This is a genomic window from Nocardia concava NBRC 100430 (assembly GCF_000308815.1).
GTDB lineage: Bacteria > Actinomycetota > Actinomycetes > Mycobacteriales > Mycobacteriaceae > Nocardia > Nocardia concava.
In genome coordinates, this window is sequence record NZ_BAFX01000064.1 from 1 (window position 1) to 56,563 (window position 56,563).

At 67.7% G+C, this 56,563-nt stretch carries 57 protein-coding genes and 1 pseudogene (1 of these 58 cut by a window edge); 35 read left to right on the forward strand and 23 right to left on the reverse strand.

What is annotated here, in order from left to right; all coding sequences use genetic code 11:
• Positions 1–668, forward strand: a pseudogene (locus ON43_RS12615) (hypothetical protein); the annotation flags it as partial.
• A 147-nt stretch (positions 669–815) separates the two neighbouring features.
• On the opposite strand, the gene ON43_RS12620 reads toward ON43_RS12615, so the two are convergent.
• Positions 816–1,667 carry a helix-turn-helix transcriptional regulator gene (locus tag ON43_RS12620; protein WP_040807167.1) on the reverse strand — a complete coding sequence of 284 codons (852 nt, stop codon included), beginning with the start codon at positions 1,665–1,667 and terminating at the stop codon, positions 816–818.
• A gap of 144 nt (positions 1,668–1,811) precedes the next feature.
• Between ON43_RS12620 and ON43_RS12625 the strand changes: the two genes are divergently transcribed.
• The 4 genes from ON43_RS12625 (at position 1,812) to yidC (ending at position 4,454) form a co-directional block, all read left to right on the forward strand.
• Positions 1,812–2,858: an aldo/keto reductase gene (locus tag ON43_RS12625; protein ID WP_040807169.1), complete on the forward strand. Its 1,047-nt coding sequence runs from the start codon at positions 1,812–1,814 to the stop codon at positions 2,856–2,858.
• A gap of 53 nt (positions 2,859–2,911) precedes the next feature.
• Positions 2,912–3,199 carry a putative quinol monooxygenase gene (locus ON43_RS12630; RefSeq protein ID WP_040807170.1) on the forward strand — a complete coding sequence of 96 codons (288 nt, stop codon included), beginning with the start codon at positions 2,912–2,914 and terminating at the stop codon, positions 3,197–3,199.
• 74 nt (positions 3,200–3,273) lie between these two features.
• On the forward strand, positions 3,274–3,570 hold the full coding sequence (locus tag ON43_RS12635) for a DUF6412 domain-containing protein (RefSeq protein ID WP_040807171.1): 297 nt from the start codon (positions 3,274–3,276) through the stop codon (positions 3,568–3,570).
• Between the two features lie 107 nt (positions 3,571–3,677).
• A complete protein-coding gene (gene yidC / locus ON43_RS12640) occupies positions 3,678–4,454 on the forward strand; it encodes a membrane protein insertase YidC (RefSeq protein WP_040807173.1) in 777 nt (258 codons plus the stop codon).
• Here the strand turns inward: yidC and ON43_RS12645 are convergent.
• From ON43_RS12645 to ON43_RS12670, 6 genes are read right to left on the reverse strand one after another with little or no spacing between them, the layout of a single operon-like run.
• On the reverse strand, positions 4,421–8,359 hold the full coding sequence (locus ON43_RS12645; RefSeq protein ID WP_040807174.1) for an NACHT and WD repeat domain-containing protein: 3,939 nt from the start codon (positions 8,357–8,359) through the stop codon (positions 4,421–4,423). The two genes, yidC and ON43_RS12645, sit on opposite strands and share 34 nt — an antisense overlap.
• 8 nt (positions 8,360–8,367) lie before the next feature.
• Entirely contained in the window at positions 8,368–8,907 is a 540-nt protein-coding gene (locus ON43_RS12650) for a hypothetical protein (protein WP_040807175.1), read from the reverse strand.
• A 40-nt stretch (positions 8,908–8,947) separates the two neighbouring features.
• A complete protein-coding gene (locus tag ON43_RS12655; protein WP_040807177.1) occupies positions 8,948–9,223 on the reverse strand; it encodes a hypothetical protein in 276 nt (91 codons plus the stop codon).
• Positions 9,224–9,251: 28 nt separating this feature from the next.
• Positions 9,252–9,791, reverse strand: a complete 540-nt coding sequence (locus ON43_RS12660) for a hypothetical protein (RefSeq protein WP_083913388.1) — start codon at positions 9,789–9,791, stop codon at positions 9,252–9,254.
• A gap of 58 nt (positions 9,792–9,849) precedes the next feature.
• Positions 9,850–13,734 (reverse strand): hypothetical protein, encoded by a 3,885-nt coding sequence (locus tag ON43_RS12665; protein ID WP_040807181.1) that lies wholly within the window; start codon positions 13,732–13,734, stop codon positions 9,850–9,852.
• A 23-nt stretch (positions 13,735–13,757) separates the two neighbouring features.
• Positions 13,758–14,063, reverse strand: a complete 306-nt coding sequence (locus ON43_RS12670) for a hypothetical protein (RefSeq protein WP_040807183.1) — start codon at positions 14,061–14,063, stop codon at positions 13,758–13,760.
• A gap of 193 nt (positions 14,064–14,256) precedes the next feature.
• Between ON43_RS12670 and ON43_RS12675 the strand changes: the two genes are divergently transcribed.
• The 11 genes from ON43_RS12675 to hisI all read left to right on the forward strand — a co-directional run bounded on the left by ON43_RS12675 (position 14,257) and on the right by hisI (position 22,727).
• Positions 14,257–14,976: a DsbA family protein gene (locus ON43_RS12675; protein WP_051178346.1), complete on the forward strand. Its 720-nt coding sequence runs from the start codon at positions 14,257–14,259 to the stop codon at positions 14,974–14,976.
• A gap of 100 nt (positions 14,977–15,076) precedes the next feature.
• Positions 15,077–16,414: a histidinol dehydrogenase gene (gene hisD / locus ON43_RS12680; RefSeq protein ID WP_040807184.1), complete on the forward strand. Its 1,338-nt coding sequence runs from the start codon at positions 15,077–15,079 to the stop codon at positions 16,412–16,414.
• Positions 16,411–17,541 (forward strand): histidinol-phosphate transaminase, encoded by a 1,131-nt coding sequence (locus ON43_RS12685; RefSeq protein ID WP_040807185.1) that lies wholly within the window; start codon positions 16,411–16,413, stop codon positions 17,539–17,541. Before hisD ends, ON43_RS12685 begins: the two co-directional genes overlap by 4 nt.
• A complete protein-coding gene (gene hisB / locus ON43_RS12690) occupies positions 17,538–18,170 on the forward strand; it encodes an imidazoleglycerol-phosphate dehydratase HisB (RefSeq protein WP_040807186.1) in 633 nt (210 codons plus the stop codon). The genes ON43_RS12685 and hisB overlap by 4 nt, the downstream gene beginning before the upstream one ends.
• Positions 18,167–18,802, forward strand: a complete 636-nt coding sequence (hisH, locus tag ON43_RS12695) for an imidazole glycerol phosphate synthase subunit HisH (RefSeq protein ID WP_040807188.1) — start codon at positions 18,167–18,169, stop codon at positions 18,800–18,802. The genes hisB and hisH overlap by 4 nt, the downstream gene beginning before the upstream one ends.
• A 104-nt stretch (positions 18,803–18,906) precedes the next feature.
• Complete coding sequence (locus ON43_RS12700; RefSeq protein ID WP_040807189.1) at positions 18,907–19,440, forward strand: hypothetical protein; 534 nt, start codon at positions 18,907–18,909, stop codon at positions 19,438–19,440.
• 65 nt (positions 19,441–19,505) lie between these two features.
• Positions 19,506–19,961, forward strand: coding sequence for a MarR family winged helix-turn-helix transcriptional regulator (locus ON43_RS12705; RefSeq protein ID WP_040807191.1), 456 nt, complete (start codon positions 19,506–19,508; stop codon positions 19,959–19,961).
• A 72-nt stretch (positions 19,962–20,033) separates the two neighbouring features.
• The gene (gene priA / locus ON43_RS12710) at positions 20,034–20,765 is read left to right on the forward strand and encodes a bifunctional 1-(5-phosphoribosyl)-5-((5-phosphoribosylamino)methylideneamino)imidazole-4-carboxamide isomerase/phosphoribosylanthranilate isomerase PriA (protein ID WP_040807193.1); all 732 of its coding nucleotides are present in this window, start codon (positions 20,034–20,036) and stop codon (positions 20,763–20,765) included.
• A 5-nt stretch (positions 20,766–20,770) separates the two neighbouring features.
• Positions 20,771–21,589: an inositol monophosphatase family protein gene (locus ON43_RS12715; protein ID WP_040807194.1), complete on the forward strand. Its 819-nt coding sequence runs from the start codon at positions 20,771–20,773 to the stop codon at positions 21,587–21,589.
• Positions 21,586–22,359 carry an imidazole glycerol phosphate synthase subunit HisF gene (hisF, locus tag ON43_RS12720; RefSeq protein ID WP_040807195.1) on the forward strand — a complete coding sequence of 258 codons (774 nt, stop codon included), beginning with the start codon at positions 21,586–21,588 and terminating at the stop codon, positions 22,357–22,359. The genes ON43_RS12715 and hisF overlap by 4 nt, the downstream gene beginning before the upstream one ends.
• Positions 22,356–22,727: a phosphoribosyl-AMP cyclohydrolase gene (gene hisI, locus ON43_RS12725; protein WP_040807197.1), complete on the forward strand. Its 372-nt coding sequence runs from the start codon at positions 22,356–22,358 to the stop codon at positions 22,725–22,727. Before hisF ends, hisI begins: the two co-directional genes overlap by 4 nt.
• A 153-nt stretch (positions 22,728–22,880) precedes the next feature.
• On the opposite strand, the gene ON43_RS12730 is transcribed toward hisI, so the two are convergent.
• The 4 genes from ON43_RS12730 to ON43_RS12745 all read right to left on the reverse strand — a co-directional run bounded on the left by ON43_RS12730 (position 22,881) and on the right by ON43_RS12745 (position 25,198).
• Positions 22,881–23,378, reverse strand: coding sequence for a MarR family winged helix-turn-helix transcriptional regulator (locus ON43_RS12730; RefSeq protein ID WP_051178372.1), 498 nt, complete (start codon positions 23,376–23,378; stop codon positions 22,881–22,883).
• 191 nt (positions 23,379–23,569) lie between these two features.
• Entirely contained in the window at positions 23,570–24,166 is a 597-nt protein-coding gene (locus ON43_RS12735) for a hypothetical protein (protein ID WP_040807198.1), read from the reverse strand.
• Between the two features lie 79 nt (positions 24,167–24,245).
• On the reverse strand, positions 24,246–24,704 hold the full coding sequence (locus tag ON43_RS12740) for a peroxiredoxin (protein ID WP_040807200.1): 459 nt from the start codon (positions 24,702–24,704) through the stop codon (positions 24,246–24,248).
• Positions 24,705–24,991: 287 nt separating this feature from the next.
• Positions 24,992–25,198, reverse strand: a complete 207-nt coding sequence (locus tag ON43_RS12745; protein WP_245568558.1) for a hypothetical protein — start codon at positions 25,196–25,198, stop codon at positions 24,992–24,994.
• Positions 25,199–25,448: 250 nt separating this feature from the next.
• Here ON43_RS12745 and ON43_RS12750 point away from each other — a divergent pair, with 250 nt between their 5' ends.
• The 11 genes from ON43_RS12750 to ON43_RS12800 all read left to right on the forward strand — a co-directional run bounded on the left by ON43_RS12750 (position 25,449) and on the right by ON43_RS12800 (position 37,036).
• Complete coding sequence (locus ON43_RS12750; RefSeq protein WP_040807203.1) at positions 25,449–27,011, forward strand: anthranilate synthase component I; 1,563 nt, start codon at positions 25,449–25,451, stop codon at positions 27,009–27,011.
• Entirely contained in the window at positions 27,008–27,889 is an 882-nt protein-coding gene (locus tag ON43_RS12755) for a TIGR02234 family membrane protein (RefSeq protein ID WP_083913363.1), read from the forward strand. The genes ON43_RS12750 and ON43_RS12755 overlap by 4 nt, the downstream gene beginning before the upstream one ends.
• A gap of 149 nt (positions 27,890–28,038) precedes the next feature.
• Positions 28,039–28,857, forward strand: coding sequence for an indole-3-glycerol phosphate synthase TrpC (gene trpC, locus ON43_RS12760; protein WP_040807204.1), 819 nt, complete (start codon positions 28,039–28,041; stop codon positions 28,855–28,857).
• Positions 28,858–28,916: 59 nt separating this feature from the next.
• Positions 28,917–30,152 carry a tryptophan synthase subunit beta gene (gene trpB / locus ON43_RS12765; RefSeq protein WP_040807334.1) on the forward strand — a complete coding sequence of 412 codons (1,236 nt, stop codon included), beginning with the start codon at positions 28,917–28,919 and terminating at the stop codon, positions 30,150–30,152.
• Positions 30,149–30,949: a tryptophan synthase subunit alpha gene (gene trpA, locus ON43_RS12770; RefSeq protein WP_040807205.1), complete on the forward strand. Its 801-nt coding sequence runs from the start codon at positions 30,149–30,151 to the stop codon at positions 30,947–30,949. Before trpB ends, trpA begins: the two co-directional genes overlap by 4 nt.
• 181 nt (positions 30,950–31,130) lie before the next feature.
• A complete protein-coding gene (gene lgt, locus ON43_RS12775) occupies positions 31,131–32,249 on the forward strand; it encodes a prolipoprotein diacylglyceryl transferase (RefSeq protein ID WP_051178349.1) in 1,119 nt (372 codons plus the stop codon).
• Between the two features lie 232 nt (positions 32,250–32,481).
• The gene (locus ON43_RS12780) at positions 32,482–32,946 is read left to right on the forward strand and encodes a TM2 domain-containing protein (RefSeq protein WP_040807207.1); all 465 of its coding nucleotides are present in this window, start codon (positions 32,482–32,484) and stop codon (positions 32,944–32,946) included.
• A gap of 204 nt (positions 32,947–33,150) precedes the next feature.
• Positions 33,151–33,906: a transporter substrate-binding domain-containing protein gene (locus tag ON43_RS47030; protein ID WP_040807209.1), complete on the forward strand. Its 756-nt coding sequence runs from the start codon at positions 33,151–33,153 to the stop codon at positions 33,904–33,906.
• A gap of 21 nt (positions 33,907–33,927) precedes the next feature.
• Positions 33,928–34,596 (forward strand): amino acid ABC transporter permease, encoded by a 669-nt coding sequence (locus ON43_RS47035; RefSeq protein WP_040807211.1) that lies wholly within the window; start codon positions 33,928–33,930, stop codon positions 34,594–34,596.
• Positions 34,597–34,686: 90 nt separating this feature from the next.
• Positions 34,687–36,111, forward strand: a complete 1,425-nt coding sequence (pyk, locus tag ON43_RS12795; protein WP_083913364.1) for a pyruvate kinase — start codon at positions 34,687–34,689, stop codon at positions 36,109–36,111.
• Positions 36,112–36,124: 13 nt separating this feature from the next.
• Entirely contained in the window at positions 36,125–37,036 is a 912-nt protein-coding gene (locus tag ON43_RS12800; RefSeq protein ID WP_040807337.1) for an acyl-CoA thioesterase, read from the forward strand.
• A gap of 151 nt (positions 37,037–37,187) precedes the next feature.
• On the opposite strand, the gene ON43_RS12805 is transcribed toward ON43_RS12800, so the two are convergent.
• From ON43_RS12805 to ON43_RS12820, 4 genes are all read right to left on the reverse strand, one after another.
• On the reverse strand, positions 37,188–37,550 hold the full coding sequence (locus tag ON43_RS12805; protein WP_245568559.1) for a hypothetical protein: 363 nt from the start codon (positions 37,548–37,550) through the stop codon (positions 37,188–37,190).
• 195 nt (positions 37,551–37,745) lie between these two features.
• Complete coding sequence (locus ON43_RS12810; protein ID WP_083913365.1) at positions 37,746–38,435, reverse strand: arsenate reductase/protein-tyrosine-phosphatase family protein; 690 nt, start codon at positions 38,433–38,435, stop codon at positions 37,746–37,748.
• 99 nt (positions 38,436–38,534) lie between these two features.
• Positions 38,535–39,113 (reverse strand): monooxygenase family protein, encoded by a 579-nt coding sequence (locus ON43_RS12815; protein WP_051178373.1) that lies wholly within the window; start codon positions 39,111–39,113, stop codon positions 38,535–38,537.
• A 103-nt stretch (positions 39,114–39,216) separates the two neighbouring features.
• Positions 39,217–39,537, reverse strand: coding sequence for a hypothetical protein (locus ON43_RS12820; protein WP_157514013.1), 321 nt, complete (start codon positions 39,535–39,537; stop codon positions 39,217–39,219).
• A gap of 334 nt (positions 39,538–39,871) precedes the next feature.
• On the opposite strand from ON43_RS12820, the gene ON43_RS12825 reads away from it, so the two are divergent.
• A complete protein-coding gene (locus tag ON43_RS12825; protein WP_051178350.1) occupies positions 39,872–40,651 on the forward strand; it encodes a ferritin-like domain-containing protein in 780 nt (259 codons plus the stop codon).
• 155 nt (positions 40,652–40,806) lie between these two features.
• Here ON43_RS12825 and ON43_RS12830 read toward each other — a convergent pair whose 3' ends face one another.
• The gene (locus ON43_RS12830) at positions 40,807–41,961 is read right to left on the reverse strand and encodes an FAD-dependent oxidoreductase (protein ID WP_040807217.1); all 1,155 of its coding nucleotides are present in this window, start codon (positions 41,959–41,961) and stop codon (positions 40,807–40,809) included.
• A 168-nt stretch (positions 41,962–42,129) separates the two neighbouring features.
• On the opposite strand from ON43_RS12830, the gene ON43_RS12835 reads away from it, so the two are divergent.
• Together ON43_RS12835 and ON43_RS12840 are read left to right on the forward strand one after the other, a co-directional pair.
• On the forward strand, positions 42,130–42,621 hold the full coding sequence (locus ON43_RS12835; RefSeq protein WP_040807218.1) for a phosphatase domain-containing putative toxin: 492 nt from the start codon (positions 42,130–42,132) through the stop codon (positions 42,619–42,621).
• A gap of 117 nt (positions 42,622–42,738) precedes the next feature.
• Positions 42,739–44,526 (forward strand): serine/threonine-protein kinase, encoded by a 1,788-nt coding sequence (locus ON43_RS12840; protein WP_040807220.1) that lies wholly within the window; start codon positions 42,739–42,741, stop codon positions 44,524–44,526.
• Positions 44,527–44,562: 36 nt separating this feature from the next.
• Here ON43_RS12840 and ON43_RS42435 read toward each other — a convergent pair whose 3' ends face one another.
• Positions 44,563–45,054: an Rv2240c family protein gene (locus ON43_RS42435; protein ID WP_051178351.1), complete on the reverse strand. Its 492-nt coding sequence runs from the start codon at positions 45,052–45,054 to the stop codon at positions 44,563–44,565.
• A gap of 138 nt (positions 45,055–45,192) precedes the next feature.
• Between ON43_RS42435 and ON43_RS12850 the strand changes: the two genes are divergently transcribed.
• Positions 45,193–46,020, forward strand: coding sequence for a hypothetical protein (locus tag ON43_RS12850; protein WP_218003249.1), 828 nt, complete (start codon positions 45,193–45,195; stop codon positions 46,018–46,020).
• A 20-nt stretch (positions 46,021–46,040) separates the two neighbouring features.
• Here ON43_RS12850 and ON43_RS12855 read toward each other — a convergent pair whose 3' ends face one another.
• Positions 46,041–46,676 (reverse strand): hypothetical protein, encoded by a 636-nt coding sequence (locus tag ON43_RS12855; RefSeq protein WP_157514014.1) that lies wholly within the window; start codon positions 46,674–46,676, stop codon positions 46,041–46,043.
• Positions 46,677–47,375: 699 nt separating this feature from the next.
• Between ON43_RS12855 and ON43_RS44795 the strand changes: the two genes are divergently transcribed.
• A complete protein-coding gene (locus tag ON43_RS44795; protein WP_157514015.1) occupies positions 47,376–47,549 on the forward strand; it encodes a carbohydrate-binding protein in 174 nt (57 codons plus the stop codon).
• Between the two features lie 75 nt (positions 47,550–47,624).
• On the opposite strand, the gene ON43_RS12860 is transcribed toward ON43_RS44795, so the two are convergent.
• Positions 47,625–48,740: a DUF1152 domain-containing protein gene (locus ON43_RS12860; RefSeq protein WP_051178352.1), complete on the reverse strand. Its 1,116-nt coding sequence runs from the start codon at positions 48,738–48,740 to the stop codon at positions 47,625–47,627.
• 70 nt (positions 48,741–48,810) lie between these two features.
• On the opposite strand from ON43_RS12860, the gene ON43_RS12865 reads away from it, so the two are divergent.
• Complete coding sequence (locus ON43_RS12865) at positions 48,811–49,557, forward strand: GntR family transcriptional regulator (protein ID WP_040807224.1); 747 nt, start codon at positions 48,811–48,813, stop codon at positions 49,555–49,557.
• Between the two features lie 120 nt (positions 49,558–49,677).
• Positions 49,678–49,938 carry a MarR family transcriptional regulator gene (locus ON43_RS12870; RefSeq protein WP_040807226.1) on the forward strand — a complete coding sequence of 87 codons (261 nt, stop codon included), beginning with the start codon at positions 49,678–49,680 and terminating at the stop codon, positions 49,936–49,938.
• A 735-nt stretch (positions 49,939–50,673) separates the two neighbouring features.
• On the opposite strand, the gene ON43_RS12885 is transcribed toward ON43_RS12870, so the two are convergent.
• Both ON43_RS12885 and ON43_RS42440 read right to left on the reverse strand, forming a co-directional pair.
• Complete coding sequence (locus tag ON43_RS12885; protein WP_083913367.1) at positions 50,674–52,212, reverse strand: carboxylesterase/lipase family protein; 1,539 nt, start codon at positions 52,210–52,212, stop codon at positions 50,674–50,676.
• 28 nt (positions 52,213–52,240) lie between these two features.
• Positions 52,241–52,696: a hypothetical protein gene (locus ON43_RS42440; protein WP_083913368.1), complete on the reverse strand. Its 456-nt coding sequence runs from the start codon at positions 52,694–52,696 to the stop codon at positions 52,241–52,243.
• A gap of 9 nt (positions 52,697–52,705) precedes the next feature.
• On the opposite strand from ON43_RS42440, the gene ON43_RS43650 reads away from it, so the two are divergent.
• Entirely contained in the window at positions 52,706–53,161 is a 456-nt protein-coding gene (locus ON43_RS43650) for an ankyrin repeat domain-containing protein (RefSeq protein WP_083913369.1), read from the forward strand.
• A gap of 380 nt (positions 53,162–53,541) precedes the next feature.
• Here ON43_RS43650 and ON43_RS46160 read toward each other — a convergent pair whose 3' ends face one another.
• Both ON43_RS46160 and ON43_RS43660 read right to left on the reverse strand, forming a co-directional pair.
• The gene (locus ON43_RS46160) at positions 53,542–53,970 is read right to left on the reverse strand and encodes a tetratricopeptide repeat protein (protein ID WP_245568570.1); all 429 of its coding nucleotides are present in this window, start codon (positions 53,968–53,970) and stop codon (positions 53,542–53,544) included.
• Positions 53,876–56,563 carry the 3' portion of a tetratricopeptide repeat protein gene (locus ON43_RS43660; RefSeq protein ID WP_083913371.1) on the reverse strand. The gene runs 894 nt beyond the window's last position, so 2,688 of the gene's 3,582 nt are visible here — the last part of the coding sequence; its start codon lies off the right edge, out of view; the stop codon is at positions 53,876–53,878. Before ON43_RS43660 ends, ON43_RS46160 begins: the two co-directional genes overlap by 95 nt.

Genomic DNA, 56,563 nt, shown 5'->3' on the forward strand with positions numbered 1-56,563 from the left:
GGCCCTCGGCCAATGTCGACATCCCGACCGGGGCGATGAGCCAGGCGCAGTTGCTGGAGACCCCGCCGCCGCGCCCGCCCATGAACGCCGGGCCGCCGACGCGCAATCACTATGCGCCGGAACCGGAGTCGGAATCGGGCTCGCGCAAGAAGCTGATCTGGATCGCACTGGTCGCGGTCGTGGTGGTCGCGGGCGGTATCGCGTTCGGTTTGCTGAGCAACTCCGGATCCAGCAACACCTCCGGCGGAAGTAGCGGCAGCACCACCAAGGCGTCGGTCTCGGCCAGCGCCACCAAGGGCACGCCGTCGGGCCTGGGCCAGACCAAGAGCGCGGCCACCGTCAGCGTCGGCAATGGCGCGGACGCGGTGGACAAGTTCTACGACGCCCTGACCTCGCAGCGCTATTCCGAGGCGTGGAACAAGCTCACGCCCGCCGCGCAGCAGGTGTACGGCAGCCTGTCCTCGTTCCAGAGCTACTGGACCGCCAACCCGATCCAGCGCTACTCCACCATCGAGGGCGCGCGCGGCAACGACAGCAACAATGCCGATGGCTCGGTGGACATCTCGCTGGCGAGCCTGACCACCAAGGGCGGCGGCAACAAGTCGGTGACGCTGCGGGTGATCGACCCGGGCAACGGCAACCTGCAGATCGACAGCGACACCAAGTAGGACGCGAGCCACCAAGCGCCGCATCGGATATCCGGTGCGGCGCTCGGCGTTTGTGCCCACCCCGTCATTCCGGCGCGCTTTTGGCCGGAATCTACTGCGGCGGTGTGGATCCCGGCCAAAAGCACGCCGGGATGACGAGGTCTTCGCTCAGCGCAGCTCGGCCTTCTCGGCGGACAGGGAGGCCAGCAGGCGCAGGGCGTCGGCGCTGGGGGAGCCGGGCTCGACGTGGTGGGCGACCAGCGCCTGATCGGGATCGTCCGGGAGACGCAGGGTTTCGTAGCCCAGCTCCAGGCGGCCGACGATGGGGTGGCGGTAGATGTGGCGGCCGTGGGTCTTGTCCTTGAGCTCGTGGCGCTCCCACAGTTCCGCGAATTCCGGGCTCTCGGCGTTCATTTCGTCGATGAGCGCGGTGATGCGCGGGTCGCCCGGATTGCGGGCGGCGTCCACGCGCAGGTAGGCGACGGTGTCGGCGGCCTTGTCGTCCCAGTCCTCGTAGAGGTCCTTGGCGCCCTCGTCGAGGAAGACCAGGTGCAGGAAATCGCGCTGCTCGGGGGCGAGCGCGCCGAAATCGGTGATCAGGGCCGCCGCCAGGCGATTCCAGGCCAGCACGCTGACCCCGCGGCCGACGATGTAGGCGGGCACGTCGTGGGCGGCGTCGAGCAGGCGGCGCAGGCCGGGCCGCACCTCCTGGGTGGCGGGCGGCTCCTCGCCCGACCACGGGCGGGCCAGCAGGTAAAGGTGATCGCGCTCAACCTGATTCAGGCGCAGCGCCCGCGCCACCGCGTCCAGGACGGACTCGGAGAACTGCAGGCTGCGGCCCTGCTCCAGGCGCACATAGTGATCCACGCTCACCCCGGCCAGCAGGGCCAGCTCCTCGCGGCGCAGGCCCGGAACCCGGCGGCGGGCGCCGTGATCGACCAGGCCCACCTCCTCGGGGCTGAGCCGGGCGCGGCGGGAGCGCAGGAATTCACCGAGTTCGGCGCGGCGGTCCAAGGTCATGACTCCAGTTAACCAAGAACCGGGCGGGGTTCATCCTGGTCATGCGGTGCCCAGGCAAGCGCCGCACTGTTTACCCCGCTTCGACCGGACGAAAGTAGTGCTCAGCGCCGGACAAGACGGCGAAAGAGATATGAGGAGCACACGATGACCTCTCTCCCCACCGCACAGCTGGGCACCACCGATATGCACATCAGCCGGATCGGATTCGGCGCGTGGGCGATCGGCGGCTCGGGCTGGCGCTACACCTGGGGCGCCCAGGACGACGCCGATTCCATCGCCACCATCCGCCGCGCCGTCGAATCCGGTGTGAACTGGATCGACACCGCCGCGGTCTACGGGCTCGGGCACTCCGAGGAAGTGGTCGGCAAGGCGATCGCCGGACTGCCCGAGGCCGACCGGCCCTACGTCTTCACCAAGGTCGGCCTGGTCTGGGACGAGAACGACCGCGCCGCCGCGCCCAAGCGCATCATGGCCGCCGACAGCGTGCGCCGCGAGGTCGAGGATTCGCTGCGGCGGCTGAATGTCGAGCGCATCGACCTGTACCAGGTGCACTGGCCCGATACCGGCGCCTCGCTGGACTTCTCGGATCCCGACGGGGTGGCCGACGCGCACCGGACGCCGCTCGAGGAGTACTGGCAGACCATGGCCGACCTGGTGCAGGAGGGCAAGGTGCGGGCCATCGGGCTGTCCAATCACGATGTGCCGCAACTGGAGATCGCCGAGTCCATCGCCCACGTCGACGCGATTCAGCCGCAGTTCTCGCTGATCAAGCGGCAGGCGGCCGACGAATTGGCCTGGGCGTCAGCGCATCACACCGGCGGCATCATCTACCAGCCGCAGCACTCCGGCCTGCTGACCGGAGCCTTCTCGGCCGAGCGCGTCGCGAATCTGCCGGATGACGACTGGCGCAAGGGATTCCCGGAGTTCACCACCGACCTCGCCGCCAACCTCGCGCTGGTGGAGGCGCTGCGGCCGATCGCCGCGGCGCATGACACCACCGTCTCCGCGGTCGCCATCGCCTGGACCCTGACCTGGCCCGGTGTCACCGGCGCCATCGTCGGCGCACGCAACCCCGAACAGGTCGACGGCTGGATCGGCGGTGCCACACTGCAATTGACTCCGGCCGACCTCGACGCCATCGCCACTGCTCTGCGTACCACCGGCGCGGGCGAGGGCCCGATCGGCCGCTGAGCCAGCATCTTCCGAACAGCCACAACGATCCGATATTTCGAGGAGCGAACACCATGACCCTGCACGTCGTCGCCGAACTGCGCGCCGCCACCGGCCACGAGGACCGCCTGCGCACCGCCCTGGAGGCCATGATCGAGCCGTCCCTGGCCGAACCCGGCTGCCTCACCTACCAGCCCTTCACCAACCCGAACGACCCCACACACATGGTCGTCGTGGAGGAATGGGTCGACGCCGACGCCCTCGAGAAGCATTTCGTAACCGAGCACTTCCAGCACGTGGCCGGTGTCCTGGAGGGCATCCTGGCCGAGCCCATGATCATCAAGCGCCTCGTCGCCGAGTAGATCCGCGCCGGTCACCGCGGTGTTGTGCGGCACACGCTGTGCCCGGGCGCCCGATCTTGGGTACTGTCGGACGCATGGTCACGCGGATTCGAGCTACGGCGCTGCTGGTGTGCGCGCTCGTCGTGTCCGCGTTCGCCGTGGTCTATCTGGCCGCGGCGACACCGGATTCGCTGATCGTCCTGGGTGCGGCCGCGGTGGTCGCGGTCACCGCGGCGGTGCTGTCGGCGCGGGGGCCGCTGCTGGTCGCGGCCGCACCCGCCGGTCCGGCCGAATCGGCCGGGAAGCGCCGCCGGGGGACGTTCCTGCGGCAGAGCAATCCCGATGCGGCGGGCCGTCCCCGCCCGCGGGCACCCGGAGTCCTCGCGGCCTGACCGCGCCGCACCGGTTCTCGTGACCGGAGCGCACGGTCGGGTTCTTCGCTATCCCCAATTCCCTTCGCCCGCACCCGGTGTGCGGGCGCTGCGCAGCGAGGTACTCCGTGCTCGATTTCATCTACTATCCCGTGTCCGCCGTCCTGTGGTTGTGGCACACCGCCTTCGCGTCGATCCTCGGCGCGACCAGTGGCCTGGCCTGGGTGCTGGCCATCGTCTTCCTGGTCATGACCCTGCGGGCGCTGCTGATCCGCCCGTTCATGGCCCAGTTGAAGTTCTCCCGGGCGCTGGCCGAGATGCAGCCGCAGATTCAGGAGATCAAACGCAAGCACGCCGGCGACACCGAGAAGCAGGCGCTGGCAATGCAGGAACTCCAGAAGGAGAACGGCGTCAATGTGCTGACCGGCTTCCTGCCGATCATCGGGCAGACGCTGGTCTTCATCGGCCTGTACCACGTGCTGCGGTCGTTCCAGCCCGGCCACACCGAGAACTACGTCTTCAACTCCACCCAGGTGCAATCGTTCCTGGACGCCAAACTCTTCGGCGCTCCCTTGGCCGGAACCCTGTCCGACGCCGGATCGGCATTCGGAACCATTGCCGCCGTGGCGATTCCACTCATGGTCATCGCCGCGATAGCCACCCACTTCACCGCCCGCGCGGCCATCGCCCGCCAGACCCCGCCCGCCGAAGGCGCCGCGGCATCCTCCGCGCGAATCATGAACTCGTTGTCCCAGTGGGTATTCCCCGCCGGAGCCCTGCTGGTCGGCCCGTTCATGCCCATCGCCATCCTGCTCTACTTCGTCACCCAGAACGCGTGGACCTTCGTCCAGCAACATCTGGTCGCCACCCGCTACGGACAGGAACGCACGAAGGGCACCGTCTGAAACATCTCCCGCCACAACGATTCCCCGATCCGCTCGCCGGTAGCGGCGCACAGCCGCGCCGCCACCGTTTCGGGTTCGGAGAACCACAGCGCGGAGTTCTGATCGCCCACCGCGAACACGCGGCTGGGATCCTGCGGCGGGAGGAACACGAACCAGCTCCAGCCGACCGGCGCCGACAGCGGTGCGCCCGCCGCCGAAATACCTTCCGGGTCAACGACATCCCAGAGCCGCGCCGTGCGATCGTCGCCGCCGGAGACCAGGCGACGCCCGTCCCGATCCAGATCCAGGGTGCGCACCGCACCGACGTGCGCGCGGATGGTCCGGGGCGGGCGGGCCGGATCGGCGACCCGCCAGGACCGGATCATCCCCGCGTCATCGCCCGCCAACAGGTGGGCGCCGTCCGGCGTGAAACGCAGTACCTCGACATTCGCGCCACCGGCATCGACCGTGCGATGGACCGGATGCGCGGGATCGGCCAAGTCCCACAGATGAATCCGGGCCAGGTCATCACCGGCGGCGACCACGGTGCCCGACGGCGCGATGGCGGCGGTCCGCAACTCGCGATCCGACCCTGACAGGAGCGCACCCACCGGGTGCGGATTCGCCGGGTCGGCGACGTTCCACACCCGGAGCGCGCCCGTCGCACCGCCGCCCACCAGCCGATCCTCCGGGCCGAAAACCACGACGTCGCCCCGGCTTTCGGGCAAGACCGGCCCGAACGGCCGGGGATGCGCATGGTCTCGCACATCCCACAACCGCACCCCACCGGCGGTCATCTCCCCGCCGCCCGGGGACGCCGCGCCACCGTCCGCGGGCAGGACAGCCTCGCCGCCGGTGGCCAGCAGTTCACCGCCCGCGTGGAGGGCGACCCGCACACCCACGCGATCCTGCGGCCCGGTGCTCACCTCGCCCACCGGCCGCGCCCGCCGCGGATCGCCGATCTCCCACAGCTGGACCCGGCCGTCGCGCAGCCCGGCCGCCAGTAGCCCGCCGTCCCGGGCCAGCGCGGCGTCGGTCAGCCCGTCGCTGAACAACATCGGCACGTGCACCAGCGGCGTGTGCCACACCACGACGTGCCCGTCCGCGCCCGCGGTCACCGAGCGGGTGTCGGAGAGCAGGGCGATCGGGCCCATGGATCCGGCGCTGCCCTGGATCACGAATCCGGTGGGCCGCACCTGCCCCCGCGCGCGGGTGTCCCATACCCGCAGGGCCCCATCCGATTCGGTCGCCACCAGCGCCTCACCGTCGTGCGCGAGGGCCAGCCCGAGGATCGGCACCTGCCGCTCGGTCGCCCGGTCGATCGGCCGGGGCGCGTCCGGCTCGTGCACGTCCCAGGTGAGCAGCGTCCCTTCCGCAGTCCCCGCCGCCAGCAGGCCGTTCGGTCCCAGCACGAGTGCCCCGACGCGGCCCGGCGCCGTCAATCCGGCCCCGACGGAGGTCATTTCGCCGTTCGCGCCCACGGACCACAGTCGGATGGTCCCGTCATCCCCGGCGGTGGCTGCCAGCGGCGGTGCTGCAGGGGTGTCGATGGGTATGTCCGGTCGTGCGGGATCGGTTCCCTTGGAAGGGGTTTCGCTGCTCTGCGGCGCAGCGGGATCCGGGTCCTCGATCACGTCGCCGCGCGGGATCGGGTCGGTGTCTAGCGCGAGCGCGTGGATCGGGCCGGTGTGCGCGGGCACCGTGGCGATTCGCCGAATCGACTGCGGCGCGGACACATCGAGTGTGGTGAGTGCTCCGGCGGCGTCGGCGGCGAGGAGGATGTGGTCACCGGGTAGGTAGCGGACGGCGGTGGCGGGGGCGCCGAGGTCGAAGGCGGCGAGTGCTTTCGGTTCGCGCGGGGTCGCGATGTCCCACAGGCGAATTGTTCCGTCCTCGCCCGCACTGGCCAGGGTGTCGGCCGAGCGGTCGAACGCGACCGCCGCCACCCGGCCGCGGTGGCCGGTGAGCGGGTTGCCGACGGCGGTGATCGCCCGCCGGTCGGACAGATCCCACAATCGGATCGTGCCGTCGCCGCCACCGCTGGCCGCCAGCCCGCGGGCGGGTGCGGCGGCCAGGCCGGCGACCCTTCCGGCGTGTGCCTCGGCGGAGGCGAGATTCAGCGGAAGGCTCTGTGCCGCCAGCAATCTCGCCCGGGCGGCGGGGTCGTCGCTGTTCATCCGGTAGCCCGCCAGCGCCAGCTGAGCCGACAGGCCCGGATCGATCTGCTCCAGGCGCTGGGACTCGCCGATGATCTCGCCCAGCCACGCGCCCCGGCGTTCCTCGGCCACCGAGGCGCGGCCGACCAGCAGTGCGGCCGCCAGCACCACGGCCAGCACCGTGAGCACCGCGATGGCGGCCTGGAAGGTGCGCACCCGCCGCACCCGACGGCGATGGCGAACGGTGGCCTCGGACAGGAACTCCCGGGCCAGCCGGTTGGGGGTGCCGGTGCGCCGCAGCCAGGTCAGCGCGTCCTCGAGGCGGGTGCGGGAATAGAGCAGGCCGGCGGGACGCCCCTGGCGGGCCCATTCGCGGGCGTCGGCCTCGATGTGCGGGCGCAGGGCCGCGAATTCCCGTTCCTCACCGATCCATTCGCTCATTCGCGGCCAGGCGGTGAGCAGCAGTTCGTGGACCAGTTCGATGCGGTCCTTGTGGCGGACCACCAGCTGATTGCGGATCAGCCAGGCGATGACCGCGCGGGTGATGTCGGGGTCCTCGGCCTCCTCGATGAGAACCTCGGGGGACAGGCGGTCGCGCTGGACGGAGGTCGGGCCGATGAAGGTGAGGGCCATCAGGACGTGACGCAGCGCGGCCTGCTCGCGTTCGTCGAGGCGCGCGTAGAGGATCTCGCAGCCCTTCGCGAAACCCTCGTGCACGCCGCCGGTTTCGCGGTAGGCGTCGAGGGTCAGGGTGCGGCCGTGGCGGTGCTCCCAGGTTTCGCGCAGGACGTAGGAGAACATGGGCAGGCGGATGGGGCTGTGCGGGTCGAAGGGGGCGAGGTCGGCGAGCAGCACCTCGATCAGGCTGTCCTCCACCTTCAATCCGGTGACGGCGGCGGGGCGCGTGATCGCCTCGCGCAGTTCGGCTTCCGACATCGGCTCCAGCAGCATGGACGGATTCCGCAGCGCGGCGGCGGTCACCGGATGATCGGTCAGGTCGGTGAGAAAACCGTTGTCACAGACCAGGACCACGGTGGTGCGCGGTTCGGCGTCCGGGGCCGACACCTCGGCCAACCGGGTGAGGAACCGGTCGGCGACTTCGGGAGTGCAGCGGGTGAACAGGCGGCGCGCCTTGTCCACCAACAACAATCGCGGCCCGGGGCCCGCCGCCGCGAGGGCCGCGGACACATCGTCGCCCGGGGCGACGACCACCGGCACCCGTCCGCGCGGATCCGCCAGCACACCGGCCCACAGCAGCGATGACTTCCCCACGCCGCGCCCGCCGAGCAGGACCACCAGCGCGGGGTCGGAACCGGCCTCGGCCGCCTCGATCAGGTCCCAGAGCCGCCGCAGCGCGGCCGTGCGCCCGAAGAACAGGTCGGCGTCCGCGGCGCGATAGGCGGCGAGCCCGCGATAGGGCGGGCGGCCGGTGTCCACGCTGTCCTTGGCCGACTTCGCCGCCTGCCAATCCGCCTGCCAGTGGCGCGGATCCAGCAGGGTCGGGTCGACGTCGGGGTCCGGCGGCCGTTGCCGCGCGTCCCGGATCAGGACCTCCAGCACCGGCACGACCGCCTCGAAGGTGGCGGGAGTCCGATTGCCCAGCCGCCAATCGCTGATCCGCTGCGCCGTGATCGGCGTACAGCCCGGCCGCAGCCGCGTATTGGCCGCGCGGATCACCTGTTTCACCGGCGGCAGGCCCGCCGCCGCGAACAGCGCGGTCAGGCGGGCGGCGAAGGCCGCGCGGGGATCTCCGGCATCCTGATCCGGCAATCGGACCCCTACCGGCGCGGTTCCGGTGCGATGGTGGGCCCGGCCGGGCCATGCGGGACGGCCGGTGTGGTGGTCGGCGCGACCGTGGAATCGGCGAAAACCGTGGAACAGGACATCCGCATACCCTCCACCGATGTGTCGAGCGCGTGTAGTGAGCGTTGCACCGAGTCGACTGTCTGTTGCGGCGAACCAGCCTCGACCGCCCGAGCGAGTTGCGTCAAAGCGTAGTGCAGTGCGGCTCCGGCATCGGCCACGGCCGTGAAGGCCCGCCGGGGCAGCGGCGAGGTCATCGTACCCGCCGCGCTGTCCAGATCGGTGTCGATGAGTGCCGCCAGGCGTGCCGCCTCGCGCACGTGAGCGCCGAGTTCGGCCAGGTCACCGCGCTCGGAAGCCGGGCCGATGCCATTGAGTTCGGCCGAGAGCGAGGTGAAGGTGCCCTGCAGGCCGCCGATCACCCGGCCGCCGCCGGCGCAGTCCGCGGTATCCGGGTCGGCGGCGGGTGTGCTCGCTGGCGGCCGCGAACAACCCGCCAGGGCGGCGACGGTCATCGCGCAACCTACGATGACCGTCGCCACCCGCCGTCCCGCGCTAAGCGACATGGGACAGCCCCGTCAGCACGGCATCCTGCACCGCGGGCAGCAGGGCCAGATTCGCGGCGAGCGCCAGGCCGACGCCCAGCCGCGCGGTGCGGTGCCGGTTCCACCAGCCCACCGGGCCGCGCCGCGGCACGTGGCAGCGCTCGCGGGTCTCGGCATCCGAGGCGTTCTCCTCGTAATAGCCGTAACCCACCGGCGCGGAACGGGTGTCGAGCAGACCACCGAGCGGATCGGTGACACCGGCGGTGGCGAATCTCGTCTCGATCATGGCGTACTCCTCACTGCCGTCGGAGGATTCAGGAGATGACCGCGGTCCACGGCTGCATCAGGGCGTCGTGCACCTCCTGCGTGTAGCGGCCGCGGCCCACCAGGTCGCTCAGCACGGCGGCCGTCACGGCCTGGCTGACCACGGTCAGGGTGCCGATCGAACTCAGCGACTGCAGCAGCCCGGCGATATCGCCACCGGTCGACGGGGTCGCCGAAACCGCCTGCCCGGCAATCAAACCCGCCACCTGCACATTGCGGGAGCGGCCGAACTCCTTGGCCGTCTCGCTCGCGATCTGCAGCGGCTGCGGGTCCGCCGACTGCTGCTGGCCCAGGCCCGACAGCAGCCCGGCCAGCCCGCCCGCGCCGCCGCCGGTGAGCGCGCTCATGCTGTCCTGCATGCGCTTACCGGCCTCGGCGTTCATCCGCTCCCGCTCTTCGGCGGTGAGCTGCGCGGCGCGCTCCACGATCCGCATGACGCCCGCCCACTGCGGGCCGTACAGGTACTCGAGATGCAGCGCGGGATCGACGGTGGCGAACGGGATGGTGGGTTCATTGGCTTCGATACTCATGGCGATCTCCTTCGATTGATGGGATTCCATTGGGGGAGTGAAGCGTTCGATTGATGCGTCAGACTCCGACCGAGACCAGGCGTCGAGAGTCGCTGTCCCGCAAGCCGTCCGACGCCTCGGCCCCGACCAGCGGGATCTCGGCGTGCGCAACCGGCGCGGCAGCGGGCTGATTCGCCGGCGCGAGCAGCTTCATCAGCCCGGCGATGACCTGATCCAGGCTCGCCGTATCGGTAATGCTGTCCAGGAACTGCGTCCCGGTCGCGGCCGCACCGCCACCGGTGGCACCAGGATCCAAGGCCGCCCGAATCGCGGAGATGATGTACGACCGGAACGCCGGATCCAGCAGGAGCAGCAGCAGAGCGAGCAGCACCACCGTGGCCAGGATGATCAGAGCGAGCGGAATGCCGATGCCCAGCGCCGGAATTCCGATCACCGCGGTGAGTACCGCGCCGCCGAGCAGGAACGGTGCGGCCACCGCCGCCGCGGCCATGGCGGCCAGCGCGAGGAGCGGGATCGCCACCGCCGCCAGGGCGGCCAGAGCGATCAGCGTGCCGACTGCCAGCAGTGGAATCCCGATGGCCAGTAGCGGAATCCCGATGGCCAGTACAGGAATTCCGATGGCCAGCGCCAAGCCCGCACCGGCCACCAGCAGCGGCACGGCCACGACCGCCGCCGCGCCCAGCGCTGCCACGGCCAGGACCGGGATGGCCACCAAAGCCAGCGGCACCAGGATCACCGCCGCCGCGGCGGCCAGGATGGGGAGCGCCGAGAAAATGAAGGGCAGGGTGGCCAGGAAGGCCAGCAGCACCAGGCCCTTCGCCGCGATCCACAGCCCGGTGAACAGGGTCAGCGCGAACAGCGGCACCGCGAGCAGGCCGAAGGCGCTGATACCCAAGGCCGCTGCCGCGACGACCAGCCCGGCCACCAGGAACGGCGACCACACCGCGGCTAGAGCCAGCGCGATGATCGGCGACAGGGCGGTGGACAGGATCGGGGCGAATGGGCCCACGATCAGGAACGGCAGCGAGAACACCACGGCCAGAGCGAGAGCCGCGATGCCGACGGGGATCATTGCCACCGTCGCGGCCAGCGCGACCGCCAGGGCCAGTGCCGTGCCGGCGATCCCCACCGCGCCCAGGATGATGAGCCCGGCGGCGATCACCGCACCGATGACCGCCAGCGCCGCCACCGTCGCCGCGATCGCCACCGGAATCGCCACCAGGGCGAACGGCGGGAACAGCAGCGAGGCGTAGACGAAGGTGCCGATGATCAGCAAAGCGGCCAGCGCCATGGGGATTCCGCTCGCCACGGTCAGCACGGCGACCAGGCCGCCGAGCAAACCCGTCACGATCGCGGTGCCGCCGATGCCGCCGAGCACGGTGAACAGCATCGCGGCCAGCAGCAGCGGCAGCGCCAGCAGGGCCAGCGGCGGATTGATCAGGATCAGCGCGCCGAGCGTCAGCGTCAGCATGCCGAAGCCGAGCACGTTGATGGCCAGTCCGCCGACGGCCACCGCGGCCACGGCCGCCAGCGCCAGGGCGATCGCACCCGCGAAGAGCACCACGAACGGGGCGAAGGTGAATACGAAATCCAGTGCGGCCAAACCCATCACGGCCGCGGAAACGATGGCGGCGAAGGCGATCAGCGCGGGCAGCACGAACGGGATGGTGTAGGGCATGAGCAGCATCAGCAGCCCGCCCGCGATCACCGTGACCGATGCCCAGGTCACGACCAGGCTCAGCAGCGCGGTGGTGCAGAACGCCAGCAGCAGCCCGGCGAAGCCGAGGCCACCGAACAGGAACAGCAGCCCCAGCGCGGCCGGAATGCCGACCAGCACCGCCAGGAACACCGGGGCCAGTAGCGGGCCGACGATGGGCAGCGCGAAAACCAGTGCGGCGGTGGCGATCAGACCGGCCGCGACCGCCACGGCCGAGGCAATGGCTCCCGCTGCGGTGAGAATCAGCCCGGCGGCCGCACCGGCGAACCAGAGCGCCACGATGGAGGCCAGTTGCACCGCCGTTGCCGCCAGCGCCAGGACGAGCAGCGCGATCACAGCGGCGGAGCCGACCACCGACAGCGCCGCCAACCCGGTCACGAACAGCGCGCCGATCACCGCGCCCGCCGCCAATCCGGCCGCGCCGAACAGGATCAGCGCCGCCACACCGAGAATTGCCAAGGCGGGCAACGTGATCAGGCCGAACGGCGTGAAGAACGACGCCACCACCAGCGCCGCGAACAGCGCGAGGGCAGCCAGCGCGGCCACACCCAGGGTGCCGAACACCACGGCCGCCAACCCGATCGAGCCCAGCAGCAGCGTGCCGAAGGCGATGACCGAGAAGGCGATCGGCGCGATGATCAGGCCCGGGAACGGAATGAACACCGTCGCAAGCAATCCGGCCGCCAGCGTCGCCACGAAAATGCCCGCCAGTGCCGTACCGCCCAGCCCCAGGAACACCGCGGCCAGCGCGATCCCGCCCACCACGATGGCGGCGAAGGCGATCATGCCGCCCACCAGGATCACCGGAGCCAGCACCTGGAACGCCACGAACGCCACCGGCAGCACGATCAGCGCCACCGGGATCGCGATGATCGCCAGGACCACGAGCACCGGGATGGCCAGCACCGCGAGCACGATGCCGCCGATCACCAGGGCGCCGATGATCAAGGGCGCGGCCACGATCGCGGCCACCACGAGCGCCCCGATTATGCCGATCGCACCGATCGCGAGCGCACCGGCGAACAGCAACGGCACGATGGCGAACAGGCCCACGATCGGCAACGCCAGCAAGGGCAGCGCGGCATCCCGGCGTACACCGGTGCCCATGATCATCTCCCGCAGCTCGTGCAGCAGCGGCGCGGCCGCCGCACCCGGGTCAGAGATCAAACCCAGTACCGGGGTGAGGAAACCGAGGAGGGGAGCCAGTCCGCCCATGGCGGGCGCCGCGAAACCGAGCACCGACGCACCCAGCGCGTCCAGTCCGGCCCCCGGATTCGCGACCAGGTTCCGCACGGTTTCCGCGAGCTGCTGCACCGGGTCACCGGTGCCGACCGCGTCCCGCGGGAACCCGAACAGCGCACGGCCGGCGTTGATCAGCTCCGTGACCGGGTCTTCGGCCAGGTCTCGGCGACGCGACCCGGCACCCTCGAGCGCCTGGCTCACGAAGGCCAGCAGATCCTCGACCGGTTGCCGCAACGGTCCCGACGGGAAGGTCTGATCGGCCCAGGAACCCAACTGCCCCAGATCGATTCGCGAGCCGACCACCTGCGCGGCCACCTCGGCCAGCTGCGCCACCGGCGAGGAGGCGGGGCCGAGCAGCCCGGCGGCGGGCGTCGCACCCTCGGCCAACGGCGCGCCTCCGGAAACCGTCGCGCCGCCGGAAGCCGGTGCGGTACGGGGGGATTGGGCAGGCGGCGAGAACATGTCCCGCAGCTGAGCCAGTCCTGGCTGTGCCGGAGTCCCGGCCGCCGCGCCACCCAGCGCGTTCACCGCCTGATCGATGATCCCCTGTGCGGCCGGACCCAGATTCTGGCCCAGCGCACCCAGATCCGGCACCGGCACCCCGGCCCCTTGCGCGGCCGCGCCCAGATCCTGCACGGCCGCACCGAGATTCGGCCCCGCCCCATTGCCCAGATCCTGCGCCGCGGCCCCGAGTCCGGGCACCGCGTCGCCGAGGTTCTGCAATCCGGCCCCGATCTCCGGCGGCAGCGGCACGCCGAGCGGATTCACCGGCTGCTGGGCGTCACCGATCGCGGGACGGGTGCCGAGATCGATCGGCGGCACCGGCAGCGCCGGAGCCTGCGCCCCGGCCTGCACGCCCACCATGGCGGTGGCCAGCGAGGCGAAGGCGGCCGCGGCGTAGAGGCCGCGTCGATTGCGCTTGCAGTCCTTGGCCTGCCGAGCGCCACGTTTGGTCGTGCGGGTTCGTACCAGCGTTGCGGACATGGGAGAACCTTTCGATCGAGTGATCAAGCCGGTCCGGTTTCTCCGGAGGCACAGTCGGCCTCCGAGACCCCGCCCTCGGCCCCGAGCGTGGCGCCGATGCGGGTGTGCAGGATGCCGCCGATATCGCGGCACTGGATGTAGGCGTGCAATCCGGCGCCCACTCCGGGCGGGCAGGTGAGTGTGGAGCGATTCGGCACCGAGTTATCGGTGACGCACTCGGCGGGGGCCGGATCGGCCGCGGCCTTATTCGTGACCGGCATTCCGAGTGCCGAGCCCAGGACACAAACGCCCAGGGCGGCGAAAACCACGAGCTTGCCGATGAAATTCATGCGCTGATGGTCCGAAGGAACGAAATACCAGGTCAACGTGACCGGGATTACAAATCGCCCGTTTTCCCACGTCCGATACCTGCTACAGCTTGTCCGCTGCGGATTCTTTTTCTGCGTTGTTTACCGCGGGAAGACTTGACTTTCGAGTGTCGAATCTATTCCGGACAATTGACCAGCAATATTATGGCTAACCATGAATCGCAGCAGCCGGAAAGTCGCCGGAGCGACCGGGCAACGCCGCATCATCAACCCGGTTTCGGTGGGGGCGGCAATCGTCATCATCGCCCTGATCGGCGTCATCACCGCGAGCTTCCTGCACAAGGATCACGACAAGAAGGAAGCCGCCGCGGCGGTCGCCCCGCCCGCGGTCTTCACCCCGGACGGCCGTCTGCGATTCGGCGGCGCGGACACCGTCGTCACGGTCATCACCGATTTCCAGTGCCCGATCTGCCGTCAGTTCGAGGCGACCACGGGTCCAAGCCTGACGGACATGGTCGATGCAGGCACGGTTTCCGCCGAGTACGACATGGTCGCCGTCCTGGGCGGCCTGTCCAAGGACGACTACCCCGCCCGCGCGGCCAATGCCGGAACCTGTGTCGCCGTGGCGAACAAGCCCGCCTGGCTCGAATTCAGCAAGCGGCTGTTCGAGAACCAGCCCGCCGAGGGCGGCCCGGGCCTCAGCGACGACACCCTCGTCCAGATCGCCGCCGACGCCGGCGTCGCGGGCCCCGACATCGCCGACTGCATTCACTCCCGCCGCTACGCCGGCTTCGTCGCCTCGCACAGTCAGCAGGCCATCGACGGCGGTTTGACCCATGTTCCCGTCGTGAAAGTCGGCGATACCACCGTGGAAAACCTCACCCCCGACGGCTTACGCGCCGCAATCGAGCGCGCGACCTCGGCCGGGAAGTAAAGCGCTGGCGGCGACCCGATAGGCTGGTAGCTGGTCGCACGCGGTTTCGACTGCGTCGCGGATCCCAGGAACAAGCAAAGACAAAGGACTGCACAGCGCTATGACTAGCCGCATCGAGCTCGCCCGCGTGGACCTGCGCGGACGTACTCCCACTGCTGCCGAACTGCGCGCGGCTCTGCCGCGTGGGGGCGTCGACGTGGACTCGGTGCTGCATCATGTGCGACCGGTCGTGGAGGCGATTCGCGATCGGGGCGTGCAGGCCGCGCAGGAATTCAGCCTGAAGTTCGACGGCGTGCAGCCCGCCTCGGTGCGCGTGCCCGCCGCCGAGCTGGACAAGGCGCTCGCCGAGCTGGATCCGGCCGTGCGCACCGCCCTCGAGGTCGCCATCGAGCGCACCCGCAAGGTGCACAACGATCAGCGCCGCACCGACAAGACCACCCAGGTGGTGCCCGGCGGCACCGTGACCGAGCGGTGGATTCCGGTCGAGCGGGTGGGCCTGTACGTGCCGGGCGGCAATGCCGTCTACCCGTCCTCGGTCGTCATGAATGTGGTTCCGGCGCAGGCCGCGGGCGTGGATTCGCTCGTCGTCGCCTCGCCGCCGCAGGCCCAGTTCGGCGGCCTGCCGCACCCGACCATCCTGGCCGCCGCCAAGCTGCTGGGTGTCGAGGAGGTGTGGGCGGTCGGCGGTGCGCAGGCCGTGGCGCTGCTGTCCTACGGCGGCACCGATACCGATGGCGCGCAGCTGGAGCCGGTCGACATGATCACCGGGCCGGGCAATATCTATGTGACCGCCGCCAAGCGGCTGTGCCGCGGGCTGGTCGGCATCGATGCCGAGGCCGGGCCCACCGAGATCGCCATCCTGGCCGACGCCACCGCCGATCCGGTGCACGTGGCGGCCGATCTGATCTCGCAGGCCGAGCACGATGTGCTGGCCGCCAGCGTGCTGGTGACCGACAGCGTCGAGCTGGCCGATGCGGTGGATGCCGCGCTGACCGCGCAGATGGCGGTCGTCAAGCACCACGATCGCGTCGCGGAAGCCTTGTCGGGCAAGCAGTCCGGCACCGTGCTGGTCGACGACATCGCCCAGGGGCTGCGCGTGGTCAACGCCTACGCGGCCGAGCACCTGGAGATCCAGACCGCCGACGCCTCCGGTGTCGCGGCCCAGGTGCGTTCCGCCGGAGCGGTTTTCGTCGGTGCGTGGTCGCCGGTTTCGCTCGGCGACTACTGCGCGGGTTCCAATCACGTGCTGCCCACCGCCGGATGTGCCCGGCACTCTTCGGGTTTGAGCGTGCAGACCTTCCTGCGCGGGATTCACGTCGTCGAGTACTCCGAGGCGGCGCTGAAGGATGTCTCCGGACACGTTGTGGCGCTGGCCAATGCGGAGGATCTGCCCGCGCACGGTCAGGCTGTGCAGGCGCGATTCGGAGAGCTGCGGTGAATGCTGTGACCGTCCCCGGCTCGAATATCTCGCTCGCCGATCTGCCGATTCGCGACAACCTGCGTGGCAAGAGCCCTTATGGCGCACCGCAATTGACGGTGCCCGTGCAGCTCAACACCAATGAGAACCCGCACCCGCCGAGCAAGGCACTTGTCGACGATGTCGCCGAGTCCGTGCGCGCTGCGGCCGCCGACCTGCACCGCTACCCCGATCGCGACGCGGTCGAGTTGCGCACCGATCTGGCCGCCTACCTGACCCGCCAGACCGGCGTCGCACTGGACGTCTCGAACGTCTGGGCCGCCAACGGTTCCAACGAGATCCTCCAGCAGCTGCTGCAGGCCTTCGGCGGACCCGGCCGCAGCGCACTGGGTTTCGTGCCCTCCTACTCGATGCACCCGATCATCTCCGAGGGCATCGACACCGAGTGGATCGAGGCCAAGCGCAATGGCGACTTCTCCCTCGACATCGACTACGCGGTCATGGCGGTGGGCGAGAAGAAGCCCGACGTGGTGTTCGTGACCAGTCCGAATAACCCCACCGGGCACAGCATTCCGATCGCGGACCTGGAGCGAATCCTCGACGCCGCGCCCGGCATCGTGGTGGTCGACGAGGCGTACGGCGAATTCTCCGACGCCCCCAGCGCGATCACGCTGATCGACAAGTACCCGGCCAAGCTGGTCGTCACCCGCACCATGTCCAAGGCGTTCGCCTTCGCGGGCGGGCGGCTCGGCTACCTAGCGGCCGCGCCCGCGATCGTCGACGCCCTGTTCCTGGTGCGGCTGCCGTACCACCTGTCCGTGGTCACCCAGGCCGCGGCGCGGGCGGCGCTGCGGCACGCGGACGAAACCCTGGGCAGCGTCCACGAATTGGCGCGGCAGCGCGACCGGGTCATGGCCGCGCTCGCCGAACTCGGCTACGACGTCATTCCGTCGGACGCCAACTTCGTGCTGTTCGGCCGCTTCGCCGATGCCCCGCGCGCCTGGCAGCACTACCTCGACGAGGGCGTGCTCATTCGCGATGTCGGCATCCCCGGCTACCTGCGCACCACCATCGGCCTGGCCGCCGAGAACGACGAATTCCTGCGCGTCAGCGCGAAACTGGCGTCCGAGGAGCTGATCGCCCGATGACCACCGAACGTCCCGCCGACCGCATCGCGCGCGTCGAGCGCACCACCCGCGAATCCTCCATCGTGGTGGAGCTCAACCTGGACGGCTCCGGCAAGACCGACATCTCCACCGGCGTCCCCTTCTACGACCACATGCTGACCGCGTTCGGCCAGCACGGCAGCTTCGACCTCACCGTCCAGGCCAAGGGCGACATCGAGATCGAGGCCCACCACACCGTCGAGGACACCGCCATCGTCATCGGTCAGGCGCTGGGCCAGGCGCTCGGCGACAAGAAGGGCATCCGCCGCTTCGGCGACTGCTTCATCCCGATGGACGAGACCCTCGCGCACGCGGTGGTCGACGTGTCCGGGCGACCGTACTGCGTGCACACCGGCGAGCCGGATCACATGCTGCACACCATCATTCCGAGCGTCGCGCCGACCGCCTCGTACTCGACGGTCATCAACCGCCACGTCTTCGAGTCGATCGCGCTCAACGCCCGCATCGCCCTGCACGTGCGGGTGCTCTACGGCCGCGACCAGCACCACATCACCGAGGCCGAATACAAGGCCGTGGCACGGGCTCTGCGCGCGGCGGTCGAATACGACCCGCGCGTGACCGGCGTCCCGTCGACGAAGGGCTCGCTGTGACCAAGAAGATCGCCCTCCTCGACTACGGCTCCGGCAACCTGCACTCCGCCAGCCGCGCGCTCGCGCGCACCGGCGCGGAGGTCACCATCACCGCCGACCCCGAAATCGCCTTGAACGCGGACGGTCTCGTGGTCCCCGGCGTCGGCGCCTACGCCGCCTGCATGGCGGGCCTGCGCTCCGTCCGGGGCGAACGCATCATCGGCAAGCGCCTCTCCGGCGGCCGCCCCGTCCTCGGCATCTGCGTCGGCATGCAGATCCTCTTCGAACGCGGCGTCGAATTCGGCGTCGAAACCGAAGGCTGCGCCGAATGGCCCGGCACCGTCGAACGCCTCGACGCCCCCGTCCTCCCGCACATGGGCTGGAACACGGTGAAGGCCCCCGACGACAGCGTCCTCTTCGCCGGCATGGACGCCGAAACCCGCTACTACTTCGTCCATTCCTACGCCGCCCAGCACTGGGCTTGGAACGACAACGACTCCCAGATCGCCCCGGCCAAACTGACCTGGGCCGAACACGGCGTCCCGTTCCTGGCCGCGGTCGAAAACGGCCCGTTGAGCGCCACCCAGTTCCACCCGGAGAAGTCCGGCGATGCGGGCGCGCAGCTGCTGCGCAACTGGATCGACTCGATCTGACCCTGAGTCGTTCATCGGGGTGGATTCCGGAGCCGCAATGCGGGCGGATTCCGGATCCGCTCCGGGGGAGTGGCGACCTAGCCTGACTGGATCAGGAGGTCGTCATGAGAACCAGTGCCGTTCCGTTGTGGATCAGTGGTGTCTATGCGGTGGTCGCGAGTTTCGCGTTCGCGGCTACCGCTTCGGAGACAATGCTGCTGTATCCCAATATCTTTCGTGATATTCCCGAGTCGCTGGCGGAGACTCAGCAGTTCATGAGTGTGGTCGCGGTCGGGGATGTCATGCGGCCGATGGGTGGTGTGCTGACGCTGTGCGCGCTCCCGGCCGCCTATGTGGCGGTGCGGTATCGCACGGGGCGGGGCTGGACCGCCGCTTCGCTGGTGTTCCTGATCTCGGGGCAGTTCCTGCTGTCGATCCTCTATCAGTGGCCGCGCGCCACCGTCCTGTTCGATGAGCGCGACCGCCACAGCCTCGACGAGATCAACCGGGCGGCAACGGAATTCCTCATCGGGCAGGGCCTGCGCACCGCCGCGGCACTGGCCACCGCCGTTTTCGCGACCGCCGCGGCGCTCGCCTGGTATCGGGCCCGGATTCTGGCGCAGGCCACGACCTCGACCGCGCAGGCTCAGCCCGCCTGAGTCGGCCGGATCCGCGGGTGACACCTATCGTGGGTGGCCCCAACGAGTCTTGCTAGATTCGCTTTATGGACAACGCGACCGAAGCGGCCTCCGGCAGGCTGCGTGCCCTTCCCACCCGCCTCATCGGCCAGGTCGCGATCATCGCCAACCGCTGCACCGAAAAAGCGTTGGAGCCCACCGGTTCCCGCCGCTACCACTACGCCCTGCTGGCCACCCTCGACGAGCACGGCCCGCTGAGTCAGGCGGAGGCGGGCCGCCGCACCGGTATCGATCGCAGCGATGTGGTCGCCGCCGTCAACGACCTCGCCGACCGGGGCTTGGTGCGGCGTGCACCCGATCCGGCCGACCGCCGCCGCAACACACTCACCCTGACCCCCGAGGGCCGGGCCCACCTGGCCGATCTGGACCAAAGGCTCGAAGCGGCCCAGCGCGAACTGCTCCCGGGCTTCACCGCCGCCGAGCGCGCCAATTTCGTCCTCACCCTCAACCGCGTCCTCGAATCCCATGCCGGGGACCGCTGAATCTCATGCCGGGGACCGCTGACCGGCGAGGCCGACGGCGGCCGGGCGTTCGGTAACCACTAGGATGCTTGCGTGAGTCTTGTGCTGCTACCCGCCGTCGATGTCGCCAATGGTGAGGCCGTGCGCCTGGTTCAGGGGGAGGCGGGCAGCGAAACCAGTTACGGTTCGCCGCGCGACGCCGCTCTGGCTTGGCAGCATGCCGGGGCCGAATGGGTGCATCTGGTCGATCTCGACGCCGCGTTCGGGAAGGGCAGCAACCGTGAACTGCTGGCCGAGGTCATCGGCGAGCTGGATGTGAAGGTCGAGCTGTCGGGCGGGATCCGCGACGACGAATCGTTGAAGGCGGCGCTGTCCACCGGCTGCGCGCGGGTCAATATCGGCACCGCGGCCATCGAGAACCCGGACTGGTGCGCCCGCGCCATCGGCGAGTACGGCGACAAGATCGCGGTCGGCCTGGACGTGAAGCTCATCGACGGCGAATGGCGGCTGCGTGGACGCGGCTGGGTCACCGACGGCGGCGATCTGTGGGAGGTGTTGGAGCGGCTCGAGCGTGACGGCTGCTCGCGGTACGTGGTCACCGATGTCTCCAAGGATGGCACGCTGACCGGGCCGAACCTGGAACTGCTGGCCCACGTCGCCAATGCCTGTGAGGCCCCGGTCATCGCGTCGGGCGGCATCTCGGTTCTCGACGATCTGCGCGCCATCGCCACGCTGGTGGACGAGGGCGTCGAGGGCGCGATCATCGGCAAGGCGCTGTACGCGGGGCGGTTCACCCTGCCCGAAGCGCTCGCCGCGGTGCGATAGCCACGATGGCCGCCGAACTCGCCGAACTGCTCACCATCGCCAGTGGGGTACTCGACTCCGCCGCACCGCGTTTCGTCGAGGGCATCGGGGCTCCGAGCGCGGTCGAGAAGGGGCGCAACGACTTCGCCACCGAACTCGACCTGGAACTCGAGCGCACCGTCTCCGAGCTGCTGGGGGAGCGCACCGGAATCCCGGTGCACGGTGAGGAATTCGGCGGGCCGCAGCTGACCTCGGGCACCGCCTGGGTGCTCGATCCGATCGATGGGACGTTCAACTATTCGGCGGGCAGCCCCATGTGCGGGATGCTGCTGTCGCTGGTGCGCGACGGCGTTCCGGTGATCGGCCTGACCTGGCTGCCGATCTTGGGCCAGCGCTACGCCGCGATCGAGGGCGGGCCGCTGCTGCTGGACGGCAACCCGCTGCCGCCGCTGGCCCCGGCCAAGCTCGCCACCGCCATGATCGGCTTCGGCAGCTTCAATCTCGATGGGGCGGGCCGCATTCCGGGCATCTTCCGCTTCAATCTGCTGGGCGCGCTGAGCCGGCTGTCGGGCCGACAGCGCATGTACGGGTCCACCGGCATCGACCTGGCCTACACCGCCTCGGGAATCCTGGGCGGGGCCGTGGTGTTCGGACATCACCCGTGGGACAACGCGGCCGGCGTGGCGCTGGTGCGGGCCGCGGGCGGCGTGGTCACCGACCTGCTGGGGCGGGACTGGACCATCGAATCCGGTTCGGTGCTGGCCGCCGCGCCCGGCGTGCACGAGGAACTACTGGACCTGATCGCCGATACGGCCGATCGGGTCCGAGGAGAGGTAGAGCAATGAGTTTGGCAGTGCGTGTGATCCCCTGCCTGGACGTCGACGCGGGCCGCGTGGTCAAGGGCGTCAACTTCGAGAACCTCAGGGACGCGGGCGATCCCGTCGAACTGGCGGCCGCCTACGACGCCCAGGGCGCCGACGAGCTGACCTTCCTCGACGTCACCGCCTCCACCGGCGACCGCGGCACCATGATCGACGTGGTGACCCGCACCGCCGAGCAGATCTTCATCCCGCTCACCGTCGGCGGCGGCGTGCGCACCGTCGAGGACGTGGACCGGCTGCTGCGCGCGGGCGCGGACAAGGTGTCGGTGAACACCGCCGCCATCGCCCGGCCCGAGGTGCTGCGCGAGATGTCGGAGCGGTTCGGCTCGCAGTGCATCGTGCTGTCGGTCGACGCGCGCACCGTGCCCGAGGGCCAGGAGCCGACCCCGTCCGGCTGGGAGGTCACCACCCACGGCGGCAAGCGCGGCACCGGCATCGACGCCGTCGAATGGGCCGTCCGCGGAGCCGAATTGGGCGTCGGCGAGATCCTGCTCAACTCCATGGACGCCGACGGCACCAAGGCCGGATTCGACCTGCCCATGATCCGGGCCGTGCGCGCGGCGGTCTCGGTGCCGGTCATCGCCTCCGGCGGCGCGGGCAAGGTCGAGGACTTCGCGCCCGCCGTGCAGTCCGGCGCCGACGCGGTGCTGGCCGCCAGCGTGTTCCACTTCGGCGATCTGACCATCGGCCAGGTCAAGGACGCCATGCGCACGGAAGGAATCACAGTCCGATGAGCTCCCTCGACCCCGCCATCGCCGCGCGGCTCAAGCGCAACTCCGACGGACTGTTCGCGGCCATCGCGCAGGAGAAGAGCACCGGCGACGTGCTCATGATGGCCTGGATGGACGACGAGGCCCTCGCGCGCACCCTCGAAACCCGCAAGGGCACCTACTATTCGCGCTCGCGCCAGCAGTACTGGGTCAAGGGCGAGACCTCCGGCCACACCCAGTACGTGCACGAAGTCCGCCTCGACTGCGACGGTGACACCGTGCTGCTCGTCGTCGACCAGGAAGGCGCCGCCTGCCACACCGGCACCCACACCTGCTTCGACACCGATGTCCTGCTGTCGCAGGGAGATTCGCTGCTGACCGACGAGGGCTGAGCGTCAACCGTTTTCGCGGGTCACCCACCCCGTCATTCCGGCATGTTTTTGGCCGGAATCCACACTGCCATGGTGGATCCCGGCCAAAAGCATGCCGGGATGACGAGCCTGGCGGCGTACGCCGGGATGATGAGCGGGGGACGGCGGTGGCGGCTAGCCGGATTCGTGCCCGTTCAGGTCGACGTGCGAGATCGGCCGCCCCGAGCGGCCGAGTCCGCGGGACATGCCCTTGTCCAGCTGCGCCACCAAGGTCTCGCCGAGTTCGAGCAAGTCCTTGGTCTGCTGGGCGTCCAGGCCGTCGAAGACCAGCCCGCGCACGCACTCCATATAGCCCGGCGCGGCCTCGGTGACCTTGCGGAATCCGGCGTCGGTCAGCACCGCCTGTGCCCCGCGTCGGCCGGTGATGGTGACGCGCTGTGCCCAGCCGAGTCGCTCGAGCTTGGAGACCACATGCGAGAGCCGCGATAGCGATGCGTTTGCCTTTTGCGCAAGCTCGCTCAGTTGCAACCGATGGCCCGGTTCTTCGGAGAGCAGAGTCATCACGAAGTATTCGAAATGGGTAATCCCGGACTCACGTTGCAGCTGAGTATCCAACGCGGCGGGCAATCTGGTCGTGAGCGCGACAAGGGTACGCCAAGCTCGCTGTTCCATGGGATTCAACCACTTGGTCACCGTGCGCGCCCTCTCGTAGCAGCCAAGTGACCCGTTGTGCGGAACGATAAGTGAGCCTGCGATACCGCATCGAACGAGTCACTCGCACGTCAAAGTTTGCCACGATTTCGCTCGTCAGTCACGGTGTTGCTGAATGACGTGACATCGATCACGCGTGTCGCGTGGCTGAATCAGTTCGCGCCGACTTCCGGAGGATTAACCGGGGTTTCCGGCGACACGCGCGGCTTTTCCTGTTCTGCACGCTGCTTCTCGGCACGATGACGGCGGAATCGCCTGCGCAGCAAGAGAAATGCCACCCCCAGGAACAGCACCGCGGCCACGATCGCACCCGCCAGCGCGGCCCCGCGGAATCCCGGCGCGTCGACATCGAGAACACGCTCCCCGGCGTGGGCGGCATTCGAGTTGCCCCACACGATGGTCAGCGTCAACAAATTCGGGATCGCGGTGACCAGTGCGAGAACCGCCGCGGCACCACCAATAAACCTACCGCCCCGTTTGCGCCAGCGGAGACCCGTCAGCAGCAACAGGAAGAGTGGCACAGCCGTACAGACCGCGCCCATTATCAGGCCGTACCAGATCCCTTTTGCGAAACTCCCGCTGACCATTTCGCCGATGCGCTGCGCCCACCAGCGCGGCAGAAATGACGCCAGAATCAAATACGTCACCCACAGCACCGCCACCGCGATGACCGCGGCGATGATTCGATTGCGCCACGTGACGAAGCTCGACCGCTTTCGCTCCGACTGCTCGGTACTGGGCGTAGTCATGCGCCCAGGGTATGTCCGATTCCCCGACCCACGAAGGACCGACGCTCCGAACCGTGACGCAACCGCGTCGAACCTCGGCTCAGCCGCGCGACTTCAGGAACTGCAACGCCTCGTCGGCATGCACATTGGCGCGCAACTCGCTCGAGATCACCTTGGCGACGGTCCGATCCGGGTCGATCACGAACGTCGTCCGCTTCACCGGAACCAGCGCGCCCAGTAGCCCGCGCTTCACGCCGAACTCGGCGGCCACCTTGGCTCCGGGATCGGACAGCACCGGGTAGCCCAGCCCCTGCTTCTCGGCGAAACCGGACTGCACCTCGACGGAGTCGGCGCTGATTCCCACGCAGGTGGCCCCGACGGCCTTGAATTCCGTTGCCAGGTCGCGGAAGTGGCACGCCTCGGCGGTGCACACCGGCGTGTTGGCCGCGGGGTAGAAGAACAACACCACCGGACCGTCCGCGAGCAGCGACTCGAGCGAACGCGTGGTGCCTGATTGATCCGGAAGCTCGAAGTTGGGAGCGAGCTGACCTGCCTTCATAACCCGCACCCTACCCAATCCATCGCGCACGAGCTATTGGACAACCCCGCTGCGCCCCAATCGAACTCCCGCCTGTGGCTGCTCGGTCGGCGATTCGTCCGTTGGGACTGTGAACATGTCGGCCCGCCAGCTCCTCGAACCGGGCTGACTGCTCGGGGCCGACGCGCTCTCGTGGCATCGGGTTCGGCGGGTACTTCGCTCCCCCGAATCCCCTTGATCTGCTTGGGGGTCCGGGGGAGTGTCCCCCGGAGCCCCAACCACCCCCGACACGGGTGTCGGAACCTGCCTCAAACTCCGATGAGGGCGGCGACCTCGGGGTTCTTGATATCCATGACGTCGAGGATGCCGTGTGCGCGGAGGAACGGCTTGAGTTCCCGGATGCGGTCGGTGTGCTCGGCGTACTCGTCCGGGAAGCTGTGCGGATCCAGCGCTTCCAGGGCCTTCACATACGTGACGAACGAGGCGATGGCGGAGTACTTCCCGCCGGTGTTCATATTCATCATCCGAGGCGGCTGGCCGGGCATGATGCCCGGGGCCATCTGCGGAGCTGCGTGACGTGGACCCTCCGGTGCTACCGGTTGCGAGGGGTACATCTGTGTTGAACTCCTCTCGAAAAGGGGGATACCGCGTGCGACCGCCGCGAGTGTAGTGATGACCGCTTCAGGTATTCGCCGCAGGTGCCGCCTCGGCTGGGCCGCCGAGTGCGATTTCTGAACCGGTCGGCGGGCCTGGAATGATGGGTGAATGCACGGCGCGCATGGTTTGCCTCTGAACGCGGCTATCGACACCACCACCTCCCGGGAGCAGTTCCGGGCGCTCGCGGCCGACCACCGGGTGGTTCCGGTGGTCCGAAAGGTGTTGGCGGACTCCGAGACTCCGCTCTCGGCCTACCGCAAACTGGCCGCGGACCGGCCCGGCACCTTCCTGCTGGAGTCCGCGGAGAACGGCCGCTCCTGGTCGCGATGGTCGTTCATCGGCGCGGGCAGCCCCAGCGCCCTGACCATTGTGGACGGCCAGGCGGCGTGGATCGGCCAGACCCCCGCCGACGCGCCCGTGGGCGGCGACCCGCTGGCCGCGCTGCACGAGGCGCTCGAGGTGCTGCGCACCGAACGCCTGCCCGGATTGCCGCCCTTGACCGGCGGTCTGGTCGGCTACCTCGGCTACGACATCGTGCGCCGCATGGAACGCCTGCCCCAGCACGCCACCGACGACCTGCGGGTCCCGGAGATGGTCCTGATGCTGGCCACCGACCTGGCCGCCTTCGACCACCACGAGGGCGCGATCACCCTCATCGCCAATGCCGTCAACTGGAACGGCACCGACGAGCGCGTGGACGAGGCCTACGACGACGCGGTGGCCCGCCTGGACCGCATGACCGACGCCCTGGCCGCCCCGGCCGACTCCACCGTCTCGGTCTTCGACCGCCCCGAGCCGAACTTCCGCCGCCAGCGCACCTCCGACGAGTTCGGCGCGGGCGTGCGCCGCCTGATCAAGGAGATCGAGGCGGGCGAGGCGTTCCAGGTGGTGCTCTCGCAGCGCTTCGAGATGGACTACAGCGGCTCGCCGATCGACCTGTACCGCATGCTGCGCGCCTCGAACCCGAGCCCGTACATGTACCTCATGCACATCCCGGACAGCGAGGGCGGCACCGCGTTCTCCATCGTCGGCTCCAGCCCCGAATCGCTGGTGACGGTGAAGGACGGCGTGGCCACCACCCACCCGATCGCGGGCACCCGCTGGCGCGGCGTCACCGAGGAGGACGACCTCCTGCTCGAAAAGGGCCTGCTCGCAGACGAAAAGGAGAACGCCGAGCACCTCATGCTCGTCGATCTGGGCCGCAACGATCTGGGCCGCGTCTGCGAACCGGGCACCGTGAAGGTCACCGAGTACCGCCACGTCGAGCGCTACTCGCACGTCATGCATCTGGTGTCGACGGTCTCGGGCCGCCTCAAGCCCGGCAAGGTCGCCCTCGACGCCGTGCAGGCCTGCTTCCCGGCGGGCACGCTGTCCGGCGCGCCGAAGGTGCGGGCCATGGAGCTCATCGAGGAGCTCGAGCCCACCCGCCGCGGCGTCTACGCGGGTGTGGTCGGCTACCTGGACTTCGCCGGTGACGCCGATACCGCCATCGCCATCCGCACCGCCCTGCTCAAGGACGGCACCGCCTACGTCCAGGCGGGCGCGGGCATCGTCGCCGATTCGGATCCGGACTACGAGGACGTCGAATCCCGCAACAAGGCGATGGCGGTTCTCAAGGCCATCGCCGCCGCGGAGACGGTGCGCGCCTACCGGCCGAGCTCGGACCGATGAGCGATCCGGACCCCGATCGGGCACCGGGAGCAGAACGGGAAAACGCGGCGGCGCAACCTGATTCGTCAGGCAACGATGCCGCGAGCACGGCCGAACGCGCGATAGCGGCCGATCTGGCCGAGGCCGAGGCGAATGCCGCGGCGGCCGAGGCCGACGCCAAGGCGGCCCCGGACAAACGCCGCAAGCCCCTGGCCGCAGTCGCCCTGCTCGCGCTGGCGGCCGTCCTGCTCTGGGCGTCCTCGCGGATGAACTGGGCGACGATCGAGATCACCAGCGATTACGGCCTGCCCCGCAAGAAGGACCTCGACGGCGGCGTCTGGTTCGCCCCCCTGACCCCGCTGGCCCTGGTCTTCCTGGCCACCATCGCGGCGGTCTTCGCCACCCACGGCTGGTGGCGGCGCGGCGTCGGCGTGATCGTCGCGATTGTGTCCGCCATGGCCGCCGTCCCCGCCTACGCCCTCCTCACGCACCACGGCACAACCGACCGTGCGACCCGGCTCGCCGAACTACACGGCGGCGACCACGCGGGCGCGGTGACGACCTCGGCGCTACCCGCGCTGGTCTCCCTGGCCGGCGCGGTGTCCGCCTTCGCGGCGGGCCTGCTGCTGGTCCGGCAGTCCGCCGAGGCTCCACGCATGTCCGGCAAGTACGACAATCCGGCCAATCGGAAGCTCTCGGCGGCCGAGCAGGTTGCCGCGCATCACGCCCGGGTCCGCGATGCGGAATCCGCATCACAGACCGCGCCGCGGGAGCAGCTCTCGGGCCGCGTGCTGTGGGATGCCCTGGACGAGGGCGTGGATCCCACCGACGAGGAAACGAATCAGCCTGCCGCGCACGATGATCCAGGTAACGACGGATCGCGCGACAAAAGCCACTGAGCTGGGTGGGGAAGCGGCAGCGCAGCCGGTTCCAGCCCCGCTGTCAAGCACGGGAACATAGCCATTTACTCTTTATCAGCAGCGGTGAGACAGCGCCTGGGGGGATTCTCAGGCAGCAAGTCCGTCTCCCCAGAAAGGATTCGAGCCAGATGACGGTACTCGACTCGATTCTCGACGGGGTCCGCGCGGATGTGGCCGCACGCGAAGCAGTCCTGGATTTCCAGGCCGTGAAAGCAGCCGCCGCGAAGGCCAAGTCCCCGCGTGACGCCAAGGCCGCGTTGCACGCGGACGGAATCGGTGTGATCGCCGAGGTGAAGCGGGCCAGCCCCTCCAAGGGCGAGCTCGCCGATATCCCGAACCCCGCCGACCTGGCCCGGGCCTATGAGGACGGCGGCGCGCGCATCATCAGCGTGCTGACCGAACAGCGTCGCTTCCACGGTTCCCTCGCGGACCTGGACGCGGTCCGCGCCGCGGTGGACATCCCGGTCCTGCGCAAGGACTTCATCGTGGGCCCGTATCAGATCCACGAGGCGCGCGCCCACGGCGCGGACGTGATCCTGCTGATCGTGGCCGCCCTGGAACAGGACGTGCTGGCCTCCCTGCTCGACCGCACCGAATCGCTCGGCATGACCGCGCTGGTCGAGGTGCACACCGAGGAGGAGGCCGACCGGGCCCTGCAGGCCGGCGCCAGCGTGATCGGCGTGAACGCCCGCAACCTCAAGACCCTCGAGGTGGATCGGGATGTGTTCGCGCGCATCGCCCCCGGCCTGCCCAGCGAAGTGATCCGGGTGGCCGAGTCCGGCATTCGCGGCACCGCCGATCTGCTGGCGTACGCCGGTGCGGGCGCGGACGCGGTGCTGGTCGGTGAGGGCCTGGTGACCAGCGGCGATCCGCGTGCCGCGGTGGCCGAGCTGGTGACCGCCGGAACCCACCCGTCCTGCCCGAAACCGGTTCGCCGGGGACGGTGAAAGTAGCGATGACTCAGACTGAAAAGCTTTCCGGCAAAAACGTTCTCGGGCTGCCGCAGATGAGCGACGGCGTCGCGAACAAGAGCCACGAACCGGATCTGGGCGGCCACTTCGGCGTCTACGGCGGCCGCCACGTGCCCGAGGCGCTGATGGCCGTGATCGAAGAGGTCACCGCCGAATACGACAAGTGCCGGGTGGATCCGAACTTCCTCGACGAGCTGGATCGCCTGCAGCGCGACTACACCGGGCGTCCCTCGCCGATGTTCGAGTGCAAGAACCTGGCCGAGCACGCCGGTGGCGCGCGCATCTTCCTGAAGCGGGAAGACCTGAACCACACCGGTTCTCACAAAATCAACAATGTGCTGGGCCAGGTGCTGCTGGCCAAGCGCATGAACAAGACCCGCGTCATCGCCGAGACCGGCGCGGGCCAGCACGGTGTCGCCACCGCCACCGCGTGCGCGCTGTTGGGCATCGAGTGCGTCATCTACATGGGCGCGGTTGACACCGTGCGCCAGCAGTTGAACGTCGCCCGCATGCGCCTGCTCGGGGCCGAAGTCATCAGTGTGACAACGGGTTCGCAGACGCTCAAGGACGCCATCAACGAGGCGCTGCGCGACTGGGTCACCAATGCCGAGGACACCTACTACTGCTTCGGCACCGCCGCGGGCCCGCACCCGTTCCCGCTCATGGTGCGCGACTTCCAGCGCGTCATCGGCCTGGAGGCGCGTCAGCAGATCCAGGCCCACACCGGTCGGCTGCCGGATGCGGTAACCGCCTGTGTCGGTGGCGGTTCCAACGCGATCGGCATCTTCCACGCCTTCATCGACGATCCGGGCGTGCGCCTGATCGGCTACGAAGCCGCGGGCGACGGCGTCGAAACCGGCCGTCACGCCGCCACTTTCACCGGTGGCACCCCGGGCGCGTTCCAGGGCGCGTACTCGTACCTGCTGCAGGACGAAGATGGTCAGACCATCGAATCCCATTCCATCTCCGCGGGTTTGGACTACCCGGGCGTCGGCCCGGAGCACGCCTACCTCAAGGACACCGGCCGGGCCGAGTACTACCCGATCACCGATACCGAGGCCATGGACGCGCTGCTGCTGCTGTCCCGCTCCGAGGGCATCATCCCGGCCGTCGAGTCCGCGCACGCGGTGGCGGGCGCGCTGAAGCTCGGCCGGGAACTCGGCGAGGGCAAGATCATCGTGGTGAACCTGTCCGGTCGCGGCGACAAGGACATGGACACGGCCGCCCAGTGGTTCGGGCTGTTCGACAAGCCCGAGGGGGAAGACAAGTGAGCCAGCAGTCCCGACTCGCCAGCACCTTCGCGGCCTGCCGCGAGGACAATCGCGCGGCCCTGATCGGCTACCTGCCCGCCGGCTACCCGGATCTGCAGGGCTCCATCGACGTCTGCCGCGCCATGGTCGAGTCCGGTTGCGACATCATCGAAGTCGGCGTCGCCTACTCCGATCCGGTGATGGACGGCCCGACCATCCAGCGCGCCGCCGAACAGGCGCTCGCGGGCGGCGTCCGGGTGCGCGACGTGTTCAAGGTCGTGGAGGCCATCTCCCAGGCCGGCGGCAAGGCCGTCGTCATGACCTACTGGAACCCGGTGCTCAAGTACGGCGTCGACACCTTCTCCCGCGATCTCGCCGCGGCCGGTGGCCTGGGCCTGATCACCCCCAACCTGATCCCGGAGGAGGCCGACGACTGGTTCGTGGCGTCCTCCACCCACAACCTCGACCGCATCTTCCTGGTCGCCCCGTCCTCCACCGAGGAGCGTCTGGTCAAGACCCTGGAAGCGTCGAAGGGCTTCGTCTACGCCGCGTCCACCATGGGCGTCACCGGCGCCCGCGACGCGGTCTCCTCCATGGCCCCCGCCCTCTGCGCGCGCATCCGCGCCCACTCCGACATCCCGATCGGCGTCGGCCTGGGTGTCCGCAATGGCGAGCAGGCGGCCGAAATCGCCTCCTACGCAGACGGAGTCATCGTCGGCTCGGCCCTCGTCTCCGCCGCCGCACAGGGCCTGGACGCGGTCCGCAAGCTCAGCGAGGAACTCGCCCAGGGCGTCCGCTCGACCCCGGTCTCCTCGTAATAAACACCTCTCGAAAGGGCGCGTACCGAATTCAGTACGCGCCCTTTCTTTTCGATTTCCATTCCCTGTCTTTTCGTATATCCCTTGCGTTACTGGGACCGGTCGCCGAAACTACCGGCCGGTCGCGGCGCGTCGACCTCCGACGGCGCGTCGTCGTCGGTTTCGGCTACGGTGGGGACTCGTGACCTTACGAGCCCTTGCCGAAAGCACCGGCGCCGATGTTCTGGCCTACATTCCCAGCCCGCCGCGCGGGGTGTGGAACCTCGGGCCGTTCCCGCTGCGGGCGTACGCGATCTGCATCATCATCGGCATCATCGCGGCCATCTGGCTGGGGGAGAAGCGGTGGGTGGCGCGCGGCGGGCAGCCGGGCATGGTGCTGGACGTGGCCATGTTCGCGGTGCCGTTCGGGCTGATCGGCGGGCGGCTCTACCATGTGGCCACCGACTGGCAGAAGTACTTCGGCGCGGACGGTCACCCGATGAACGCGCTCAAGATCTGGGAGGGCGGTCTCGGCATCTGGGGCGCGGTGCTGCTGGGCGGCATCGGCGCCTGGATCGGCTGCCGGGTGTACCGGATCCCGTTGCCCGCCTTCGGCGATGCCATCGCGCCGGGCATTCTGCTGGCCCAGGCCATCGGGCGACTGGGCAACTACTTCAACCAGGAGCTCTACGGTCGCGCCACCACCATGCCGTGGGGTCTCGAGATCTACCAGCGCTTCGACCACAGCGGCGGCCTGGACATGATGAACGGCACCGCGGCCGGCGCCCCGATCCGCATCGTGCAGCCGACCTTCCTCTACGAGCTGATCTGGAACCTGCTCGGCGTCGGCGCGCTGCTCTACCTGGACCGTAAGTTCCGCATCGGCCACGGCCGCCTGTTCGCGCTCTACGTCGCGGTCTACTGCTTCGGCCGCTTCTTCGTCGAACTGCTGCGCGACGACGAGGCCACCCACATCCTGGGCCTGCGCGTGAACACCTTCACCTCGGCGATCGTATTCGTCTGCGCCGTCGCCTATTTCCTCTTCGCGACCAAGGGCCGCGAGACCGCCGACCAGCTGCGGCCGGGCATCGAGCGCCCGTGGCCGTGGCAGATCGGCGCGCTGCGGGCCTTCGGTGCGGCCGGCGCCGCGAGCGCTGGGGAGGGTGAGAAGGACGCAGCCGAGGGCGAGGCTACGGACTCCGAATCCACATCGGCCGAGGACGAATCAGGCGCCGACGACAAGTCGGACAGCTCGGAGGCATCCGAGGCCGAACCCGAGAAGGTGGACACCGTCAAGAAGGCCGACACCAGCGAATCCTGAATCGCGACCGAATCCCGAAGGCCCGGCAACGCTTGCGTCACGCTGCGCGATAACCACTGCGAATCCGGTGGTTCCGCCCGGAGATGATGGATCTTTTACCGGCTGGCCGGGCGAAAATCGCCGAGTCCGGCCAGAATTGGCCCGTGATCTCCGGCGGCGAGTCTGTTCGGCGGGTTCACCAGCGGTTTGGGCCGTTCCGACGGGGGGCGGTCCGCGATTCAGGAGGACGCGAGTGACCGACCCATTTGGCAAGCAGCCGTCGCAGGACGGACCGCAGTACGGCGCGCCCGGCACCGGGCCGCAGTACGGGCAGCAGCCCTACGGCCAGCAGCCGTACCCGGAGCAGCAGCCCTACGGGCAGCCTGCCCAGCCCTTCGGCCAGCCCGCCCAGCCGTACGGGCAGCCCGCGCCCTACGGTGCGCCGGGCCCGGTCGGTCCCTACGGCGGTGATCCGGAAGCGCCGTACGGGCGCGATCCTTTCGGAGTTCCGTTGTCCGACAAGAGCAAGCTGACCGCGGGCCTGCTGCAGTTGCTCGTCGGCGGTCTCGGTCTCGGCCGGTTCTACCTCGGCTACACCACCATCGGTGTGCTCCAGCTGGTCACCTGCGGCGGTTGCGGTATCTGGGCGCTGATCGACGGCATCCTCATGCTCACCGGCAAGGTGCCGGACCCGCAGGGGCGTCCGCTGCGCGACTAGCGGACATACCCGCAGCGCGACACTTCGGTCTCGAGCGGCCGTCACTCGATGGAGTGACGGCCGCTCGCGCATATCATCGGGCCCGAGTCGGTTCAAGGTTTTCGCGCAACATGATGGTTGCCGTGCTAACCGGTCGGTTCGCGGCGTACCCTTTGTCGGTTGTTTGTCGCGTGGTAACCCACGCCCGAGGAGAGGTCCACCTCCGTGCGCCGTAAGCTCGCCGCCGTCATGCTCGCCGTAGTCGCCGCCGCAGGGCTCGTCGCATGCAGCTCCAGCAAGGACGACGCCAACGTCCTCAAGGTCGGCACCGAGGGCAACTACTCGCCCTTCACCTACCAGGACAACGGCAGCCTCACCGGCTACGACGTCGACGTGATCAAGGCCGTCGGCGACAAGATCGGCAAGAAGGTGGAGTTCACCACCGCCCCCTGGGACTCGCTGTTCGCCGCGCTGGAATCCAAGCGCGTGGACCTCATCGCCAACCAGGTGACCATCAAACCCGCACGCGTGGAGAAGTATTCGCTCTCCCAGCCCTACACCGTCTCCGAGGGCGTCATCGTCACCAAGACCGGCAATGACGGCATCCACACCCTCGCCGACCTGAGCGGCAAGACGTGCGGCCAGTCCGAGACCAGCAACTGGGCCGAGGTCGCCAAGACCGCGGGCTGCAAGGTCGAGGCCATCCCCGGCTTCGTCGAGGCCGTGCAGCTGCTCAAGACCGGCCGCGCCGACGCCACCGTCAACGACACCCTCGCGGTGAACGCCTACACCAAGCAGCAGGGCACCGGCACCATCCAGATCGTCGGCAAGACCGGTGAGACCTCCAAGCAGGCCTTCGCCGCCCGCAAGGACTCGCAGGCGCTGACCGATCAGATCAACAAGGCCCTCGACGAGCTGCGCGCCGACGGCACGCTGGCGAAGATCTCCGAGAAGTACTTCGGCACCGACGTCAGCAAGTAAGCGACACAGGGCCTTTCGACTATGGATGACGCCACCTGGGCGCTGGTCAGGCACAACCTGTGGCCGATGCTGCAGGCCACGATCGACAAGACGCTGCCGCTGACGGCCATCAGTTTCGTGATCGGGCTGGCCATCGCGCTGTTCGTGGCGCTGGCCCGGATGTCGAGCGTGTGGCCGCTGTCGGCGGCCGCGCGCTTCTACATCTCGATCATTCGCGGTACGCCGCTGCTGGTGCAGCTGTTCATCATCTTCTTCGGCTTGCCGGCCTTCAATATCGTGCTGAAGCCGTTTCCGGCGGCGATCATCGCCTTCAGTCTCAATGTGGGCGGGTACGCGGCCGAAATCATTCGCGCCGCGATCCTTTCGGTCGCGAACGGCCAGTGGGAGGCGTCCTACTCGGTCGGCATGAGCTACGCGCAGGCGCTGCGGCTGGTGATCCTGCCGCAGGCCTCGCGCATCGCGGTGCCGCCGCTGTCCAACACCCTGATCTCCTTGGTGAAGGACACCTCGCTCGCGTCGACCATTCTCGTGACGGAGTTGCTGAGGACCGCGCAAATGGCCGCGGCGCCGACATTCGACTTCTTCGCGCTGTATGGCGTTGCCGCTATTTACTACTGGGTAATATGCCTGATCCTGGGCTTCGGCCAAACCCGCTTGGAGACCCGCCTGGCCAGGCATGTCGCCCGTTGACCAGGCATTAGCTGAACGGCTGCTTACGAGAACCGTATATGTGTGTGCCGGGCTCGGCATGAGGGTTGTCACAGGTCTAGGGTTTAGGGCGTGATGCGACGAACGAAGATTGTGTGCACCCTCGGACCCGCAGTGTCATCCGAGGACCGAATTCGTGAGCTCGTCGAAAGTGGCATGGACGTTGCGCGCCTGAACTTCAGCCACGGCGAGCACAGCGACCATGCTGAGAACTACAAGAAGGTGCGCGCCGCCAGCGATGCCGCTGGCCGCGCGGTCGGCATCCTCGCCGACCTGCAGGGCCCCAAGATCCGGCTCGGCCGGTTCGAGGGTGACGGCAAGACCGTGTGGAACACGGGCGAGGAAGTCCGAATCACCGTCGACGACATCGTAGGGACTCACGACCGGGTTTCCACCACCTACAAACACCTCGCCAAGGACGCCAAGCCCGGCGACCGGCTGCTCGTGGACGACGGCAAGGTCGGGCTGACCGTGCTGCGCGTCGAAGACAATGACGTGGTCTGCAAGGTCACCGAGGGCGGCCCCGTCTCCAACAACAAGGGCGTCTCGCTGCCCGGCATGGACGTGTCCGTGCCCGCGCTGTCCGAGAAGGACATCGACGACCTGGAATTCGCCCTGAAGCTGGGCGTGGACTTCATCGCGCTGTCCTTCGTGCGCTCGCCCTCCGATGTGGAGCTGGTGCACGACATCATGGACCGCGTGGGCCGCCGGGTGCCGGTTATCGGCAAGCTCGAAAAGCCCGAAGCCATCGACAATCTGGAAGCCATCGTGCTGGCCTTCGACGCCATCATGGTCGCCCGCGGCGACCTCGGCGTGGAGCTGCCGCTCGAGCAGGTGCCGCTGGTGCAGAAGCGTGCCGTGCAGATGGCGCGCGAGAACGCCAAGCCGGTCATCGTGGCCACCCAGATGCTGGAGTCCATGATCACCAACTCCCGCCCGACCCGCGCCGAGGCCTCCGACGTGGCCAACGCGGTGCTCGACGGCGCGGACGCGGTCATGCTCTCGGGCGAGACCTCGGTCGGCGACTACCCGATCGAGGCCGTGCGCACCATGGCCCGCATCGTGCACGCCGTGGAATCCGAGTCCTCGACCCGGGTTCCGCCGCTGACCCACGTGCCGCGGACCAAGCGCGGTGTCATCTCCTACGCCGCCCGCGACATCGGCGAGCGGCTGAATGCCAAAGCGCTGGTTGCCTTCACGCAGTCCGGTGACACGGTGCGCCGCCTGGCCCGCCTGCACACCCCGCTGCCGCTGCTGGCCTTCACGCCGCAGGCCGCGATCCGCAGCCAGCTCGCCTTGACGTGGGGCGTGGAAACGTTCATCGTTCCTCCGGTGGGCACGACCGACGAGATGATCCACCAGGTGGACAACGCGTTGCTCTCGATCGGCCGGTACAACAAGGGTGACCTGGTGGTCATCGTGGCCGGCTCGCCGCCGGGTACTGTCGGGTCCACCAACCTGATCCACGTGCATCGCATCGGCGAGGAGGACCACTAGTTTGAGTGCGTCGCTGGACGAGACGTCTGCGGACGTCGTCGCGGCCCCGGAGGGGACCGGTTCATCGGAAGATCTACGTGAGCTGCTACGCCTGCTTGATCTCGAGGAGAACGGCCCCGACATCTTCCTCGGACACCATCCGGAGAAGGTGTGGAGCCGCACGTTCGGCGGGCAGCTGGTGGCCCAGGCGATCATCGCCGCGGGCCGCACGGTGGGACCGGAGCGGCCGATCCACGCGGTCAACGCGCACTTCGTGCGCGGCGGAGATCCCAAGGCGCCGATCGAATATCACGTCGATCGGCACCGGGACGGGCGCTCCATCGCCAACCGCACGGTGACGGCGTATCAGGACGGGCAGGAGCTGTTCGTCATGCTCGCCGCCTTCCAGGACTGGGGCAAGGGGCTCGAGCACGGCGCGCCCCTGCCCGACGTGCCCGGGCCGGAAGACCTTCCCCGCGTGGAGGAGTCGTTCGTGGGCATGGAGGACAAGCTCCAGATGTTCATCAACGCACCGCATCCCATCGAGATGCGGTACACGAACGATCCGGCGTGGATCCTCAAGGGCAAGGGCGAGAGCCTCGAGTACAACCGGGTGTGGATGCGCACCGATGGCGCGCTCCCCGACGACCCGCTGATTCACGTTGCGGCGCTGGCGTATTCGTCCGACACCACGGTGCTGGACTCCATCGTCACCACGCACGGCCTGTCCTGGGGCTGGGATCGCATCATCGCCGCCACGGTGAACCACTCCATCTGGTTCCACCGGCCCTTCCGCTTCGACGATTGGGCGCTGTACGCGACCGAGTCGCCGGTGGCGGCGGGCTCCCGCGGCCTGGCGCGCGGACACTTCTACTCCCGCACCGGTGAGTTGTTGGCGACGACCGTGCAGGAAGGCGTGATTCGCCACTTCCCGGCGCGCCGCTGAGACGCTGAGCGACACATTCGATCGGGCCGTACCTCCTCGAGGTGCGGCCCGAGAGCTATCCCCGTCATTCCGGCATGCTTTTGGCCGGAATCCACCCGGTCGCTGTGGATCCCGGCCAAAAACACGCCGGGATGACGAGACATCTCAGCGCTCAGATGAGCTCGCGGTTTTCTTCCAGCTCGAAGTTCTCCCGCTGGAGCGCGTGGACGATGTAGGGGACCGGCTCGTCGGCGGACAGCTCCAGCACCAGACGCTGCTCGAGCTTGGCGATGCCCGCCTTGGTTAGTTGACGGGCCTCGCCCACCAGGCTGAGCGCGATCTCGTAGGTGCGCCGATCACCCGGTTCGTGGCCGGGATGATCCAGCCGCCACTGGGTTTCGAGCACGGTATGGGTGGGTTCGTCGCACTCCACCGGGAGGGTGAAGCGCCACGCGAAGATATCTCGATCGGCGACGTATTCATCGACCACGCGGCACACGGTCTGAGTGACCCGGTGCAGGGTCTGAGGTGTCACGTAAACATGGAGCGAAACATCCGAAATTCGCTTCGGCATGTCCTTGGTCCTGTTCTTGTGTCGAACCACCGGCAGTGGCGTTCGGCGGAACGGATAAGTGTTCCGCGCGAGAGTGTAATCCCTTACCGGACCAACCCGGCAGCAAGGTGTATTGACACGCGGGAGATCAGGACACAACTGTGCCGGATTTGCCTGCTATCCGGCGGATTCCGCCGCGTGCCGGGTCGGTTGCCCTGCCCGGTTGGGGGATTCGACCGGCCTGGGGTATTCGGTTCGTCTGCCGGTTTCGGCCCGGCCCCCGTCGATCACCAGCAGCGGCTGCTGGCCGGTCGAGGGGCTGCGCGGGTGCAGGGTGGCCTGCGGATGCTGATGCGCGTGCAGCGCCAGCAGCAGGGGGACCAGGGCCTCGGCGATCTTGTCGCCCACATCGCAATACTGTTGCGGCGAAAGGCCGACCGGGTCGGAGATGTTCTCGCGGCCGACATAGGCGAGATCGTCGCGGGCGGCATGCAATCCGACGACGGTGCGCGCACCGCTCACCTTCGCGATGCGGTAGGCCTCGAGCAGGGTGAAGGTGCGGGGGAGCGCCTCGGGCACGAGATCGCGCACCTGGTCGCGGATCTTGTCGGTCATGGTGAGCACCAGATCGGCGCGGTGCACCATATCCGCCTTGAGGCGGCGGGCCTTGAAATTGTCGGCGTTGCCGCCGAGGCCCACAATCGTCTGTGCGGCAAGGGGTTCCACCGGGAACCCGACCAGTGCGCGGACGCCGGCGCTCTCGGCGGATAGGTCCTCGAGTCCGTGGTCAGCGGCCACCGCCAGGGTCAGACGTTCGGCAATGACGGATCGGCAAACATTTCCGCTGCACACGAACAGCACATGCATGCGGATAACTTATGCCCGCCGTTGTCGCTTCGAAACAGTTCTGTGACCGAATTACACGTTTGAACCGCAGTGTTCATCGCGCGGTCGAATGTCGCTCACCTACTGTTGGTTCCCGTTCACCGGAATATCGATAGCCGAATAGGTATCTGTATCGGTCTTACCATAAATCGCGGATTCCGTTACCACGGGCGGGATTTCGGGCGCGTGTCGCTCGGCCTCCCGGGTGTGGTCGCCGACCCGTCCCCGGGTGGAGAACAACCGGCCCCGAGCTGGGACGGTGCGGGCGAAGCGGGCGAGCCCGGTGGGCGCGGCCATATCGTCGTACACGGAATCGATTCCGCCCCTGGCGAAATAGGCCTCGTGCCAGAATCCGGTCCCGCCGGAATCCTTCAGGAACTGCTGCCACCAGATCCGGTGCGGCTCGGATCGGGTCCACCGTTCGAGGCTCTCCAAATCGCGCCAATACTGCCGCGCGCCCCAATGCGGCGGCCACAGCGACCACACCACATCCTCGTGCGACAAAAGGCCGTCCGGCCGATCATGATGCGACTTGTACAACTTGGGCCCGACCCCCAGCAGTCGCAGAATTCCTCGCGGCGTGCGCACCCGCATCCCGAGCAATATCACCACCAGATCCGGATACTCCGACAGATCCGCGGTCATTCGCTGCACCCGCATCCACGCCTCCGCACGCTCGTTCAACCTCGTGCGGACCTACGTCCGTCCCCCGACTCCGGTTCGAAAGTCCACGGCTCGGTCTCGAGTTCCAGCGTAGGCCCGATTATGTGCTCAGGCGCAGGACCGCGGAGCTGCCGTGGACGGCAACCACCTTCACCGAGAGGCCGTTGAGCGAGATGGTCCCGCCGACCCCGGTCGTGCCGGACACCGGAAACCCGAACAGGCTCGATGTCGCGGTCACCGACCCGGGCGCGATCTGCCCGATCTTCACCGGCCCGCCGAGCCGGGTGTACCCGGGAATCGGAATCGTGGTCGGCCCGTCGACCTGGATCTCGCAGTTCCCGTTCTTGCAGGCATCCAGATTCGTGCCGTCGGCCGCCGAGGGCAGCCCGGACGCTTTGGTTTCCTTCTGAGTCGTCGTCACCTGCACCGCCGTCGTCTGCTGAGCCGCTACCGTTTCCGCAGGTCCGGGGGATCCGCTCGTGCCTGATCCGCACGCCGCGCAGACCCCCGCGATCACAACCCCCAGGCCAACTTTGACCGGTACTCGCATGCGGCCTCCACCGTGCTGTTCGGAACTAGGGGAGATCTTGCGCGACCGGTCCCGCCGCCGCAGCAGAATGCGAAACAGCTATTAGCCAGATGTTCGGGCGATTCCCGGCGTCCCCACACAATCTCCACATCGCGTCCCCCCGAATCCCACACGCCATTCCTACAGTCGATCTCACCCCGGCCCCGCACCCAGAATCGGAGGGCCCATGCCCGACCCGCACTCATTCGCCCGCTGGACAGCCGAATTCGAGGCCAAGGCCGCCGCCCGCACCCGCACCGGCGACCCCGACTGGTCCCTCGGCGCCACCCTGTCGCCCGCACTGGTCCGCAGCATCCAGCGTTTCCAGGTAGGCGAATCCGGCGACGGCGCAAACCTCCGCACCAAGGCCGCCCACGCGGGCGACCCCGTCTACGCCGCCGCCGTCGACCTCTTCATCGCCGAGGAACAAAACCACGCCCGCCTGCTGCGCCACCTCCTCCGATCCGCGGGCCACGAAACCATCTCCGCCCACTGGACCGACACCGCCTTCGTCCACCTCCGCCGAGCCTTGGGCCTCCGCCTCGAACTCATGGTCCTGTCAGTGGCGGAAGTGATCGCCGTCCCCTACTACCGCGCCCTCCGCGACGGCACCCCTGACGAACTGACCACCCGCACAGCCGCCCTCATCGTCGCCGACGAACAACGCCACATCCCATTCCACACCCAGCGCCTGCAGGGCGCGTTCGCCCGAACCCCGCGTCTTCTCCGCCCGCTCATCCGCGCGGCATGGCGTGGCATTCTCTACGGTGCGATCACGGTGGTCGTCTTCGATCACGGACCCGCATTGCGGCAATTGGGTGTCACCCGAAGCGAATTCGCCCGTGCGGCCCTGACGGTCTTCGCCCCGATCTGCGCAACGGTCCTGCCGCGGCGGTCTACTTCGCCTGTTTCGGGTCCGCTTCGGGCGAGTCGCCCTCCACCGGGAGCGCGGCGGCGTCCCCTTTGATCGTGTCACCCGGCTCCACGATCGATATCGCGAGCTCCAGGTCTTCATTCGAACTGACGTTGTACTCCGGCATCACTGCACCTCCGCGGATCGCTCGACCAATGCACCCAGTCTGAACCGTTCCCGGAAATTCCGTCGCGTGTCCTGGATTCCCGCTATGTCATCGCGCCGGTGAGCCGGGCCGCGCCGCGTTCGGAGGCGGTGACCGCTTCCTCCGCGTACACGCGCATGTGGCGCTCGTAGTCGGCGAGGGCGTCGACGGATGTCAGGTCGCCGCAGAGCAATTCGGCCAAGGTGGCCGCGTCCCGGAGGGCGGTGTTGGCGCCCAGGCCGCCCGCCGGGCTCATGGCGTGCACGGCATCGCCGAGCGCTGTGATCCGGCGGCCCGGCCAGTCGGGTAGCACGGCGGCCGAGCGGATCGGCAAGGCGGCCACGGCATTCGGGTCGGAGGTGGTGAGGACGGCGCGCAGCCCGGGATGCCAGTCGGCGGTAAGCTGTGCGAGGGTGGTGGGCAGATCGCCATGCGGGTCCGCGCCGGCGTCGAGGCCGAACAACGCGCGCGGGCCGAAACAGGCCCAGTAGAGGTAGTCGGCGACGGGGGTGATCGGCTGCCCGGTGAAGGCATCCGGACGAAATGTCATGGCATCGACGATGGTCGCGAAGCCGTCCGCGAAGACCACGGATGTCCCGTCGAGCACCGAGTCGTCGATCATCGCGCGCGAGTCGAGGCCGGTTCTGCCGTAGACGCACACCATCCCGGTATCCGTGGGATCGGCCGCCGGGCACAGCTGCCGACGCACCGCGGAATGCACGCCGTCCGCGGCCACCAGGACATCGCCGGCGACCGTGGTCCCGTCCCGGAACCGCGCCGTCACCCGGTCGAGCCCTTCCTCGACGTGAATCAGCTCCTTGCCGAACCGAATTCGCCCCTCGATCCCGCTCATCAAGATCTCCCGCAGCGTTTGCCGATTCACACTGAGATCACCGTCCTGATCGTCCTCGGCCTCCGATTGCACCGAGGGCTGCCAGGTCTCCACCGCCCGCCCGGTTATCTCGTTCAACCCGGTGTCGACGAACCGCCCACCCGATCGCGCGACCGCCGCCGTCTCCCGGAACAACGTCACCAGCTCGCCGGGCAGACAAGCCGCCAGACTCCGCTGCCCCTGCGCATCGATCCGGATCCGATACCCCTGCGTCCTGCTCCCCACCCCCGAATCCCGCTCGAACACCTCACATTCCACCCCACCCCGCCCCAACCCCTGCGCCAGACACAACCCGCCGAGCCCCGCCCCCACAATCACAACCCGCATCGCAAACCTCACTCTCGCAACAAGTCCGAAGCCGCCCCAACCGGAGCACCCCCACCCTCGTCGCCCCCGCTTGCACCCCCCTTGCACCGCACTGTCACTCACCGCGCGGTGCGGTTCCGGACCATCCCGCAACAGTGAATCGACCGCGACAAACCCGAGGTGACAACCATGCGCCCCACCCGCTACACCGTCGATCGGCAGGGCCCCGGCCGCCTGAGCATCATGGCCAAGCCACGCGGTGGCGAATGGCTCGAAGACGAGATGGCCGCCCTGAAGTCCTGCGGCGTGGACATTTTGGTCTGCGCCCTGACCCCCGCCGAACTCGACGAATGCGGCCTCGCCGCCGAACCCCACACCGCCCGCAACGCGGGCCTGCACTTCGTCCCCCTCCCCATCCCGGACCGCGGCGTTCCCGACCGGGAATCGATCCTGCCAACCCTCCGGCACCTCGCCGCAGAACTGACCAACGGAGCCCATATCCTCACCCACTGCCGCTACGGCATCGGCCGCGCCTCCCTCCTGGCCGCCTCCCTCCTCGTGCTGACCGGCACCGCACCCACCGCGGCATGGAACGGTGTCGAAAAGGCCCGCGGCCTGCCCGTTCCGGACACCCCAGAACAACGCGACTGGATCGGCGAACTGGGACCCGTCAGCGGTTGACGCCCTGCGAATCACGCGAGGGACCCGGTCCGGGCGATGCGCGACAAATGGAGGTGGAATGTCTCTATTGTCGAAAACGGGTCGATCGGAGGGGATGGAGTCGATCGGAGGGGATCAATGCGGGTCGATCAACTGGTGGCTGGGCGGTATCGGCTGCGCCAGCGGGTGGGGGCCGGTGCGCACGGGGCGGTGTGGCGGGCCGTCGATGAGAGGTTGCGGAGAACGGTGGCGCTCAAGCATGCGCTGTCGTCGGAGGAGGAGGGTAGCGGGCGGGTTGACGCGCTGAAGCGCGAAGCGCGGATGCTGGCGCAGTTGAATCATCCGAATATCGTCACGGTGTTCGACGTGGTGCCCGAGGACGGCGAATGGTGGCTGGTCATGGAATTCGTTCCGGGGCACAGTCTCAACGACCTCGGCGTGCTGCCGCCCGAGCGCGTGGCGCACCTGGGTGCGCAGGTGGCCGGGGCGCTGGAGGCCGTGCATGCGGCCGGGGTCGTGCACCGCGACATCAAACCGAGCAATGTGCTCGTCACCGACAATGATCGCGCCAAACTCGGTGACTTCGGGATCTCGCGCACCGTGTACGCCGACGAAACCCTCACCGCTACCGGCGCATTCGCGGGCACGCTGGGCTTCATGGCCCCGGAGATGGCCGCCGAACAGCGCGAGCCCACCGTCAGTTCGGACGTGTTCTCGCTCGGCGCAACGCTTTTCGCGGCCGTCGAGGGCAAATCGCCGTTCGGTGATTCGGGGCATCCGGCGTCGATTCTGCGCCGGACCGTGGATGGCGATATCGACCCACCACGCCGGGCCGGACCACTCGCTCCACTGCTGACCGACATGCTCCGCGCCAGTCCGTCGAAACGCCCGACCGCAGGGCAGGTGCGCGAACGACTTGAGGAACTGGCCACACTGCCGCCCACGGCACAACCCGGCCGCCCGAGGGTTTCCGGCCGCGCGCGCTGGGCACTGGCCCTCGCGGCGGTGACGCTGGTGCTGGCCCTGCTCGGCTGGCTTGCGATCGCGCGCCCGTTCGACGCCGCCCGCACACCGGCCGCGGCACATCGGCTTTCGGTGATCGGCGATGCCCGCACCGCCGACCCCTGTGCCCTCGCCGACCCCCAGACGGTCGCCCAATTCGACGGCGCGTCCCGGCAGAACCCGGAGGCGGGCGATTTCAATCGCTGCGACATCATCCTGCATCCGGGCGGCGGCATGGTGAATGTCGTCTTCAGCCTGGAGAATCCGACGCCGGAGACCCCGACCGGCTCCATCGAGCAGACCGGCTCCTTCGGATTGCTGCGCTCCGCCGCGCGCGCCGATCGCTGCTTCCGGATCGTGTTGCTGCCCGATCGATTTCAGATCGGCGTGGAGGCCGAGAAGTTCCGCGACGGCCGCTTCGACCTGTGCGCGATCGCGGACGTCGCCGCGGCGGGCGCGGTCGCCGTGGCGGCCCGGGGGACATTGCCGCGCCGATCCGCGGTGCGCCCGGCGGCCTCCCTGTTCCATGCCGACGCCTGCAATCTCCTCGATCCCGAGGGCCTCTCGCAGTACCCGGGCGTGAACGCCAAGGAGCCCGAAATCGGTTTCGGCAATTGGGAATGCCGCTGGCGCAGCACCACCGCCCCCGGCTATCTGCGCGTCGCCTTCGATCGCCGGGACCCGATGACCGCGGGCGACGGACAACCCATCGCGCTGCCCGACCACACGGGATACCTGCGACTCGACGACACCGACGACACCTGCCGGGTAGGCATCGTGCATCGGGAGTACGTCAGCTCCGACTCCACCCGCAAGGTCGAACTCGTGGACGTGGTCGTCGCGGGCCCGCAGGCGCCCGAGCGGCGCTGCCAGCTCGCCACCGCACTCGCGACCTCGGTGGCGGCCCGGATGCCCTCGCCATGAGTCCGATCGGGCCGCCGCGCCGAAACCGATTCGCCCTCAGTAGTTGTCGCACGCTTCCCACGCGGCGTCCCGTGCCTTCTCTATCGCGTCCTTGGCCACATTCATCGCTTCCGAACTCCCGTGCGCGAGGATCAGGTCGACTTGGGCGCGGTACTTGGTCGCGATTTCCCGGAGCAGTGCGGCGATCGCCTGATCCGCGTCCTTTTGGAGGGCAGTGTCGATGCGCTGTGCCACATCGCGATAGGCGGTGACGGACGCCGCGGCCTTGCCGTCGACATCGGATCCCCACCAGCCACCCGCCGCGTTCAAGGCTTCGACCAGCGCGTTGTATGCCGTCACCGAGGCATCGTCATAGGCGGTCAGTGCCCTGCACGCCTCCATGGTGGCCCGCACGCGCGCGAGCGAGGTCGCGGCCGCCGACGACGAGGAGTGCTCCCGGGATAGAGAAGTCGCGACCGCGGTATTCGGCAAGGCCGTGCCGCTGATGGTGTTCGAGCACGCGCCCACCACGGCGAGCCCGAAAGACACTGCGGCAATCGAGAGTACGAGCCCGATCCTGCCTATCCTGGTGTTCCCCCTCATGGCAGACAGCGTGGCAGCACGGTCGGGGACCGGTCCCGAATCCGCTGCCTACCTTGGATTCCGGGGGCGACGACGGAGGTCGGGATGAGTGGATTGCGGCGGCTGTCGGAGAACCACGACAGCCTGGCCTACGGAGTGCCCGAATCGGCGGCCGGCACCATCTACGCGCTCGCGGTGACCGGCGGCGTCAGCGCGCCCCCCGAGGAGGGCCTGCGAATCCGCTTCGGCCGCAATCGACCCGAGGTCGATGTCTGCGTCGGCGGCGACGACCGCAAGGTCAGCCGCACCCAGGGCCTGCTGACCCGTCACCGGAACCGCTGGTGGCTCAGCAATATCGGCCGTCTCCCCATGCGATTGCCCGGCTCCCGCATGCTGTTCACCGAAGAGGACCCGATCCCCCTCGACCCCGGCTACACCCCACTGTTCGTAGCCGGATCCGGCCACCGCGAACACCTCCTGGAGCTGTACGTCACCCGCCCCGACCGCGACCACAACCCAGTCCACCCCGCCGACCCCACCGCCCCACCCAAAACTTGGCACCTCTCCACCACCGAGCGCCTGGCCCTGGTAGTCCTAGCCCAGCGCTACCTCCTACAGGAGCCCTACCCCCAGCCCATGGCCTGGCGCCAGGCCGCGATCCACCTGGACGACCGTCACCCCGACGCAGGCTGGACCCCCAAACGCATCGAGCACCTCGTCGAACGAGTCCGCGCCCGCCTCTCCGCCGACGGCGTCCCTGGCCTCACCCGAGAAGAAGTGGGCGAACCCGTCGGAAACATGCTGAACCACAACTTGATCCGCGCCCTAATGGAATCCACCACCCTGGTCCCACCCGACCTACGCCTCCTCGACCACCGAACCCCCGGTGTCGGCCCGCCCACAGACTTCGCCGAGCACCCATCACCCCAGTGACGAGCTGCATTAGGGGGTTGTCAGGGCCCGGGCATGGGGTCATCCTCCAGGTGGGAGCGATTATCTATTTCCCGGCGCCGGGCTGTCATTCGCCACGCCACGACGATGCTCATACCCGTGACTGCGAGTGCTGCAGCCCAGAGGAGTGCGAATCCGATCCTGGTCATCGTCGCGAGTCCAGCGGTTTTCAGGAATGTTGATGAGAAGGTCCAGATCAGTGCTACCACTCCTGGGCCGATGAACGTCACGAAATTTGGGCTGATCCAACCGATGAATCGGATTGGGCGGGGTTGCCTTGCGTGCCAGTCTTCCCACAGCAGTCCTCCGGGGACCCGCGGGCTCAGCACGTCCTTGATGTACCGACCAACGACGAGCGTGCCGAAGTGCGCCGAGCTGTACCGTGCGCACAGGGCGTACGAGGTAAACGGGAGGATCAGCAACATTCGAATGCGGGAAGGGCTCGCCAACGCAAAGGTGAAAATAGCTCCAGCGGAGGTCAGTTGCAAGGCAAAGATGCTCTGCTGGACCGACAAAGCGTGCACCACCTCGGCACGAAGGGCCGTGAACTCAGCCAGAGCGCTCTCGGTGTCGTCGCCGGACTCCTGAAAATTCCGTGTAGATCTAAAGTGGGAGAACATGTTTCGAGCGCGCGCCACGACCGCAAATGATAGCGACGGCGAACGTTCCAGATCACTCGGTTACAGGTACTAGGGGCGAAAGCGACGACAGCGTGCGTTGGCTCAGATGATCAGATGGGACGGTGTGCGGCCTAGCTGACCTCGAACCGACTGTGGCAGTTGCGGCAGTAGATGCCCGGCCTCGAAGGGCGTGCGTGAAACGCGAATCTTGCGGCCACAGTCGCACGCGGCGGCACTGCCGTTGTTGCTGGACTGCCGACCGCCGTCCAGGTTCGGCTCGCGATGCCGCCCGCGAGGTCGGGCTGAAAGGGGTTGTCCCCCACGGCCTCCGCCATACGGCCGCCTCCTTGGCCGTCAACGCGGATGCGAACATCAGGTTGTCCGGCGGATGTTAGGACACAAGTCCGCTGTCCTAACCTCTGACCTCGCGGGCCAACTGAGGGCCGGATGAATGGAGAAGGCCATCCGATGATCGCCGGATGGCATTCTACCTTGGTGCCGAGTGTAGGACTCGAACGCACACGTCCTTCTGGACAACGGTTTTGAGCTGGTGCTTCTCGGCGTTTGTGAGGATTGGCCGCCGTTGGGGACGGACGGCGCCATCGACTGACCGGCGGCTTCGGTCATTGGTGGTGTTGGTCCAGGACGACTACGTCTGGTGCCCCTGCGGACCGATTGCGGACCTATCGTGGGAGGGCGACCGAAAGGATGCTCTGAATGTCCGAACTGCTAGCGCCCGAGTGGATTGCGCGCGATTGCCTCTACATTCGTGGTGATCTGGTTACCTACCAGGGCAAGCTGTATTCATGCACGAATGAACATGCGGCCGACGTAGCCAAGACTCCTGGAACCGAGCTGGGTGAGTTTTTTTGGGAGGTCGCCTGGGGGTAGTGAGGGCTTGCCTGGCTGATGACTAGGACCTCCCATCTTCCTCATACTGGCCGCCCTCAGTGGAAGGAGGGCGGGTCAAGGATGGCGAAGCCACCGAGTAGCGGAATTCGCAATCTCGTACAGCGGCGGCCGGAAGCTGTCGGGGCGTTGTTCGGCGAGCATTGCGCGCAACGCATGTGTGGCGGAAGGGTCGATCGCGTGGACCAGCTCGGCGATGCGCCGCACGGTGAGGGCGTCGACGCCATGGGCTCGCGCATGGGCCGCGTAGTTGTCGATAACCTCCAGCGATTCCTTTGTCGGCATTCGGATCTCGGCGCGTTCGCCAGCGGCCCTGCGGCGTTCGATGTCGAGTTCGCTGAAACCGCTTCGGCGATCCCGCAACAACTGCTCCGCCTGCTCGAGGCTTGTCGTTGGCAACAACGGTCCGGCGAGCGACGAACTGGCCAGTGCCTGCGCGTTCACCTCATAGACTCGGGTGGCGTCATCGGTCAGGTTCACCCTCGCGTCTCGCTGAGTTTCGACCGTGCCGCGCCATCCCTTAGCTGCGGCAGCAAGCAGCGCCGTGGCTTCCGAGGGGTGCCAAGACCAGATCTCGTTGAAGGGCATGACATCACGCGCTGTCAGGTTGTTGACTCGAGATCCGTCGAGTTCGTCGATTCGAGCTCGTACTTCGGTCGGTGACAGTTCGCCGTCCAAGCCGGGACCCGCGATCAGGACGCGAGTAGGGATCCCGGATCGCATGGCGGCGGCGAGGGCGAGCGAGTCGGCCAGCGGGCTACGCAGACTACTCTCGTGCCCCTCTGCGATGACATCGCCACCGACATCCACCACAACCAATTCATCGGCGCCGAATACCGTTGCCGCACGGCGTATCAGATCGGCCATCCCGACCGCGCCACCCGCCGCCTCGAGCAACACGAGCGGCAAATCCATGCAGCCCGCCAGCCGCGGCAACGTCGAGTCACCCGTGCGCAGCGCGGCGCTCTCACGAACCACCGCAATCCCGCCACTCTCAACGAGGCCAACGAAATCCGCACGCACTCTGGGCCCGGGTGTGGGGTCGATCATGAACCGATCCCACGAGTAACTCATGGTCGCCGTGATCCCCAACTCCGGCATGGCAGAGGCGACTATGGCGGAGGTGATTGCATCGCCTCCGCCGCCGGCGGCTATCGCGATCGCAGTGTGCATGACCCCTCGATACCTGTTCCCCGATCCGTATAGTGGCCAGTGGCATATGGTAGTTGGCGGAGGTGGCGGTGTGCCCGAGATCCAGGAAGTGCTGCCGAAGTACAAGCAGATCTTCGGCTATCTGAAAGACCAGATCATTCGCGGAGATCTGCCTCCCGGTGCGGAGGTTCCTTCCGAGCGAGAACTCGCGGCCGCGTGGAAGGTCGCCCGGCCGACAGCGGCGAAGGCGCTTCAGGCGCTGCGCCAAGACGGGCTCGTCGAATCGCGCCAGGGCTCGGGCACATTCGTGCGTGAGCCGCATGCCGCGCCTCGGGCACGCGAGCGGCTTGCGCGCGCCGCCGCGCTGGGTACCGCGTATTCCGACTCCGAAAGCGTCGAGTTCCCGTTCGTCGGCATTGTCGCCGGACCTGATTACGTAACCGAAGCTCTGGGTCTCTCCGCTGGCAGTCAGGTCGTCCAACGCCAGCGGATCATTTCCAGTAAGATCGGCGGCCTCGTCGAGTTTTCGACCTCATGGTTCTCGGCGAGTCTGGCCGATGTCGCGCCGCGGCTGCTGCTCACCGAACGCGTAGGTGGCGGCACGCTGGGCTACCTCGCCAAAGCTGCCGGTATACGAGCCACGTCGGCCCGCGATCGGGGATGCTCCCGGTTCGCGTCCGCGACCGAGCGGACCGCCCTCGGTCTGCTGGACCCTTCGCCGGTGCTGGTGTACTGGCTGGTGGCCTACGACTCGGCCGATGTCCCAATCCAATTCGATGAAGCCGTCTACCCGCCCGAGCGTTGGGCGTTCAAGCAGGAGTACCCCGTAGACATCTAGTGCGCGACGATCGCACACCGAGAAATTCCCGCAACCCGTAACTGGTCTATGCCACTAGGCGTACAGTGGCATAGACCACTTAGGGCGTATGGAGTCGGCAACCGACGGCGGGGTACGACGATGGCGTTGACCGAGGCGGAAGCGAAAGTCCTTGGCACCCTGTTCTTCTTGGGCGCGGGACAAGTTCTCACGGTCCAGCAGATCCGGCTACGTACCGGGCTCGGCGACGGCTCGGTCCGGCGTGCGCTGGTTCGGCTTGTTCGTACCGGTCTGGTGCGCAGCACACCAGGAAGTCCAGCGAGCTGGCGACCGACCGAGCGCGGCCTCCTGGCGGTCAAGAAGTCCGCCTACAGCGACTACATTGCGGAGGTTGTCCGATGAGCCGACCCGGTGCGATCGGATATTTGCGGAGCGACGTATCCGGAGCACGACAATCCTGGGATGAGGGCCAAATCCGCAGCCTAGCAACTCGATTGGGCTACGACTTGCGTAAGACGGTCGTGTTCAGCGCCAACACGGACCGGCCCGAAAACCGGCTCCGGCTGATCGTGGACCGCCTCGACGTAGCGGCCGTAGTGGTGCCGAGCATCGAACATTTCGAGGGAAGGCGCATACCGGACGGCCTCTCTGCAGTAGCCGACGTCGTGACGATCTCACCCGAATGCACCTACACGCGAGGCGAATCCTCCCACATCCATAAGCGGCAAGGTCAATGAACGGCCACCGTCATTGCGACCGTAAGCCTGGGCAGACAGCGGCGGTGAGCGCACGAGCGATCGGATTCATCCTGCGCTCGGCCTCAGGGCCCGACGTCCGACGGCACGAAGTTGAGATGCAAGAGGCGGCGGACCGACTCGGCTTCGTCTGGATAGCGACCTTCTTCGCCGACGCCCACCGCGAACGAAACTACGTCCAGCTGGTGAACCGAATCATCCGCGAGGACGCCGCCGCCCTGTTCCTCCCGGCCGCAAGTCATTTGGGCGGCCCCGACATCGCAGTGCTTTCCACCCATTGCGATGTCTACTGCCTCGCAGAGGGGGAACAACACACGAGATGCGGCTCCGATGAGCGGTACGGGTCTGGCTCGTAAGGTGCATTGGCTGGCGGTTCCGGATTTCAGGCCAGTGGCTCGAGGGCATCGAAATTCCGTTCAGCCCGGATGCGGCGAGAGCTCTCCTGAGAGTACGGCTGGTCAGTCGTCTCGGTGTCGTAGACGCGGGTGAGGCGGGTGCTTGGGTTGTACGCCGCCCAGCCTGGGTCACCGCCCGCGGCGAAACAGGTCCAGTCGGTGCGCATTTGATCGCCGACCCGGGTGAGTTCGTCTGCGGCGTTAGGGCGGGCGTGCGGGTGGTTGGCAACTTCTGCGCGGCTGAGTGTGCCGAAGACGAGCAGGAAGTCCAGGCAGTGGGAGGCGCCCTGTAAGGAGTTGAAGCTCCAGGCCAGTTCGTAGAACCAGACGCGTCCGCCGCCGGCATGCGCGGCGTCGGCCAGGTGCAGGCTCGGCATCCGGAACAGCCAGTCGCTGTGGAGCGTTTCGAATCGCTGGGCGGGCGTCGCCTCGGGGTAGGCGGCGCGGTAACGCTGTTCTCCGTCGGGTGGTGCGAGATGCTCGAATGCGACGGCGATCTGCGAGGGAGTGGGTTCACTGTCGGGTCGCGTTGTGTAGAGCCGGAATTCGTCGCGTGTGTGGCCGATCAGCAGGTCGATGTTGCGTGCGGCACCGTTGGCGAGGCCATGCCACGGTGTGCACGGCAGGATGTCGCCGTCGACGACGGGGGAGAACGGCGTGGGTGTCAGTGCCATTGGGCCCCAGGAATTCACGTACTCGGGCATCCTCGCGATCACTGCGCTGGTCGCGTCGGTCAGGGCTCGCGGCGTCACGCGCGTGAGGTCCTCGGCGGTGGCCCGGACCCCGAGCTGGTCGGCGATCGTCCCCGCGATCGCGGTGGCCAACCGTGGCGTGAAGTATGTGCCGGGCATGCTCTGGCTGACCGCCCGCCGAAACAGCCCGGCGGCCGACGGCATAACCAGCAGTGCGGCAATACACGCGCCGCCCGCGGACTGACCGAAGACGGTGACATTGGCAGGGTCGCCGCCGAAGGCCACGATATTGTCCTGCACCCAGCGCAGGGCGGCGATCTGGTCGAGGATCCCACGGTTGTCCGGCGCCCCGGCGATGCGGGCGAAGCCGTCCGCGCCGACCCGATAGTTGATACTGACCACCACCACACCGCTCGCCGCAAGCAGAGCGCCGTCGTAATGCGGGTTGTCGGTGTGGTTTTCCAAGTAGGTGCCGCCCTGGATCCACACCATCACCGGCAGCCGTGCGGCACCGGGATCCGGCGTCCAGACATTGAGACTCAGACAGTCCTCCGACCCGTCCCCGGTGCGACCCGTCACCGACGACATCACCGCACCCGCATGCCCCGGCTGCTGAACCGAGGGGCCGAATCTCAGCGCGTCCCGCACACCATCCCACCCGAGCAGTGGAACCGGCGCTCCGAATCGCCGAGCCCCGACCGGAGGCTCGGCATACGGGATCCCCCGAAAAACCGCGACCGCACCGTCCCAAATGCCTCGTATAACCCCGGCCCCGGCGATGACGTCGATGCGACCTTCGTGCGGAACAGCATGACCTTCAAACACATTCGTCATCAGAACATCCCCGGCGTCCCGCGCGTGATCAGTCGTTCAGGAAATGCCAGCAATAGATGTGGTCGCCCGCGCCGCTGGTGGCGGCAAGCCGGGCAACCCTGCGCAGGATTTCCAGCGGGTCGTCGCCAGTCCTGCTGTGTCCGTCCACTTGTCGAAGCCTCTCCACCCATCGGATGGCGAGCCGGTCCAGGTCCTCGGGGCTTGCCGTGGCGAGCGCACGCGTCAGTTGATCCGGGAGGGCGAACACCCCGGTGCCGTCGTTGACGACCTCCGCGACCCAGGTCGGCCACTGTCGTGCGTAGAGCTGCTCGAGCGGTGGTAGCTCCGCGCCTGGGTCCTCGAAGTACATGTCCCACTCGACAACCGCGTCATCGGCATCGAAGTCCCGGCAGTGTACCGAGGGATAGCTATCACCCGGCCCCCTCGGCCGGGTCGCGGCAGCGGCGTGATCGTTCGGTGCGATGAAGAACGCTACGATGCTCACATCGACAGAATGCCAAAGACCCAGCTCGACGAATTCGGCCACACACCACTGCATTACGCGGCGGCAGACGGCGACGTGGCAGCCGTGGATCGTCTGCTCGCTACCGAGGACGTCAACCTCGCGGACCACGAAGGCTGGACGCCGCTGCATTTCGTGGCAAGTGCCGGTGCCCCCGATGTCGTCACCCGACTCCTGGATACCGGAGCCGACGTCCATGCACTCACCGAAAAGGGAATGCCCGCGATCTACTGGGCCGCCGTCACCAACCGTGGTGACCCTGTTGCGACGATCCGAGTGCTCCGAGCGCGTGGCGCGGATCCGACCAGAATAACGATCAAGGGCAGCTACAACATCTTTCCGGCCCACAGCCCCCTCCACTGCATCATGAGCGAAGGCCACCCCGCCGAAATACGGTCCGAGTTCGCGGACTTGCTCGATGAGCGACAGTCCCGACCTTCGGCCTGAATATGAGTGTGTCGCACAGTCTTCGGCGTAGAGCCGATGGCTGCTAGCGCGCAGGCTGCTGTGTACCGATTGCGGACCGCATGAGAAAGGGCTGCTTCGGTGATCACCGAAACAGCTCTTCCTCTTGGTCCCGAGTGTGGGACTCGAACCCACACGTCCTTCCGGACAACGGTTTTTGAGGTTGCTGATCTCGGCGTTTGGGTATTTGGTCGATGCTGGCGACGCTTGGAACCTGGATCTGACCAGTGGATTCGCGGGTTGGTGAGGTTGGCGGTGTTCAAGGTTGCTGCGTACGGTCGTCAAGAAGGCGACCAAGAAGGCAAAGAAGACCAATCGGTCTTAGCCAAATTTCCTGTTACGTGGCTTAGCTCTGCAGCCTTTCAGTTGGCGCGTTGATTGCGGAGCCGCTCCAAGTGGTTGCGGACGATCCGGGTGTCGGGGTGGTCGGTGCCCAGGATCCGCTCGCTGTCGGTGAGGGTCTGTTCGTAGAGGGCGATCGCCTCGGAGAGGCGCCCGGCGGATTCATAGGCGTAGGCGAGGTTATTGCGGACGATCCGGGTGTCGGGGTGGTCGGTGCCCAGGATCCGCTCGCTGTCGGTGAGGGTCTGTTCGTAGAGGGCGATCGCCTCGGAGAGGCGCCCGGTGGACTTGTAAGCATAGGCAAGGTTGTTGCGGGAGGACAGGGTGTTGGGGTGGTCGGGGCCCAGGATCCGTTCACGCTTGGTGAGGGTTTGTTCGTAAAGAGTGGTCGCTTCGGTGAGCCGCCCGGCGGCCGTGTAGGCGCTGGCGAGATTGTTGCGGGAGGACAGGGTGTTGGGGTGGTCGGGGCCCCAGGATCCGTTCACGCTTGGTGAGGGTTTGTTCGTAAAGGGCGATCGCTTCGCTGAGCCGCCCAGCGGACTCGTAGACGTAGGCAAGGTTGTTGCGGGAGGACAGGGTGTCGGGGTGATCGGGGCCCAGGATCTGCTCGCTGCCGATGAGGGTTTGTTCGTAAAGGGTGATCGCCTCGGTGAGCCGCCCAGCGGAGGTGTAGGCGTAGGCGAGGTCGTTGCGGGAGGACACGGTGGTGGGTTGGTTGGGGCCCAGAATCCGCTCACGCTCGGTGAGGACCTCCACACCTATTGCGATGGCCCTGTTCAGGTTTGCAGTGCCGGACAAATGAGCCACAGCCCATGCTCGCAATCTTAAGGCGTTGCTATGCAAACTTTGCTCGGCCCGGGCGGGAAGTCCGCTGGACCAGATCGCCTCGATCTGATCGACCAGATCGTTGCCTTCTGCCCGGCGCGCCCAGGACTCCTGAGGGTCGAACAAGTGCGGGGACACAACATTTAGCGCGTCGCTGAGAATTTCGTCGCCGCGTGAGTCATCCAAAGCCCGTTCACGCAAGACCCGGGCGGTGAGACGATGTGCGAGCACACTGGTTTCCTCCGTGGACCAGCCCAGCAGACTGTGCCGTACGCAATGATCGATCGCGCCATCGACCAGTGCATCCAGATCGGGATCCGTGTGGTGCAGGAGGTTCCGACCCACCCCAGAGGGGGCCAAGACCGCGAACAACTTGAGCAGCCAGCTCACCACCGTGTCTAGCTCGCGGTCACCAGTTGTGGCCTCGGCAGCAGTGACCGACAGCATGATCGCCTGAGCGGTGGACTTCGGGTAATCGGTACCTGTGCGCCGGCGCAAGGCTTGCGGCAACGGCTGTGCCCGAAGGCGCGCGAGGTACTCCGAGTACCGCATGGGCGGGCGGGCAGTGGTTATTGCAGCCGCGGCCGCGGTCAACGCTAGCGGCAGATAACCCAACTCTTCTGCCAGAGCCTGCTCGCCGGCAGGGTCGTCGATGTTGGTGGCTGCGCGCAGAAAGGCGCGTGCTTGGCGGGCGGTGTAACCATCCCCGACGTCGACGATCGTATCTGCAAGCTGGCGTACGGCGTTGTCTGTGGTTGTGATCACTACCCGTGTCCCGCCTCGCGTCGGGGTCACCGTGCGGACCAAGTCGAGATCGGTGGCGTTGTCCAGAACCAGCAGATGCTGCTTGGGGCTGTTGTTGAGGTGATTGCGTAACCGGTGCGCGGACTCGATCGGGTCCCCGTCGGCGGCAGCCAAATTCAGGTGCTCGGCGATCGCAGCTAAACCGTCGTGGAGGGTGTCGGCGCTCTCAGCGTTGACCCACCCCACCACAACACCCCCGGTGTCATGGTTCAGGACTTGGCGGGCATAGGCGGCCGCAAGCTGGGTTTTGCCCGCGCCACGCATCCCGGTCACGACCACTGTGACCCGCCCCCGCGCCAAACCTTCGCTGAGAGCAGTCAACTGCTGGCGATGCACGAAATGATCCGGTTCCTGGGGAACCATCCCCACAACGAACGCTGACAGCGCATCAGTTCTTGGGCTGTCTGGCTCTGAACCGTCGGTAGTGTGGTACGGAAAGGCCTCCCGGTATGCGTTCTTGCGCAACCACTTCCAGTACGCGCTCGCTGAGGGAGTCCATTCCTTGGACAGTCGGACATGCAGGCATTCGATCGCTAGCAAGAAGTTCGCATCCTGCCGCGGGATTTGGGGGGCGGGCTTGAACCAGTCATGGATCGTCGAAGCCGGAACCTGCCTTCTCTTTGTTGTCTCAATCCACACGGACACTTCCTCCGCGGATAGGCCTGCACGCGCACGCAATGCGGCCAACTCCGCCACGAACCGCGCACGCGCCGGCCCGCGTTCCTCCGGGGCAGCAAAGGGTGCTAAACCCAGCCGCGAGGCCAATGCCGTTGCGATTGTACGGATTCCAGCTGCCGCCCCATGCTCGGTCGGTGGCGCGTCGGAGAACATCAGCGCGAAAGTCCCGGGTCCATGACTGGCTTCAAGGTGTGGTGCGATCGTGCGCCACACCTCCAGTACCTCAGAGACGGCAATGCCTTCCTGAAGAAGCTCGCGGGTACCTTCAACGAAGTCGAACCTGGGGCGATCTTGTGAATTGCTTGGAGCTAAAAGGCCGCTGGCCAGCACTTCGGCCAAATGGACCTGGCGGCCATTGGTCACCAGGCGATCAAGAATCAGTCTGGCCACCGGTAAATCGACTTCGACTGCGGAAAGCAGAACAGCCAACTTCAATGCTTGCTTGGAGGCGTTCGACCGAAAACTGTCGACTAGTTCGCGGGGAGTAAGTACCTGACGCTCGACCGCTCTTGAGAAGTCCAGCGTCGTGGGCGATGTTAGAACGCCCGGCACACTCGCTTCCCCTCGTGCCATGACCATTCGTGCCCATTGTGCGAGGGAAGTGTCTTCGAACGTGATCACGGGGGTGCCGACGTCGGAGGCTGACTCCTCGGCTATCCACCAACTGTGATGCACCCGAAGCAGTCGGTTCGGGTCACCGCGGCGTTGCGCCGACAACGAGATCATCCCGGACCC

Excerpts from the sequence above, each read along its gene's own strand:
- trpC (WP_040807204.1), top strand. The coding sequence starts at position 28,039 with ATGACGGTACTCGACTCGATTCTCGACGGGGTCCGCGCGGATGTGGCC.
- ON43_RS12620 (WP_040807167.1), bottom strand. The coding sequence starts at position 1,667 with ATGACCTTGGACCGCCGCGCCGAACTCGGTGAATTCCTGCGCTCCCGC.
- ON43_RS12850 (WP_218003249.1), top strand. The coding sequence starts at position 45,193 with ATGAGTGGATTGCGGCGGCTGTCGGAGAACCACGACAGCCTGGCCTAC.
- ON43_RS12830 (WP_040807217.1), bottom strand. The coding sequence starts at position 41,961 with ATGCGGGTTGTGATTGTGGGGGCGGGGCTCGGCGGGTTGTGTCTGGCG.
- trpB (WP_040807334.1), top strand. The coding sequence starts at position 28,917 with ATGAGCGACGGCGTCGCGAACAAGAGCCACGAACCGGATCTGGGCGGC.
- ON43_RS12715 (WP_040807194.1), top strand. The coding sequence starts at position 20,771 with ATGGCCGCCGAACTCGCCGAACTGCTCACCATCGCCAGTGGGGTACTC.
- ON43_RS12705 (WP_040807191.1), top strand. The coding sequence starts at position 19,506 with ATGGACAACGCGACCGAAGCGGCCTCCGGCAGGCTGCGTGCCCTTCCC.
- ON43_RS12675 (WP_051178346.1), top strand. The coding sequence starts at position 14,257 with ATGAATCGCAGCAGCCGGAAAGTCGCCGGAGCGACCGGGCAACGCCGC.
- hisF (WP_040807195.1), top strand. The coding sequence starts at position 21,586 with ATGAGTTTGGCAGTGCGTGTGATCCCCTGCCTGGACGTCGACGCGGGC.
- ON43_RS12660 (WP_083913388.1), bottom strand. The coding sequence starts at position 9,791 with ATGAGTATCGAAGCCAATGAACCCACCATCCCGTTCGCCACCGTCGAT.
- ON43_RS12625 (WP_040807169.1), top strand. The coding sequence starts at position 1,812 with ATGACCTCTCTCCCCACCGCACAGCTGGGCACCACCGATATGCACATC.
- ON43_RS12650 (WP_040807175.1), bottom strand. The coding sequence starts at position 8,907 with ATGACCGTCGCCGCCCTGGCGGGTTGTTCGCGGCCGCCAGCGAGCACA.
- ON43_RS12840 (WP_040807220.1), top strand. The coding sequence starts at position 42,739 with ATGCGGGTCGATCAACTGGTGGCTGGGCGGTATCGGCTGCGCCAGCGG.
- ON43_RS12885 (WP_083913367.1), bottom strand. The coding sequence starts at position 52,212 with ATGACGAATGTGTTTGAAGGTCATGCTGTTCCGCACGAAGGTCGCATC.
- ON43_RS12755 (WP_083913363.1), top strand. The coding sequence starts at position 27,008 with ATGAGCGATCCGGACCCCGATCGGGCACCGGGAGCAGAACGGGAAAAC.
- ON43_RS44795 (WP_157514015.1), top strand. The coding sequence starts at position 47,376 with ATGTCCGAACTGCTAGCGCCCGAGTGGATTGCGCGCGATTGCCTCTAC.
- ON43_RS47035 (WP_040807211.1), top strand. The coding sequence starts at position 33,928 with ATGGATGACGCCACCTGGGCGCTGGTCAGGCACAACCTGTGGCCGATG.
- ON43_RS12835 (WP_040807218.1), top strand. The coding sequence starts at position 42,130 with ATGCGCCCCACCCGCTACACCGTCGATCGGCAGGGCCCCGGCCGCCTG.
- hisB (WP_040807186.1), top strand. The coding sequence starts at position 17,538 with ATGACCACCGAACGTCCCGCCGACCGCATCGCGCGCGTCGAGCGCACC.
- ON43_RS12635 (WP_040807171.1), top strand. The coding sequence starts at position 3,274 with ATGGTCACGCGGATTCGAGCTACGGCGCTGCTGGTGTGCGCGCTCGTC.
- ON43_RS12740 (WP_040807200.1), bottom strand. The coding sequence starts at position 24,704 with ATGAAGGCAGGTCAGCTCGCTCCCAACTTCGAGCTTCCGGATCAATCA.
- ON43_RS12670 (WP_040807183.1), bottom strand. The coding sequence starts at position 14,063 with ATGAATTTCATCGGCAAGCTCGTGGTTTTCGCCGCCCTGGGCGTTTGT.
- ON43_RS12745 (WP_245568558.1), bottom strand. The coding sequence starts at position 25,198 with ATGAACACCGGCGGGAAGTACTCCGCCATCGCCTCGTTCGTCACGTAT.
- hisI (WP_040807197.1), top strand. The coding sequence starts at position 22,356 with ATGAGCTCCCTCGACCCCGCCATCGCCGCGCGGCTCAAGCGCAACTCC.
- ON43_RS12860 (WP_051178352.1), bottom strand. The coding sequence starts at position 48,740 with ATGCACACTGCGATCGCGATAGCCGCCGGCGGCGGAGGCGATGCAATC.
- ON43_RS12735 (WP_040807198.1), bottom strand. The coding sequence starts at position 24,166 with ATGACTACGCCCAGTACCGAGCAGTCGGAGCGAAAGCGGTCGAGCTTC.
- hisD (WP_040807184.1), top strand. The coding sequence starts at position 15,077 with ATGACTAGCCGCATCGAGCTCGCCCGCGTGGACCTGCGCGGACGTACT.
- ON43_RS12870 (WP_040807226.1), top strand. The coding sequence starts at position 49,678 with ATGGCGTTGACCGAGGCGGAAGCGAAAGTCCTTGGCACCCTGTTCTTC.
- ON43_RS12815 (WP_051178373.1), bottom strand. The coding sequence starts at position 39,113 with ATGCGGGTGCAGCGAATGACCGCGGATCTGTCGGAGTATCCGGATCTG.
- ON43_RS12655 (WP_040807177.1), bottom strand. The coding sequence starts at position 9,223 with ATGATCGAGACGAGATTCGCCACCGCCGGTGTCACCGATCCGCTCGGT.
- ON43_RS12700 (WP_040807189.1), top strand. The coding sequence starts at position 18,907 with ATGAGAACCAGTGCCGTTCCGTTGTGGATCAGTGGTGTCTATGCGGTG.
- ON43_RS12825 (WP_051178350.1), top strand. The coding sequence starts at position 39,872 with ATGCCCGACCCGCACTCATTCGCCCGCTGGACAGCCGAATTCGAGGCC.
- ON43_RS12630 (WP_040807170.1), top strand. The coding sequence starts at position 2,912 with ATGACCCTGCACGTCGTCGCCGAACTGCGCGCCGCCACCGGCCACGAG.
- ON43_RS43650 (WP_083913369.1), top strand. The coding sequence starts at position 52,706 with ATGCCAAAGACCCAGCTCGACGAATTCGGCCACACACCACTGCATTAC.
- ON43_RS12750 (WP_040807203.1), top strand. The coding sequence starts at position 25,449 with ATGCACGGCGCGCATGGTTTGCCTCTGAACGCGGCTATCGACACCACC.
- ON43_RS12810 (WP_083913365.1), bottom strand. The coding sequence starts at position 38,435 with ATGCATGTGCTGTTCGTGTGCAGCGGAAATGTTTGCCGATCCGTCATT.
- ON43_RS12665 (WP_040807181.1), bottom strand. The coding sequence starts at position 13,734 with ATGTCCGCAACGCTGGTACGAACCCGCACGACCAAACGTGGCGCTCGG.
- ON43_RS12730 (WP_051178372.1), bottom strand. The coding sequence starts at position 23,378 with ATGGAACAGCGAGCTTGGCGTACCCTTGTCGCGCTCACGACCAGATTG.